This is a genomic window from Arthrobacter sp. NPDC057388 (genome assembly GCF_042668165.1).
Lineage (GTDB): Bacteria > Actinomycetota > Actinomycetes > Actinomycetales > Micrococcaceae > Arthrobacter.
In genome coordinates this window covers 56,285-112,381 of sequence record NZ_JBHVBL010000008.1, presented here as the reverse complement: position 1 = coordinate 112,381, position 56,097 = coordinate 56,285, and the positions used below count along the sequence as shown (strand labels likewise).

The 56,097-nt window shown below is 67.3% G+C and carries 54 protein-coding genes (1 of these 54 running past the window's edge); 31 read left to right on the top strand and 23 right to left on the bottom strand.

Annotated elements, in window-relative coordinates; translation table 11 throughout:
• The 4 genes from ACFUTU_RS06195 to ACFUTU_RS06180 form a co-directional block, all read left to right on the top strand.
• Positions 1-676 carry the 3' portion of a hypothetical protein gene (locus tag ACFUTU_RS06195; RefSeq protein ID WP_377962039.1) on the top strand. Its footprint begins 107 nt before the window's first position, so only the last 676 of its 783 coding nucleotides appear in the window; the start codon falls outside the window, past its left edge; its stop codon occupies positions 674-676.
• 106 nt (positions 677-782) lie between these two features.
• Positions 783-1,787, top strand: coding sequence for an aldo/keto reductase family protein (locus ACFUTU_RS06190; protein WP_377962036.1), 1,005 nt, complete (start codon positions 783-785; stop codon positions 1,785-1,787).
• Positions 1,788-1,795: 8 nt separating this feature from the next.
• Positions 1,796-2,647, top strand: coding sequence for an SDR family oxidoreductase (locus ACFUTU_RS06185; protein WP_377962033.1), 852 nt, complete (start codon positions 1,796-1,798; stop codon positions 2,645-2,647).
• A gap of 139 nt (positions 2,648-2,786) precedes the next feature.
• The gene (locus tag ACFUTU_RS06180) at positions 2,787-3,914 is read left to right on the top strand and encodes a sulfite oxidase (RefSeq protein ID WP_377962030.1); all 1,128 of its coding nucleotides are present in this window, start codon (positions 2,787-2,789) and stop codon (positions 3,912-3,914) included.
• Positions 3,915-3,933: 19 nt separating this feature from the next.
• On the opposite strand, the gene ACFUTU_RS06175 is transcribed toward ACFUTU_RS06180, so the two are convergent.
• From ACFUTU_RS06175 to ACFUTU_RS06160, 4 genes are all read right to left on the bottom strand, one after another.
• Positions 3,934-4,428: a ribose-5-phosphate isomerase gene (locus ACFUTU_RS06175; RefSeq protein WP_377962027.1), complete on the bottom strand. Its 495-nt coding sequence runs from the start codon at positions 4,426-4,428 to the stop codon at positions 3,934-3,936.
• Positions 4,425-6,176, bottom strand: a complete 1,752-nt coding sequence (locus tag ACFUTU_RS06170; protein ID WP_377962025.1) for a dihydroxyacetone kinase family protein — start codon at positions 6,174-6,176, stop codon at positions 4,425-4,427. Before ACFUTU_RS06170 ends, ACFUTU_RS06175 begins: the two co-directional genes overlap by 4 nt.
• 72 nt (positions 6,177-6,248) lie before the next feature.
• The gene (locus ACFUTU_RS06165) at positions 6,249-7,022 is read right to left on the bottom strand and encodes an SDR family NAD(P)-dependent oxidoreductase (protein WP_377962022.1); all 774 of its coding nucleotides are present in this window, start codon (positions 7,020-7,022) and stop codon (positions 6,249-6,251) included.
• A 29-nt stretch (positions 7,023-7,051) separates the two neighbouring features.
• Entirely contained in the window at positions 7,052-7,876 is an 825-nt protein-coding gene (locus tag ACFUTU_RS06160; RefSeq protein ID WP_377962019.1) for a sugar phosphate isomerase/epimerase family protein, read from the bottom strand.
• Positions 7,877-8,065: 189 nt separating this feature from the next.
• On the opposite strand from ACFUTU_RS06160, the gene ACFUTU_RS06155 reads away from it, so the two are divergent.
• The 6 genes from ACFUTU_RS06155 (at position 8,066) to ACFUTU_RS06130 (ending at position 13,616) form a co-directional block, all read left to right on the top strand.
• Entirely contained in the window at positions 8,066-9,403 is a 1,338-nt protein-coding gene (locus ACFUTU_RS06155; RefSeq protein WP_377962016.1) for an MFS transporter, read from the top strand.
• Between the two features lie 65 nt (positions 9,404-9,468).
• Entirely contained in the window at positions 9,469-10,335 is an 867-nt protein-coding gene (locus ACFUTU_RS06150) for a transketolase (protein ID WP_377962093.1), read from the top strand.
• A complete protein-coding gene (locus ACFUTU_RS06145; protein WP_377962013.1) occupies positions 10,332-11,351 on the top strand; it encodes a transketolase family protein in 1,020 nt (339 codons plus the stop codon). The genes ACFUTU_RS06150 and ACFUTU_RS06145 overlap by 4 nt, the downstream gene beginning before the upstream one ends.
• 125 nt (positions 11,352-11,476) lie before the next feature.
• Positions 11,477-12,130, top strand: coding sequence for a GntR family transcriptional regulator (locus ACFUTU_RS06140; protein WP_377962010.1), 654 nt, complete (start codon positions 11,477-11,479; stop codon positions 12,128-12,130).
• A 173-nt stretch (positions 12,131-12,303) separates the two neighbouring features.
• Positions 12,304-13,197 carry a glycosyltransferase family 2 protein gene (locus tag ACFUTU_RS06135; RefSeq protein WP_377962007.1) on the top strand — a complete coding sequence of 298 codons (894 nt, stop codon included), beginning with the start codon at positions 12,304-12,306 and terminating at the stop codon, positions 13,195-13,197.
• A gap of 35 nt (positions 13,198-13,232) precedes the next feature.
• Entirely contained in the window at positions 13,233-13,616 is a 384-nt protein-coding gene (locus ACFUTU_RS06130) for an RNA-binding S4 domain-containing protein (RefSeq protein ID WP_377962005.1), read from the top strand.
• Positions 13,617-13,622: 6 nt separating this feature from the next.
• On the opposite strand, the gene ACFUTU_RS06125 is transcribed toward ACFUTU_RS06130, so the two are convergent.
• From ACFUTU_RS06125 to ACFUTU_RS06115, 3 genes are read right to left on the bottom strand one after another with little or no spacing between them, the layout of a single operon-like run.
• Complete coding sequence (locus ACFUTU_RS06125; protein WP_377962002.1) at positions 13,623-14,273, bottom strand: dihydrofolate reductase family protein; 651 nt, start codon at positions 14,271-14,273, stop codon at positions 13,623-13,625.
• Positions 14,270-15,970 carry a DUF4389 domain-containing protein gene (locus ACFUTU_RS06120; protein ID WP_377961999.1) on the bottom strand — a complete coding sequence of 567 codons (1,701 nt, stop codon included), beginning with the start codon at positions 15,968-15,970 and terminating at the stop codon, positions 14,270-14,272. The genes ACFUTU_RS06125 and ACFUTU_RS06120 overlap by 4 nt, the downstream gene beginning before the upstream one ends.
• Positions 15,967-16,410 (bottom strand): hypothetical protein, encoded by a 444-nt coding sequence (locus ACFUTU_RS06115; RefSeq protein WP_377961996.1) that lies wholly within the window; start codon positions 16,408-16,410, stop codon positions 15,967-15,969. Before ACFUTU_RS06115 ends, ACFUTU_RS06120 begins: the two co-directional genes overlap by 4 nt.
• A 199-nt stretch (positions 16,411-16,609) precedes the next feature.
• On the opposite strand from ACFUTU_RS06115, the gene ACFUTU_RS06110 reads away from it, so the two are divergent.
• From ACFUTU_RS06110 to ACFUTU_RS06100, 3 genes are all read left to right on the top strand, one after another.
• Positions 16,610-16,960 carry a hypothetical protein gene (locus ACFUTU_RS06110; protein WP_377961993.1) on the top strand — a complete coding sequence of 117 codons (351 nt, stop codon included), beginning with the start codon at positions 16,610-16,612 and terminating at the stop codon, positions 16,958-16,960.
• A gap of 108 nt (positions 16,961-17,068) precedes the next feature.
• Entirely contained in the window at positions 17,069-17,686 is a 618-nt protein-coding gene (locus tag ACFUTU_RS06105; RefSeq protein ID WP_377961991.1) for a uracil-DNA glycosylase, read from the top strand.
• A gap of 9 nt (positions 17,687-17,695) precedes the next feature.
• The gene (locus ACFUTU_RS06100; protein WP_377961988.1) at positions 17,696-18,697 is read left to right on the top strand and encodes a hypothetical protein; all 1,002 of its coding nucleotides are present in this window, start codon (positions 17,696-17,698) and stop codon (positions 18,695-18,697) included.
• On the opposite strand, the gene ACFUTU_RS06095 is transcribed toward ACFUTU_RS06100, so the two are convergent.
• Positions 18,666-19,967 carry a type II toxin-antitoxin system HipA family toxin gene (locus tag ACFUTU_RS06095; protein ID WP_377961985.1) on the bottom strand — a complete coding sequence of 434 codons (1,302 nt, stop codon included), beginning with the start codon at positions 19,965-19,967 and terminating at the stop codon, positions 18,666-18,668. The two genes, ACFUTU_RS06100 and ACFUTU_RS06095, sit on opposite strands and share 32 nt — an antisense overlap.
• The gene (locus ACFUTU_RS06090) at positions 19,964-20,308 is read right to left on the bottom strand and encodes a type II toxin-antitoxin system Y4mF family antitoxin (RefSeq protein ID WP_377961982.1); all 345 of its coding nucleotides are present in this window, start codon (positions 20,306-20,308) and stop codon (positions 19,964-19,966) included. The genes ACFUTU_RS06095 and ACFUTU_RS06090 overlap by 4 nt, the downstream gene beginning before the upstream one ends.
• 192 nt (positions 20,309-20,500) lie before the next feature.
• On the opposite strand from ACFUTU_RS06090, the gene ACFUTU_RS06085 reads away from it, so the two are divergent.
• From ACFUTU_RS06085 to ACFUTU_RS06040, 10 genes are all read left to right on the top strand, one after another.
• The gene (locus ACFUTU_RS06085) at positions 20,501-21,226 is read left to right on the top strand and encodes a FadR/GntR family transcriptional regulator (protein WP_377961979.1); all 726 of its coding nucleotides are present in this window, start codon (positions 20,501-20,503) and stop codon (positions 21,224-21,226) included.
• A gap of 33 nt (positions 21,227-21,259) precedes the next feature.
• The gene (locus ACFUTU_RS06080) at positions 21,260-22,342 is read left to right on the top strand and encodes an asparaginase (RefSeq protein WP_377961976.1); all 1,083 of its coding nucleotides are present in this window, start codon (positions 21,260-21,262) and stop codon (positions 22,340-22,342) included.
• An 8-nt stretch (positions 22,343-22,350) separates the two neighbouring features.
• Complete coding sequence (locus ACFUTU_RS06075) at positions 22,351-23,784, top strand: aspartate ammonia-lyase (protein ID WP_377961973.1); 1,434 nt, start codon at positions 22,351-22,353, stop codon at positions 23,782-23,784.
• Between the two features lie 101 nt (positions 23,785-23,885).
• Entirely contained in the window at positions 23,886-25,403 is a 1,518-nt protein-coding gene (locus ACFUTU_RS06070; RefSeq protein ID WP_377961970.1) for an amino acid permease, read from the top strand.
• 216 nt (positions 25,404-25,619) lie between these two features.
• A complete protein-coding gene (locus ACFUTU_RS06065; RefSeq protein ID WP_377961968.1) occupies positions 25,620-25,868 on the top strand; it encodes an SCO4226 family nickel-binding protein in 249 nt (82 codons plus the stop codon).
• Positions 25,869-26,025: 157 nt separating this feature from the next.
• Positions 26,026-27,396, top strand: coding sequence for a rhodanese-like domain-containing protein (locus ACFUTU_RS06060; protein ID WP_377961965.1), 1,371 nt, complete (start codon positions 26,026-26,028; stop codon positions 27,394-27,396).
• Between the two features lie 80 nt (positions 27,397-27,476).
• The gene (locus ACFUTU_RS06055; protein ID WP_377961962.1) at positions 27,477-27,983 is read left to right on the top strand and encodes a universal stress protein; all 507 of its coding nucleotides are present in this window, start codon (positions 27,477-27,479) and stop codon (positions 27,981-27,983) included.
• 124 nt (positions 27,984-28,107) lie between these two features.
• Positions 28,108-29,433: an ATP-binding protein gene (locus ACFUTU_RS06050; RefSeq protein ID WP_377961959.1), complete on the top strand. Its 1,326-nt coding sequence runs from the start codon at positions 28,108-28,110 to the stop codon at positions 29,431-29,433.
• Positions 29,434-29,541: 108 nt separating this feature from the next.
• Positions 29,542-30,186 (top strand): hypothetical protein, encoded by a 645-nt coding sequence (locus ACFUTU_RS06045; protein WP_377961956.1) that lies wholly within the window; start codon positions 29,542-29,544, stop codon positions 30,184-30,186.
• The gene (locus tag ACFUTU_RS06040) at positions 30,176-31,426 is read left to right on the top strand and encodes a low temperature requirement protein A (protein ID WP_377961953.1); all 1,251 of its coding nucleotides are present in this window, start codon (positions 30,176-30,178) and stop codon (positions 31,424-31,426) included. Before ACFUTU_RS06045 ends, ACFUTU_RS06040 begins: the two co-directional genes overlap by 11 nt.
• A gap of 36 nt (positions 31,427-31,462) precedes the next feature.
• On the opposite strand, the gene gluQRS is transcribed toward ACFUTU_RS06040, so the two are convergent.
• The gene (gene gluQRS, locus ACFUTU_RS06035; RefSeq protein ID WP_377961950.1) at positions 31,463-32,344 is read right to left on the bottom strand and encodes a tRNA glutamyl-Q(34) synthetase GluQRS; all 882 of its coding nucleotides are present in this window, start codon (positions 32,342-32,344) and stop codon (positions 31,463-31,465) included.
• Positions 32,345-32,731: 387 nt separating this feature from the next.
• On the opposite strand from gluQRS, the gene ACFUTU_RS06030 reads away from it, so the two are divergent.
• The gene (locus ACFUTU_RS06030; RefSeq protein ID WP_377961947.1) at positions 32,732-33,190 is read left to right on the top strand and encodes an Lrp/AsnC family transcriptional regulator; all 459 of its coding nucleotides are present in this window, start codon (positions 32,732-32,734) and stop codon (positions 33,188-33,190) included.
• Between the two features lie 185 nt (positions 33,191-33,375).
• Positions 33,376-36,099, top strand: a complete 2,724-nt coding sequence (locus ACFUTU_RS06025; protein ID WP_377961944.1) for an FG-GAP repeat domain-containing protein — start codon at positions 33,376-33,378, stop codon at positions 36,097-36,099.
• Between the two features lie 95 nt (positions 36,100-36,194).
• Here ACFUTU_RS06025 and ACFUTU_RS06020 read toward each other — a convergent pair whose 3' ends face one another.
• The gene (locus ACFUTU_RS06020; protein ID WP_377961941.1) at positions 36,195-36,650 is read right to left on the bottom strand and encodes an Lrp/AsnC family transcriptional regulator; all 456 of its coding nucleotides are present in this window, start codon (positions 36,648-36,650) and stop codon (positions 36,195-36,197) included.
• A 105-nt stretch (positions 36,651-36,755) separates the two neighbouring features.
• On the opposite strand from ACFUTU_RS06020, the gene ACFUTU_RS06015 reads away from it, so the two are divergent.
• Positions 36,756-37,403 carry a LysE family translocator gene (locus ACFUTU_RS06015; RefSeq protein WP_377961938.1) on the top strand — a complete coding sequence of 216 codons (648 nt, stop codon included), beginning with the start codon at positions 36,756-36,758 and terminating at the stop codon, positions 37,401-37,403.
• Positions 37,404-37,423: 20 nt separating this feature from the next.
• Here ACFUTU_RS06015 and ACFUTU_RS06010 read toward each other — a convergent pair whose 3' ends face one another.
• From ACFUTU_RS06010 to ACFUTU_RS05985, 6 genes are all read right to left on the bottom strand, one after another.
• A complete protein-coding gene (locus tag ACFUTU_RS06010) occupies positions 37,424-37,783 on the bottom strand; it encodes a YybH family protein (protein WP_377961936.1) in 360 nt (119 codons plus the stop codon).
• A 72-nt stretch (positions 37,784-37,855) separates the two neighbouring features.
• Entirely contained in the window at positions 37,856-38,818 is a 963-nt protein-coding gene (locus tag ACFUTU_RS06005; protein ID WP_377961933.1) for a hypothetical protein, read from the bottom strand.
• 26 nt (positions 38,819-38,844) lie between these two features.
• A complete protein-coding gene (locus ACFUTU_RS06000) occupies positions 38,845-39,348 on the bottom strand; it encodes a DUF456 domain-containing protein (protein WP_377961930.1) in 504 nt (167 codons plus the stop codon).
• A 163-nt stretch (positions 39,349-39,511) separates the two neighbouring features.
• Positions 39,512-40,717, bottom strand: coding sequence for an NADP-dependent malic enzyme (locus ACFUTU_RS05995; RefSeq protein ID WP_377961927.1), 1,206 nt, complete (start codon positions 40,715-40,717; stop codon positions 39,512-39,514).
• Positions 40,718-41,005: 288 nt separating this feature from the next.
• On the bottom strand, positions 41,006-41,587 hold the full coding sequence (locus ACFUTU_RS05990; protein WP_377961925.1) for a TetR/AcrR family transcriptional regulator: 582 nt from the start codon (positions 41,585-41,587) through the stop codon (positions 41,006-41,008).
• 139 nt (positions 41,588-41,726) lie between these two features.
• Positions 41,727-43,028 (bottom strand): MFS transporter, encoded by a 1,302-nt coding sequence (locus ACFUTU_RS05985; protein WP_377961923.1) that lies wholly within the window; start codon positions 43,026-43,028, stop codon positions 41,727-41,729.
• Positions 43,029-43,186: 158 nt separating this feature from the next.
• On the opposite strand from ACFUTU_RS05985, the gene ACFUTU_RS05980 reads away from it, so the two are divergent.
• From ACFUTU_RS05980 to ACFUTU_RS05965, 4 genes are all read left to right on the top strand, one after another.
• Complete coding sequence (locus ACFUTU_RS05980; protein WP_377961922.1) at positions 43,187-44,317, top strand: thermonuclease family protein; 1,131 nt, start codon at positions 43,187-43,189, stop codon at positions 44,315-44,317.
• 43 nt (positions 44,318-44,360) lie between these two features.
• Complete coding sequence (gene rraA, locus ACFUTU_RS05975) at positions 44,361-44,849, top strand: ribonuclease E activity regulator RraA (RefSeq protein ID WP_377961919.1); 489 nt, start codon at positions 44,361-44,363, stop codon at positions 44,847-44,849.
• Between the two features lie 106 nt (positions 44,850-44,955).
• On the top strand, positions 44,956-46,608 hold the full coding sequence (locus tag ACFUTU_RS05970) for an MDR family MFS transporter (RefSeq protein ID WP_377961916.1): 1,653 nt from the start codon (positions 44,956-44,958) through the stop codon (positions 46,606-46,608).
• Positions 46,609-46,867: 259 nt separating this feature from the next.
• Positions 46,868-48,304, top strand: coding sequence for a sugar porter family MFS transporter (locus ACFUTU_RS05965; RefSeq protein ID WP_377961910.1), 1,437 nt, complete (start codon positions 46,868-46,870; stop codon positions 48,302-48,304).
• A gap of 109 nt (positions 48,305-48,413) precedes the next feature.
• Here the strand turns inward: ACFUTU_RS05965 and ACFUTU_RS05960 are convergent, their stop codons facing one another.
• From ACFUTU_RS05960 to ACFUTU_RS05950, 3 genes are all read right to left on the bottom strand, one after another.
• Positions 48,414-49,640: an MFS transporter gene (locus ACFUTU_RS05960; protein WP_377961907.1), complete on the bottom strand. Its 1,227-nt coding sequence runs from the start codon at positions 49,638-49,640 to the stop codon at positions 48,414-48,416.
• A 74-nt stretch (positions 49,641-49,714) separates the two neighbouring features.
• Positions 49,715-50,158, bottom strand: coding sequence for a MarR family winged helix-turn-helix transcriptional regulator (locus tag ACFUTU_RS05955; protein ID WP_377961904.1), 444 nt, complete (start codon positions 50,156-50,158; stop codon positions 49,715-49,717).
• A 74-nt stretch (positions 50,159-50,232) separates the two neighbouring features.
• The gene (locus ACFUTU_RS05950) at positions 50,233-50,613 is read right to left on the bottom strand and encodes a winged helix-turn-helix transcriptional regulator (protein ID WP_377961901.1); all 381 of its coding nucleotides are present in this window, start codon (positions 50,611-50,613) and stop codon (positions 50,233-50,235) included.
• 96 nt (positions 50,614-50,709) lie between these two features.
• On the opposite strand from ACFUTU_RS05950, the gene ACFUTU_RS05945 reads away from it, so the two are divergent.
• The gene (locus ACFUTU_RS05945; RefSeq protein WP_377961898.1) at positions 50,710-51,582 is read left to right on the top strand and encodes an SDR family oxidoreductase; all 873 of its coding nucleotides are present in this window, start codon (positions 50,710-50,712) and stop codon (positions 51,580-51,582) included.
• A 413-nt stretch (positions 51,583-51,995) separates the two neighbouring features.
• Here ACFUTU_RS05945 and ACFUTU_RS05940 read toward each other — a convergent pair whose 3' ends face one another.
• From ACFUTU_RS05940 to ACFUTU_RS05930, 3 genes are read right to left on the bottom strand one after another with little or no spacing between them, the layout of a single operon-like run.
• Entirely contained in the window at positions 51,996-53,159 is a 1,164-nt protein-coding gene (locus ACFUTU_RS05940) for a mannitol-1-phosphate 5-dehydrogenase (RefSeq protein ID WP_377961895.1), read from the bottom strand.
• Positions 53,159-55,207 carry a PTS mannitol transporter subunit IICBA gene (locus ACFUTU_RS05935; RefSeq protein WP_377961892.1) on the bottom strand — a complete coding sequence of 683 codons (2,049 nt, stop codon included), beginning with the start codon at positions 55,205-55,207 and terminating at the stop codon, positions 53,159-53,161. The genes ACFUTU_RS05940 and ACFUTU_RS05935 overlap by 1 nt, the downstream gene beginning before the upstream one ends.
• A 53-nt stretch (positions 55,208-55,260) precedes the next feature.
• Complete coding sequence (locus ACFUTU_RS05930; RefSeq protein WP_377961889.1) at positions 55,261-55,989, bottom strand: TetR/AcrR family transcriptional regulator; 729 nt, start codon at positions 55,987-55,989, stop codon at positions 55,261-55,263.
• Between the last annotated feature and the right edge of the window lie 108 nt (positions 55,990-56,097).

Sequence of the window (56,097 nt, the reverse complement as noted above, 5' to 3'; positions counted from 1 at the left end):
GATCGCCGGGCTGGGACGCCTTGTTGCACTGATCGTCATGGCGCTGTTCGGCCGCCTTCCCAAAAATGAGACCGTCGAGATTGTCCGGCTCGCCGCCGACGGCAGCCCGCTGCCCACCACGGCTGGGGCGGCGTCCGCCAAGGCGAAAAAGCCCGCCCAGGCCGCTTCCCGTCCCGTCCGCGAGCCGCGCGTGCCGGTGGACTGGAAAAAACTGCGGACCCGGGCAGGCCTCCAGGAGGCGCTCCGCAACGCCGTCGCCCACCACCCGCTGGTGACAGCGGCCCGGCCCGTGCCGCCCGTCCTGGCGAAGGACTGGTCCGACGCCGTAGCAGCCGCCGACGCCCGCGCGGTGGCGCGTGCCCGCGCCGCAGCGCCGGAGGTCAAGGTCACCGTGCGGGACCTGCCAGCCCCTGATGTTGCTGCGGCGAGCGTAACCGAAGTGGCACCCCTCGTGGAATCGGCCCTGCGCCATGACGCCGTCCAGTCCGGGGCCGACAAGGCTGCTTCCGGTACGGGCGCCGCCAGCAAGGGTGAACCCGTACGGTCTGCCCTGGCGCTGTCCGCCCAGCCGCCGCGGCCGGCGCGGAAGCCGGCCGTTGCCGGGCACGTCAGCGTCCTGGACACCGGGTCCATGACGTCACTCGCGCAGCACCCGGACGCCCGTACGCGCGCCTGACACACCGCACGCGAACCTGCTGCCCCGGAACCTGATTGGGGATGAGCGGGGAATAAGCCACCGGCATCCCTTACCCTGAGCAACCAACTCCGCTAGCGTGAAAACCATGGAATTCAGATACCTCGGAAACAGCGGCTTCAAGATTTCGGAAATCACGTTCGGCAACTGGCTCACGCATGGCTCCCAGGTGGAGAATGACGTCGCCACGCAGTGCGTGCGGGCGGCACTGGACGCCGGCATCAGCACCTTCGACACTGCGGACGTGTACGCCAACACCGCGGCGGAAACCGTCCTGGGTGAGGCGCTCAAGGGCGAACGCCGCCAGTCGATCGAAATCTTCACGAAGGTGTTCGGCCCCACCGGCCCCAAGGGCAAGAACGACGTCGGCCTGTCCCGCAAGCACATCATGGAATCCATTGACGGGTCCCTCAGCCGGCTGCAGACGGACTACGTGGACCTGTACCAGGCCCACCGCTATGACTTTGAAACGCCGCTCGAGGAAACCATGCAGGCGTTCGCGGATATCGTCCGGCAGGGAAAGGCCCTGTACATCGGGGTCAGCGAGTGGACCGCCGAGCAGCTCCGCAACGGCCATGCCCTGGCCAAGGAACTGGGCTTCCAGCTGATTTCCAACCAGCCGCAGTACTCCATGCTGTGGCGGGTCATCGAGCAGGAGGTGGTACCGGCATCCGAGGAACTCGGCATTTCCCAGATCGTCTGGTCCCCCATGGCCCAGGGCGTGCTGAGCGGCAAATACCTTCCCGGCCAGCCCCTGCCGGAGGGCAGCCGGGCCACCGATGACAAGGGCGGCGCCAAGATGATCCAGCGCTGGATGCGGGACGACGTCCTGGCCGCCGTGCAGGAGCTGCGGCCGGTGGCCGAGGAAGCCGGCCTGACCATGCCGCAGCTGGCCGTGGCCTGGGTGCTGCAGAACCCGAACATCGCATCAGCGATCGTCGGTGCCTCCCGGCCCGAACAGGTGGCCGACAGCGCCGCAGCCGCCGGTATCCGCCTTGAACCGGACGTCATGAAGAAGATCGACGCCGCCGTCGGCTCCCTCGCCGAACGGGACCCGTCCCAGACCAAGTCCCCCGCAACCCGCGAGGCCTAGAACCGTCCATGGCAGCTCTTCCAGACCTTGCCGTCACCGGATCCACCGGAGTGCTGGGCGGGATGGTGGCCCGGCAGCTGGCCGACGCCGGGTTCTCCCAGCGCCTGCTGGTACGCGATCCCCGCCGGGCGCCGGTCCTGTTGGACGCCCCCGCCGTGGCCGTCAGCTACGGGGACCCCGCGCTTTCGCGCCGGGCGCTGGAGGGGGTCAAGGTGCTGTTCATGGTGTCGGCTGCGGAGGCAGCGGACCGGCTGCAGCAGCATTACGCCTTCGTGGATGCCGCCGCGGAGGCAGGCGTCCAGCACGTCGTGTACACATCCTTCTTCGGGGCGGCACCGGACTGCACCTTCACCCTGGGCCGCGACCACTACGCCACGGAGGAGCGGATCAGGGCCTCCGGCATGGGATTCACCTTCCTGCGGGACAACTTTTACCTGGATTTCCTGCCCATGCTGGCCGGTGAAGACGGCATCATCCGGGGACCAGCCGGCGATGGAGTGATGGCTGCGGTTGCCCGGGAGGACATTGCCCGGTCCGCGGTGGCCGTGCTGCGTGACCCGGCCGTCCACGCCGGGGCAACCTACGACCTGACCGGGCCGGAGGACATCTCGCTGGCCCGCGCCGCCGAGGTGCTCACGCGGTCCACGGGAAGGACCGTCAGCTACCACCACGAAACGGTGGAGGAGGCCTTCGCTTCCCGGGCGTCCTACGGCGCACCCCACTGGCAGGTCGAGGCCTGGGTCAGCACCTACACAGCGATTGCCGCCGGCGAACTGGCCGGAGTGACGCCAGACGTGCACGGCCTCACGGGGCAGGACCCTATGACGGTCGAGGAACTGGTGAAGCTGCCGCAGCTATAGGGAAGGACAGGGCTGTTGACGGGGCGGGGCTGTAGGGAAGGACAGGGCTGTTGACGGCCATCCGGGTGCGGCGTAAACCTGTGGTGAGGAGCACGCCCCAGCCCATTGAAACCGCAGCACCGAGCAGAATCGCAAGGCCATGTCCAAGCTGATCTACCGGCGGCGGCCGTCCGCCCGCCCCGCACTCCAATCCGGTGTAACACCACTCCACTCCGGTGAACCCACGCACGGCCCGCTCACCAGGGAAGAGCTGCAGCTCGCCGTCCGGAACCACTCGATGCCGCTCGAGGCCCTGCGCGAGGACCTGACTCCGCCCGGGCTGCATTACGTGCTCACGCACTTCGACATTCCGCACGTCAGCGGTGCGTGGCACCTGCGGATCGGCGGGGCCGTGGAGCGGGCAATGGAACTGAGCCTCGCCGCGCTGAAGCGGGACCCGGCCATCAGCGTCCAGGTGACCATGGAGTGCGCCGGCAACGGACGCTCACTGCTCAGGCCCCGGCCACTCAGCCAGCCGTGGACGCTGGAGGGCGTGGGGACGGCCGTGTGGACCGGTGTGCCGCTCGCGTACCTGCTGGGCCAGGCGGGCGTTGAGCCAGAGGCGGTCGAAGTGGTGTTCACCGGACTCGACGCCGGAATCCAGGGCGGCGTCCGGCAGCAGTACGCACGGAGCCTGCCGATCTCGGAAGCCTTGAGGGCCGACGTCGTGCTCGCCTACAAGATGAACGGCAATGAGCTGCCGCCCCAGCACGGCTATCCGCTGCGGCTGGTGGTCCCCGGCTGGTACGGCATGGCCAGCGTCAAGTGGCTGCAGTCAGTCCAGGTGGTCACCACGCCGTTCACCGGGTTCCAGCAGTCGGTCGCCTACCGCTACCAGCACAACGCGGACGACGCCGGCACACCGGTTTCGCGGATCAGGGTGCGGTCCCTGATGGTTCCGCCGGGCGTTCCCGACTTCTATACCCGCCGCCGGTACCTGCCGCGCGGCCCCGTCATGCTGCAGGGCCGGGCATGGTCCGGTGAAGGCGCCGTGACGAAGGTTGAGGTCGGCATCGACGGCAAGTGGGCCCCGGCGCAGCTGGACAAGCCAGCGGGCGCCTTCGCCTGGCGCGGCTGGAGCCTGCCCTGGGTGGCAGACCCCGGCCACCACGAGCTCGCCTGCCGGGCAACAGACGCCACCGGCGCCGTGCAGCCGCTGGAGCAGCACTGGAATTACCAGGGCATGGGCAACAACACGGTGCAGCGGGTGCGGGTCATCGTCGAGTAAGCCGGCATTTCAGGCCTGCTCAGCACCCTTCGTAGTCGCTGAGCACGTTCAGCTTTCCGGCCGATGCCGATTCGGGGTCGAAGGTGTACCCCACCCATTCCCGCACGAGCCTGCGCGCCAGTTCCAGGCCGACCACCCGCTGTCCCATGGTAAGTACCTGGCAGTTGTTGGAAAGCACTGACCGCTCCACCGAGAAGGAGTCGTGGGCGGTGGCCGCCCGCACACCCTCCACCTTGTTGGCGGCGATGGCCACGCCGATTCCCGTTCCGCAGAACAGGATGGCCCGGTCTGCCTGCCCGTCCCGGATCATCCCGCCGGCGGTGATGCCGACGTGCGGGTACGGCTTGCTGAAGTCGTCCGGCGCGTCGCTGCGGTTGACCCCGATGTCGATCACCTCGGCAATCCGCGGATCGGCACGGAGATCCTCGAGAACGCGGTCTTTGTAGTCGACGCCGGCTTCATCGGCACCCACGATGATCCGCAATGCGGGTCCCGCTGCTGCCCGGGCGCTCATACTGCGGCCTCCGCTGCAACGGAAGAAGCTGCTTCGCGGGCCAGGTGTTCGCCCAGGACGGTGAAGATCATGGCCAGGGACGTGGCACCCGGATCGGGGGTGCCCAGGCTCTTCTCCGCCAGCGGCCGGGCACGGCCCTTGAGCGGGCGCAGCGTGGCGGTGGCTGCGGCGGCGGATGCCGCCGCAGCGGCGGCCTCCTGCCAGGCTGCCTCGGCCCCGGCACCTTCCCCGGTCCGGCGCGCCAGGGTCTCGGCGAACGGCAGGAGCGCGTCCACCATGGTCTTGTCCCCCACCTCGGCCTTGCCCAGGCCGGTGATGCGGCCTGAGAAAGCGGTCACGGCGGCCGAAAGTTCGGCGGCCCCGGGAACCTGGCTGTTGCCGAGGGCCTCGCCGAAGGCCCGCAGACCGGCACCCCAGAGGACCCCTGAGGTACCTCCAGCCCGCGCCGCCCAGGCATCACCGGCGGTGGCCAGAACGTCACCCGCACCGGCGCCCTGGCCGAAAGCGTCAGCGGCGGCGGCCACAGCTGCGTCGACGCCCCTGACCATGCCCCGGCCGTGGTCACCGTCACCGGCAATCGCGTCCATGTCGCCCAGCCGCGGCTCTTCCGCATGCAGGAGATCCCGTGCCGCTTCCAACGCGGCAACGCACGTGGCTGCGTACCCGCGGGAGGAAGCCGTGGCCTCGAACGCAACAGCGGTGCTGCCGTCGTCATCCGCTTCAGCGGCAGACAGGCTGCCGGACTGGGCTGCAGCGGTTCCGCGGCGGTATGCAGGCGTTTCCGCCGGCGCTGCCCACAGCGGTTCCAGCTCATCGTCCAGCCACGTGACCGTCAGGGACACCCCGGCCATGTCCAGGCTGGTGACGAGCTCCCCCACCTCGGGCAGCACCAGCGTGTAGCCGGCCTCCCGGAGCAGCGGGGCGACAGTCCCCCACAGCACGAACAGCTCCTCGTGCTTGGTGGAGCCCAGGCCGTTGAGGATCACGGCGATGCGCTTCCCCGCCCCGTCCGGGGTTTCGGCCAGCACGCGTGTGACCAGTTCGCGGCCCAGGTCGGCAGCAGGCGGCAGGTCCGTATCGAAGAGGCCCGGTTCGCCGTGGATGCCCAGACCCAGCCCCATCTGCCCCTCGGCGAGGGAGAACAGCGGGGCGTCGGCGCCCGGGAAGGTGCAGCCGGCGAAGGCGCCGCCGATGGTGCGGGTGAGGCTGTTGGCTTTTCGGCCCAGGCGGACCACCGCGGCCAGGTCTGCCCCGGCTTCGGCCGCTGCTCCCATGACCTTGAAAACCGTGAAGTCGCCGGCGATTCCGCGGCGCTTGGCCTCCTCCGACGGCAGCGCGCTGGCGACGTCGTCCGTCACCAGAACGTTCTCGACGGCGATGCCTTCGGCGGCCAGCCGCTCGCTGGCCATGCCGAAGTTCATCACGTCGCCTGCGTAGTTGCCGTAGGTGAACACCACGCCGGCGCCGCTGTCCGCGGCCTTGGCCACGGCATAGGCCTGCTGCGCGGAGGGTGAGGTGAAGATGTTTCCCACCACCGCGCCGTCGGCAAAGCCGGGACCGATGAGCCCGGCGAAGGCCGGGTAGTGGCCCGACCCGCCGCCTGCAAGGACCGCCACCTTGGGCGCCGCGGGGCGGTGGCGGCGCACGGCGCCGCCGGGAACCTGGCGGACCAGTCCGGAGTGAAGATCGCAGAAACCGGCGAGGGCTTCCTCGGCGAAGTCCGCTGGATTGTTGAAGATTCTGGTCATGGCTGGCTCTCTGTGCGGCGGGGCGGCGGGGTTGGCATGCTGCTGGGCGGTCGGGAGAAGGACTGGCCGTGCCTAGTGCATGTGGCTTCCGCCGTTGATGTCGATGGTGGTGCCGGTCAGGTAGGCGGATTCCTCGGACGACAGGAAGGTGATGACAGCGGCCACTTCCTCGGTGGTGGCGTTGCGGCCCAGCGGGATGCCCGCGTTGATGGCGGCTTCCTGCTCCTCGGTGCTGCCGACGCGGATGTTGGTGTCCACGGCGCCCGGGGTGATGGCGTTGATGGTGACGCCCGAGTCACCCAGTTCGCGGGCCAGGGCCTTGGTGAAGCCGAGGATCGCGGCCTTGGCGGCGGAGTAGGGAACCTTGCCGAAGACGCCGCCGCCGCGCTGGGCGGAAACGGAGGACATGTTGACGATCCGGCCCCAGCCATTGTCGATCATGTCCGGCAGGAAAGCCTTGGTGACGAGGTAGGTGCCGGTGGCGTTGACGTCCATGACCTTGTGCCACAGCTCCAGGGTGGTTTCCAGGAACGGGATGGGCGAGGTGATGCCCGCGATGTTGGCCAGGGCGCCGACCTGCGGGAGGCTGCCGGCCGCGACCTCGGCGGCCACCGCGTTGTAGGCGGCGTTGACGGAGTCCTCGTTGGCGACGTCGATCTCGTAGCCGAAGGCGGGGACGTTGAATTCGTTGCCGATTTCGTTGGCGACCTTGGCGGACTTCTCGCCGTCGAGGTCCAGGATCACCACGGCCCAGCCCTGGCTGGCGTAGCGGCGGGCGGTGGTGAGGCCGATGCCCCGCTCGGAGGTGGCTCCGGTGAGGACGGCGGTGCGCTGGATGGCGGACATGATGCTCCTTGGTGGTTTCTGTGGGTGGATCAGATGAGGTCGGTGATGAAGCTGGCCGCTTTGGCGGCGGCCGCCGGGCGTTCGTCGTGGGTGACGTCCCGGGTTTCGAGTTCCAGGCTGAAGTGGCCTTCATAGCCCTGGGCGGCGAGGGCCCGCAGTCCGGCGGCGAAATCGGCCCGGCCTTTGCCGATGCTGAGGTTGATGTTCCCGGGCACGGCATCGCGCAGGTGCACGTGGGCTATCCGGCCCTCGTGGCGCGCCAGGTACTCCAGCGGGTCCTCGCCGGCGGCGACGATGTGGCTGAAGTCCATGACAATTCCGACGCCGGAGCCCGCCAGCCGCTGTGCCAGCAGTTCGGCGCGTTCCAGGTTCCAGGACAACCGCAGGAAATGCAGCGATTCGGTCCAGAGTTCGACGCCGAATGCAGCGGCCCGCTCCGCTGCCCGGATGAGCTGCGCGGCGACGGTGTCCAGGTCCTCCTCGAGGCTGCGGACCGGCTCGTGGCCCAGTGCACCGCAGGGCAGGACCAGCGCCTTGGCTCCGGTTTTCGCGGTGAGGATAAGCAGGGCGTCGAGGTGGCTGTCCCGTGCGGCCTGCTGGCCGGCGTCGAGCACTGCATTCAGGTCCCCGATGTCCCCGTTGACGGAACGCACCCGCAGCCCGGATGCCGCCACGTCGCCGGCTACTGCTAAAACAGCATCTGCGGTGAGCTCGTAGGGAACGTGGTCGCAGACGCCCGGGAGGGCGCCGAGGTCGATCTCCCCGAAACCCAGCCCCTCGATGGTTCGCAGGGCGGTCGGCAGATCCTGATGGCGGAAGCTGATGGATGAGCACCCGAGTCGGGAATGGAACATCGTTGTTGATCCTCTGGTCGTGCCCGGCAGGCTGTAGTGATGGACACCACAGTAAACGGGCCGACTGTTAACAGTCAACTCCTGACGGTGACTGTTGACAGTCGGCATGAGGTGGGTCACACTGGACACATCTTGTTAACAGTCGACAGCGCTGGACCTGCTTCAGCCGCTTTTCGAAAGGGAACCACCATGAGCAACGAAGCTCTGACCATGCGGGGGCCGGTCCACGGCACCAAGGACGCCAAGCGGGTCGCCATCGGCTCTGGCGTTGGCGCAGTGATCGAGACTTACGACTTCATCGGCTTCGGCACCGCGGCCGCACTCTACTTCGGGACCGCGTTCTTCCCCACCGGCGACCCCGTGACCGGAACGCTGGCGGCCTTCGCCACCCTCGGCGTCGGCTTCGCCGCACGTCCGCTGGGCGGGATCATCGGCGGCCACCTCGGCGACAAGGTGGGCCGCAAGCCCGTCCTGGTCACCTCGCTGATCCTGATGGGCATCGCCACCTTCTTCATCGGCCTGCTGCCCACCTACAGCCAGGTGGGCCTGCTCGCCCCCGCGCTGCTGGTGTTCGTCCGCATCGTCCAGGGCCTGGCTTTCGGCGCCGAATGGGGCGGAGCCATCCTGATGAGCTACGAGCACGCACCGTGGAAGGCCAAGGGCAAGTACACCGGCATCGTCCAGGCCGGCTTCCCGGTGGGCCTGCTGCTGGCCAACCTGGTGTTCCTGGTCAGCGTCAACCTCGGCGGCGAACTGGCCTGGCGCATCCCGTTCCTGGCCAGCATCGTGCTGGTGGTTGTGGGCCTGATTATCCGGTCCAAGGTGCCCGAGTCGCCTGTTTTCGATGAGGTCAAGGACCACGGCGACATCGTCAAGTCCCCGATCGTGGAGGTCATCAAGACCGACTGGCGCAATATCGTCAAGGGCATCGGCCTGCGCGTTGCCGAGACCGCCGGTTACGCCGTGTCCATCACGTACATGATTTCCTACATCAACAGCCAGCACCTGGCCGACAAGTCCCAGACCCTCGTGGCCCTGTGCATCGCGTCCGCCATTGGCATCATCGCCACCCAGTCCTGGGGCCGCCTGACCGACAAGATCGGCCGCCGCCCCGTATACATCTGGTCCTGCGCCTTCGCCGCCCTGTTTGCCATCCCGATGTTCCTGCTGGTCAACACCGGCCTGTTCGTCTTCATCATTGCCACGATCGTGATCTCCTACGCGGTCTGCCAGAACTCCCTCGCCGGCGCCCAGGGCGCCTGGTTCCCCGAACTGTTCCAGGCCAAGACCCGCGCCTCCGGTGCTTCGCTGGCCTACCAGATCTCCGCCATGGTTTCGGGCTTCACCCCGTTCATCACCACCCTGCTGTTCGTCAGCTTCGGCTGGATGGGGCCGGCCCTGCTGTTCGGCCTTTTCGCCCTCATTGGCCTCTGGGCAGCCGTCGCCACCCGGGAAACCTGGGGCAAGCGCGAGCGCGAGCTGGCTGATGAGATCACCAAAAGCACCCCCCAGTCGGTGAGCGCCTAATGACCGCCGTCAATGACATCAGCCCGCAGGAACTTCGCACCCACGAACTCGCTGAGAAGGACAGAATGACCCAGGAAACCGCCACCGAACGCCTCGAGCGTGTCAGTGCCGCCGCCTACCGGATCCGGCACCACGCCCTGAACATGGGCGAGGTGCAGGGCCAGGGCTACGTAGGCCAGGCCCTCGGCGCGGCGGACATGCTCGCCGTCGTGTACGCAGACCAGCTCCGCTTCCGGGCCGAGGACCCGCACTGGGAGTCCCGTGACCGGTTCCTGCTCTCCACCGGGCACTACGCGATCGGCCACTATGCGGCCCTGGCCGAGGCCGGCATCGTCCCGGTCGAGGAGCTCGAAACCTACGGCTCGGACGACTCCCGCCTCCCCATGTCCGGCATGTCCACCTACACGCCCGGCATGGAAATCTCCGGCGGCTCCCTGGGCCACGGGCTGACCATCGCCGTCGGCATGGCCCTGGGCCTGCGCTACCAGGGCTCCGACTCCCGGATCTACAACTTCCTCTCCGACGGGGAACTGGACGAAGGCTCCACCTGGGAAGCGGCGATGGGCGCCCACCACCACCAGCTCGGCAACCTGACCGCCATGGTGGACATCAACGCCCTGCAGGCCGACGGCAAGACCGACACCGTGCTCCGCACCGAGCCGGTCACCGAGAAGTGGGAAGCCGCCGGCTGGTACACCCAACGGGTGGACGGTAACGACGTCGCCGCGCTGCTGGCCGTCTTCGACAACGCCGCAGCCCAGGCCGCCACCACCGGACGGCCGTCCGTGATCCTCTGCGACACCAAGGTGGGCCGCGGCGTGCCGCTGCTGGAGGAACGCGAAAAGGCGCACTTCATGCGCATCGAAGAACACGAATGGCAGACCTGCCGCGAACAGCTGACCGCAGGACACGAAGGAAAGGCCGCCCGATGAGCACCACCACTGAGGCTCCCGACACGGCAACAGCCGCCAAGCCGAAGCTCAAGACCTCGGCGATGATCGCGTCCTTCGCCGATCCGGGCCAGAAAACCACGTCCGCCCCGTTCGGGCATGCCCTGGTCAAGGCCGCGCAGGAAAACGACAGGATCGTCGGCCTCACCGCGGACCTGGGCAAGTACACCGACATGCACATCTTCGCCAAGGCCTTTCCGGAGCGGTTCTTCCAGATGGGCATGGCCGAGCAGCTCCTCTTCGGTGCGGCCGCCGGCCTCGCCGAAACCGGGCTGGTGCCGTTCGCGTCCACCTACTCGGTGTTCGCCGCCCGCCGCGCCTACGACTTCCTCTGCCTGGACGCGGCCGAGCCCAACCTGAACGTCAACATCGTCGGCGGCCTGCCCGGCCTAACCACCGGCTACGGCCCCAGCCACCAGGCCACCGAGGACATGGCGATCTTCCGCGGCATGCCCAACCTGACCATCGTGGACCCCTGCGACTCGATCGACATCGAACAGGCCGTCCCGCAGCTGGCCGCCAGCGAAGGCCCCACCTACCTGCGCCTGCTCCGCGGCAACGTGCCCACCGTCCTGGACGAGTATGACTACACGTTCGAACTCGGCAAGGCCAAAGTCCTGCGCGGCGGCAACGACGTCGTGTTCGTCTCCAGCGGACTCATGACCATGCGTGCCCTGCAGGCAGCCAAGGCGCTGGAGGCACACAACGTGGACGTCGCCGTCGTCCACACCCCCACGATCAAGCCGTTCGACGCCGAAACCGTCCTGGCCGAGATCAACACCGACCGGCTCGCCGTCACCCTCGAAAACCACAGCGTGGTGGGCGGACTGTTCGAAACCGTGGCCTCCGCCGTCGTCACCGCCGGCCTCGGCAAGCGCATAGTCCCCGTGGCCCTGCCCGACGAGTTCCTCGATGCCGGGGCCCTGCCGACGCTGCACGAACGCTACGGCCTGTCCGTCCAGCGCATCGTGGCGAAGGTGCTCGCCGAACTCGGCTGACCGCCCGGGCTGAAGCGAAGCCACGGCAGGAGCGCAGGGCGGATACCCGGCCGCCGCTCCTGCCGTGGCATCATTGTTAACACGGCAACTGTAGACAGTTGACCTCTGACCTTGGGGAGAATCCGATGGCCACAACAGCCCTTCTGGGACTGGAAAAGAAAAGCCTCCGCGAGCAGGCGCTTGCCGCGTTGCGCACCGCCATCACCAGCGGCGCACTCGAACCGGGCCGGCACCTGGTGGAAACGGAGCTGTCCGAGATGCTGCAGATCAGCCGCGGAACACTCCGGGAGGCCCTGAGGCAACTCCAGCAGGAAGGCCTCGTAGCTGCCGGCGCCCGCGGCCGGCTTTCGGTCCGTCATCTGGATGCCAAGGAAATCCGCGACATCTACTCCGTCCGGGCAGCCCTGGAATCCCTGGCCGCCCGCACGTTGTGCGAACTGCCGGACCGCCAGAAGGTCATCGGCTCGCTCCGGACAGCCATCCAGGCCATGGAGGCCTCCACCCACGGAAGCATGGAGGAGCGGGTCGAGTCCGACCTCGACTTCCACCGCACCATGTGCCGCCTGACCGGCAACGAGACGCTGCTCCACTCGTGGGAATCCCTGGAAGGGTCCATCCGGATGTCCATCATGTTCGCCGGGCCCGAAAAGGGCGTGCGGAACATGAGCGTGGACCGGCACAACGACATCGTCGCCGCCATCGAGACCGGCGACGCCTCCCTGGCCCGCAAGACCATCCACGAACACATGGCCTCCGCCGCCGCGGTCCTGGTCGCCTAGCTTTTGGCCGCCCAGGCCCCCATTACTCACCGACACGCCCGCGGCGCGTTTAGCCCCCGGAAGCCCTGGGTATCTGGACCAGTGCACCGTACCGGCTCATCCGACTGAACGGGCTCAACACAGCAACTGGGCGCCGTTCCCAACGGACTTATCGTCTCGGAAAGGCGGTGATCATGGATCGCCACACATCTGCCAGCTGGGCCTCCGGCCAACCCGCTGGTGACGCCGCACTGGACGTCCTCATCCCCACCTGCAACCGGCCTGCCGAACTAGCCGTCACCCTCGCCGGTCTCGCGGCACAGCAGGCCCCCGCCTTCCGGCTGGTGGTCAGCGACCAGTCTGACGGGCCGCCGGCCTGGGAACACCCGCCGGCCGCCAGCCTCCTCCGCGTCCTAGGAGCGCAAGGCACCGCCGTGGAGCTGCACCGCCACCTCCCCCGCCGCGGCCTCGCCGAACACCGCCAGTTCACACTGGAACAGGCCAGGGCGGACAAGGTTCTGTTCCTCGACGACGATGTCTGGCTGGAGCCGGGCGCACTGGCCAGGATGTGCGAGGCCCTCGACACCCTGGGCTGCGGCTTTGTGGGCATGGCCCCGCAGGGTCTGTCCTATCTGAACGACCGGCGTCCGGAGCAGACAGTTGCCTTCTCACCGTGGCAGGGATCCGTGACTCCGGAGCGCATCCGCCCCAACGAGGAGGGCTTTGAGCGGTGGCCCCTCCACAGCGCTGCGAACCTGACTCACCTGAGCGCGGAGCTGGGGCTCAAATCGGGACAGTGGATCCCGTACAAGGTGGCGTGGCTGGGCGGGTGCACCATGTTCCGGCGGCAGGCCCTGGAGGACACCGGCGGCTTCCGGTTCTGGACCGACCTGCCACCCGAGCACTGCGGCGAAGACGTGGTAGCCCAGTGGCGGGTGATGGAAAAATTCGGCGGCGCCGGAATTCTGCCGTCGGGCGCGGTCCATCTGGAGTCCCCCACCACGGTCACGGACCGCCGCGTGGAGGCCTTCACCGTGGTGCTCAATAACGGCCCGACCCCGGTCAGCCGGGCTGTCCCGGGCGACTAGCGTCCCGCCGGGCCCGGCTATACTCGGCTGCAACCATGAGCAGCCTTCCCTCAGCCCCCAGCACCGTCCGGCTGGACGCCTGGCTGTGGGCCATCCGCGCCTACAAGACCAGGTCCGCCGCCACCGCCGCCTGCCGCGCCGGGCACGTCCGCATCAACGGGAACCCGGCGAAGGCCTCGCAGTCGCTCGTGCCGGGCGACACCGTCCGCGTCCGCCAGCCGGGCTATGAGCGCATCCTCGAGGTACGCAGGCTCATCGCCAAGCGTGTGGGCGCGGAGGCAGCCTCCCACTGCTTCACGGACCACACACCGCCGCGGCCGGTGGCTCCGGCACTCGGGCTGCCGCAGCGGGACCGGGGGACGGGCCGGCCCACCAAGAAGGACCGCCGGGAGATGGAGCGCCTGCGGGGAATGGGCTGACTTGCCCTATTCCTTGACCTGCTCGCGGCCCTCCACCACCTCGAACTCCCCCACCTCCAGGTCAGCGGCGCCGAAGGCCGCGGGCAGCAGGGACAGGTGGACGGCCCCGGAGGACGTCGCCTTGCTCCCGGCCAGGGTAAAGGCCGACGGCGTGATGCCGGGTTCAAAGAGACGTTTGCCCTGGCCGAGGACCACCGGGAAGATGACCAGCCGGTACTCGTCCACCAGGCCTGCGTCGTGCAGGGCGCGGACCAGCCGGTAACTGCCATGCACCTGAAGCTCACGGCCCGGGCCTGACTTGAGGTCATCAACGGCCTCGAGAAAGTTCGCGGGGAGGATGGTGGTGTTGTTCCAGGTCGCCTCGGTCAGCGATGAGGACACCACGTACTTGGGCAGGCTGTTGAGCGCCTTCGCCACCGCGTCACCCGGGTCAGTGACCTGCTCCCAGTAGGGCTGGAACATCTGGTAGGTGGTGCGGCCCAACAGGATGGCGTCCGCTGCGGCGAACCACCCGTTCACGATCCTGCCCAGGTCCTCGTCGAAGAGCGGCACGAGCCAGCCGCCGAATTCGAAGCCGCCGCTGGTGTCCTCATCCCTGCCGCCCGGGCCCTGCATAACGCCGTCGAGGCTCACAAAGGTGTGGACGGTGAGCTTCATGACGGTCCTCGCGGCGGAGGGGCTTGTGGGCTGACGACAGGGGGTCCGCCCGGGTCGACGGGTCCCATGTCCAGCCGGAAGGGCGGATATTCGTCCCGCATCAGTGCCACATAGGCCGCCACACGGTAAACCCAGCGGTTGAGGCCGATCAGCAGGTCGAACAGGCTGCGGAGGTACCTGCCGGTGAACAGCAGGATGACGCCGGCGATGAAGGCCAGGAGCGCCAGCAGCGAGTCGGCGCTGCCTGCCGTGTAGTAACCCCCGCTGCCGCCCAGATCATCATCCGACGACGCCACCCAGGTGCGTGAGCTTCCCGCAAGCACGCCCACGATCAGCAGGTGCGGAATGGCGAGCAGCCAGGACTTCACCACCACGAGTCCGCGCGAGAGGCGCTCCGGATAGTCCACCTCAAAGTCGGCGGGATAGTCGGTGCGGGCGAGGGTGAAGGGCGGGTAGCGGTCGGTGCCGATGGCCGTGAATGCGTAGAAGGAGACCCGCCAGCTCCAGCGCAGCACGCCCACGTTGAAGTTGAAGAGTGAGTGCGGGTAGCGGGCGGTGAACAGGATCGCGAACCACGCCACGATCGTGGTGACAACCAGGGCGAACCACAGGAAGAACAACACGATCAGGTGCGGGATGGCCAGGAACCACTTGACCAGCCACATCCACCGGGACAGGGCCGGGTCCACGTGGCCGGTCAGGCGGGCCGGGTACCTCGGGTTCTCAAGGCGGTCGACGACGGCGGACGGCGGCGGTGCGCCCGCCCCGCCACCGGCGGCGGCAGGGCCGGGCGCCGGATAACCGGGGGCCGGGTAACCCGGCGCCGGGTACGGGGCCGGTTGCATCCCTGGCGGCGGCCCCGCGGCGCCCGCGGCCCCGGGCGGAGCGCCTGCGCCTTCGCCCGGCACGGCGGAGCTGGCAACCGGACCGGTGACGCCGGCAGCGGCGGGAGGTGCCGCCGTCGGAGTTCCGGGGTAGTGGCCGGCAGGCTGCTGTCCGGGCGGAACATGCGGCGGCGGCCCGTGCCGCCCCAGACCCATGGCGCCGGCAACGATCAGGGGGACACCGATCACCAGCAACACGATGCCGGCAATCAGCAGCCACAGGAACAGCGGCCAGAGCAGGTCGGAGCGGACTCCGGCCTGCAGGTCCACGGACACCGGGCCGCTGGCGTCGGCGTTCATGACCACCACGGTCCAGCTGCCGGGCAGGATGTTCCATTTGAGTTCCTGGGTGCCGGTACCTTCGGCGGAAGCAACCCAGAAGTCCTGCGCGCCGGGCCGGGCGGGCGTCCGCGTCCCGGGCACCTCGTTATAGTCCACCCTGAAGGGCCGCAGGTTCAGTTCCCGGATTTCAGAGCGCTTGACGCCCTCGAGGTAGCGCGCCGCGTCCTGCTGCGGTGCGACGCCAATGAAGATCCCCTTGCCCGGAGTGGCTGCCGATCCACGGAGCAGGATGCTGCCGGCCGTGTCCGAGGGAATGACGTCCGGCAGCCTGCCGCTGACCATGACGTCCAGCCCTGCCGAGGTGATGGCCGGGGATGCGGCGTCGAAGCGGTGCGGTTGCGTGGTGAAGTAGCCTTCGTCGCGCTGCTGGAAGTTGAGCCAGCCCACGCCTGCGGCGCCGGCGAGCAGGCCAAGGCCCAGGAGTGCGGCGAGTGTGCCCAGGACGAGCATCACCATGCGGCCGGGTTTCATGCTGGTTCCTTGTCTCGGGCCTTTCGGCTGGTTCGCTGGGGGTGCTTAGTGTCGGCCTTTATGCCGGCGTGCGTATGGCCGTCCTGGACGTGGTCGCCGTGCTTGTGATCGGGATGCTTGTGGTCAAGCCCGCGGGCGCCCGGCCTGGGATCCAGGATGCTCAGCCGGCAGGGCTTGCCGGACGTGCCCTCACCGCTGAGTTCGGTGATATGAACCGGATCGTGGAGCGCCTCGATGGTCTCCATCGCCGCGCGGGCCATGGTCAGGTCGAGGACGATTTCCTTACCCGGCAGCAGGGTCCTCGCACGCCTGGCAATGACGTAGAGCGCACGGATGTTTGCCGGCGTCAGGGTACCCCGGACCTCGATGCAGGCACGCTCCATGTTGGAGTCGATGTGGACCACGATCTTGAGGCGGTGATGGGTGGATGTGTGGTCCATGGCCCTCACGTTCCCTTGGCGGCCGGCCGCTGCCCAAGGCTGCGCGGTCCGACCACCCGTAGGGACCGGATCTTAACGTTCATCGCCAACGCCTCCCCGACTTCGTTGTCGGAACCGTGTCATGTCCAGAATGCACCTTCTGGCCAGCACTGGGAAGAGGCTCTGATGCGTCCGCAGGCATAAGCTACAAGGAGAGCGGATGTTCCCTACAGCCGGAGTGGTCATCATGGACACTGAATTCGCGGATGTCATCGGTCACGATGTCACCACCATCACCTGCGTATGCGGCAACACGGTCGGCAATGAGGGACTGATCCAGGCCAACTCCGACGGCATGCCCGTGCACCTGGGCCGGGACACTCCTGTCCCCGCCGGCCTGGCGCCGTGGCCCGAGGATGAGGATCTCTATACCCTCTGCCCGTCCTGCGGCCGTGTTTACCACGACTCCGTTATCGAAGAGACAGGAACCGCGCCCGTCGCTCTGCGGGTTGATGTCGCCGCTGGCCCGGTGGCTGAGGCGATCCAAGTGCACTGGAGCCGCGACGTCTGACAGCCCGCTTTACCCCTCCAGGGAATTGCCCGCGCACCCGATCCGGCACAAGCGTAGAGTGGCCTAAGACGCCTGATTCTTGGAAGCTGAGCAGCTAAGGGAGTAATCGTGACGATTGACTGGGACGAAAAGAAAGCCCTGCTACAGGAACCGAACATCGCGGCAGTGACGCAACTGTGCGATGAACTCATGGAGAAGAAGCCGGGATCGATCGTTCCTTACATCGACCCCGTCCATGACGAGGATGAATGCCGGATTGTCAGCCTCCAGGTGAGCCCGGGCAAGGGAACGGAGTCCGGCTTCGTGTCCCATTTCAACGACGACGAGGCTGCCCGGCGCGCCACCCAGATCTACGAGCTCGCCGAACTGGATCCGCGCTACGTCATGCCGTGGAATGCCTACCCCTGGGTGCGCGATCCGGACATGCCCTCCGCTCTCAGCGTCCAGGAAAAGACCGACGGCCTCCGGCCCTTCCGGCAGTTCATGAAGATCAACAAGCGCGTCTCGGCCATCATCGCCCATGGGACCGACGCCGCCACCTTCCTGACGCTCTTCGAAAAAACGTACCATTCCTCCCTCAAGAACAACGGCATCAAAATCTATAAGGCCAGCGCGCTCGGCGGGCGGGCCTTTGCTGTATCCGAGGCCAAGCAGGAGGAACTCCTGACCAAGAGCGTGGAGGTCTACAAGGACGCCATGCAGCGCGCCGGAATCCAGCACCTGTAGCGCCGGGTTTTGACTGGGCACCGCGTGCTCGACTGGCTCCTCGATTCCGACCCCTCGGTCCGGTGGCAGGTCCTGCGCGACCTGACAGACGCCCCGGCCGAAGAAGTGCGCGCCGAACGGGCCCGCGTTGCGGCGGAGGGTTGGGGCGCCCGGCTTCTCGCCCTGCAGGGCGACGACGGACAGTGGGACGGCGGGACCTTCTTCCCTGTCCCGTATGACGGCTCCGAAACAGGCCAGCCCTGGACTGCAACAACGTACACCCTTGTTCTGCTCCGCGATCTCGGGCTCGATCCGGACAGCGAAGAGGCACGCCGGGCGGTCGCGAAAGTCCGCAGGAACAGCCGCTGGGAGGAGGGCGGCCAGCGGTTCTTCGAGGGAGAGGTGGAGCCCTGCATCAACGGCAAGGCCCTTGCACTCGGTGCCTACTTTGGTGAAAACGTCGACGGCATCGTCCGGCGGCTCCTCGGTGAGCAGCTGGCGGACGGCGGCTGGAACTGCGAGGCGGAGCGGGGGTCCGTGCGCTCGTCTTTCGCGACCACCATCAACGTGCTGGAGGGGCTGCTGGAGCATGAGCGGGCCACCGGCGGAACCCCGGAGTCGGTTGCTGCCCGCAGGCGCGGCGAGGAGTATCTGCTGGAACGCACCCTGCTCCGGCGCAAGAGCACCGGGGAGCTGGTGGATCCCGACTGGCTCCGCTTTTCCTACCCGACCCGATGGTTCTATGATGCGCTGCGCGGCCTCGACTACTTCCGGGAGGCCTGTCTCCGGAATGCCGGCTGTCCGGATGCCCGCCTTGCGGAGGCCGTCGACCTCGTGCGTTCCAAACGGCAGCCCGACGGCACCTGGCTGCTCGAGAACACCCACCCCGGCCGCGTCCATTTCGCCATGGAGGAGGGCGACGGCCGGCCCAGCCGCTGGAATACGCTTCGCGCGCTGCGGGTGCTCAGGTGGTACGACGGCGGCCCGGGGCTTTCCGGCCCTACCCCTCCAGCAGCCGCCGCCGGTGTTTGAGCTCCTTGACCCATGCCCGGGTGACCATGTCCGGAAACGGCGAGGCGCCGCCGTCGGCCGTTACTTGCGAGCCCGGTGAAACGGAACCGGCGGGCATGTGAGCGGTCGAGGCAAAGGCCGTTCCGGCCTCCAGGTCCGCAAGCAGCGGGCCGGCCGCCTTCAGGGCCAGGCCCACTGCCTGCACGGCAGTGCGCTCGGGCAGCCCCAGGTCCGCCGCCCAGGCCAGGAAGTGCTTTCGGGAGATGCCGCTGCGTTTGCCGCCGAGGGTGAGGGCGAGCGTCCTGTCCCCGTAAACCACTGTGGAGGGGATGTCGTAGACGGGTGCGATGGACCATTCGCCGTGCGGCTGCTGCACCATGGACACGTTCTTCGCGTGCAGGTCGCCGTTGCCGCTCAGGAGTGCAAAGGCTGCCTGGATGGCGAGGTTCCGCAGCGCCGGCAGCGGCGCCGCGCAGTATTCGGCGAGCGCGTGGCACACCGTGCCGAATCCCACGTTGTACTTGTCCGCAGGGTACAGCTTCAGCACCTGGGCGCCGTCCTCGACGGCGAGGCGCTGCACGGCGTCGGCCCCACCGGCACTGTCCTGGTCACTACCCGGCACGCTTTCCAGCGGAATGCGGTCAAACCGTTCCACCAGCAGGCCCGGTCGGCCGGCGACATCGCGCAGCAGCTGCACCCGGCTCAGCGGAATCCTCAGCTTCGCCGCGTAGCGGAACATGATGAACTCGTTTTCCACCACGTGCGGGAACTCGGGCGCGTTGAGCTTGAGAATGAACCGCCGCCCCGCGCTGGCCACGGGCATCGAAATCATCCCGGCAGACAGCTTGTCCTGCACGCCCGCCAGCGCCACCGGATCGATCAGGCCCGAGTCCCCCAGCAGCTCATCGAAATCGACAGGCCGGCGCGGGTCCACCTCGACGGCATGCTCCTCCGGATCCAGCGGCTCCCCGTGGCCCACGATCTGCACGTCACCCACCGGGTTGCCGCCGGCGGCGATGAGCAGCGAGAGGTCGTCGTCGGCGCTGGTCTTGATGGACCGTCGCAGGGCGTTCAGCCGGCGCCCCTCCGGCAGCAGCCCGGTGAAGTACGGCGGCGCGGCACCCGCCGCTGACAGCACGGGTTCCGCCGACAGGGGCAGCGAACTCGCCACTGCAGGACGCCCGCCCTGCAGGTAGGCGGGCAGATAGCTGAACCTGGTGCCGCCGTCGTGCCGTTCCAGCCGGGCGGCCAGGACACCGCGCTTGTAGATGTCCGCGACTCGGTGCCTCACGGCCGGGCCTCCCGTTCGCCGGGTTCGTCACCCTCCGGCGGGGCTGCTTCCTGTGGGGAGGGCGACGGCGGAAAGGCCGACGGCGGCCTGGTCACCAGCGGCTGTGTTGCAAGTGCGCGGGCAGCCGCGCTGGTCCGCGTGGCGAGCTGCAGCTCAAGCCCGAGGGTGTCCAGCAGGGCCAGCAGGGTGTCCAGGCGGAGGCTCGGCTTGCCCTGCTCCACGAACCGGACAAACCGTTCCGAGACTCCCGCCATGTCGGCAAGGTCCTGCTGGCTGAGGCGCAGGTCGGCGCGACGGCCGCGGACGGCAACGGCGAGCTGGGCGGTGAAGGGACTGGTCACCGTACCTCCTCGAAACTAGGAACGATCGTGCCGGTTTGCCTGCCTGCCTTCCAGCCTACGCCGCGCCGGGTCTCTTCGAAAGCCGCTCTCGGAACGAACGTACCGATACGCACCCGGCCAGTCCGCGCGATCACAAGAGGAGCGATTCCTTGCAGTTGACACCCGCCTGTGACCCGTGCCATATTCTTAATCGTGAACCTGTCAGACAGCCGGACAGCCGGACAGCGCGCCCAAGAGCGTGGAGCAACGCCCTCTCCGCTGGTACGCCTCAGTGCAGCCGAAGCAGTCTTCAACGCGATCCGCGCTGACATCCAAGGCGGGGCTCTGTCCGTGGGGGCCAAGCTCAGTTCGGAAGCCGCCCTGGCCTCGCAATATGGGGTGAGCCGCTCCGTGATCCGCGAGGCGCTGCGCTCCTGCACGGCCCTCGGGCTGACGGTGACCAAGACGGGCCGCGGCACCTTCGTCGTCGCCGACCACGTTGCCAACGACCTTGTCCTGGGCCAGTTCTCCGCCCGGGACCTCACCGAAGCCCGACCGCACATCGAGGTTCCCGCGGCAGGCCTCGCCGCCGAGCGCCGCACCGCGGAGGACCTGGACATCCTCCGCAGCATGATGGCCGCGATGGCCGCGGAGACAGATCCGGAAGCATGGGTCGCCCTCGATTCCGCGTTCCACGCAGCCATCGCCCGCGCCAGCGGCAACAAGGTGTTCGAGAGCGTGGTGGCGGACATCCGCGACGCCCTCGCGCACCAGTCCGAAACCCTCAACATGGTGGCCGACCGCCAGCACGCCTCCGACGTCGAGCACCGCGCCATCCTCGAAGCCATCGAAGCCGGGTCCGCGGCAGACGCCAGCGCCGCCATGGCCGGGCACCTGCGCGCCGTCGGTGAAGCGCTCGATTCGATCCTCAACCAGTAAACGCCAGCAGCAAACCCACCACCCAAGGACTCCATGCCCTCCCCCGCCATGCCCGCAAGCCCCGAGCCGGCCGCGCCTGCAGCCGCCGCCTCCGCTGCCCGTCTTCCGCAGCACGAGCCCCTCGCCTTCCAGACCCGGAACGGCATGGTCGAAAGTGTCCACTACGGCTCTCTGGTCGCCACCGCCCCCGGCGGCCGCACCCTGCTCTCCGCCGGCGAACCCGGGGCCGCGTTCTACCCCCGGTCCTCCCTGAAGCCGCTGCAGTCCGTGGCCATGGTCCGGGCCGGACTGGACCTGCCCGCCGACCTGCTCGCCCTCACCGCCGCCAGCCACTCCGGCGCAGCCCGGCACCTCGACGGGGCCAGCCGCATCCTGGAACTTCACGGGCTCACCCCCGCCGCCCTCGAAAACAGCACCGATCTTCCCTACGGCGTCCGCGAGCGCGAGGAGTGGCTGCGCGGCGGCGGCAAGCCCACCCAGCTGGCCCAGAACTGCTCCGGAAAGCACGCCGCCATGGCTGCCACCTGCGTCATCAACGGCTGGCCGGTCGAGGGCTACCTCGACCCCTCCCATCCGCTGCAGAAGCTGGTGGCGGAAACCGTCACCGAGCTGACCGGCGAGGAACCGGCCGGCGTCAGCACCGACGGCTGCGGCACCCCGCTGTTCGCCCTCTCCCTGGCCGGCATGGCCCGCGCCTTTGGCCGTCTCGCGGCCGCGGAACTGTCGGACGGCATGTCCGACGGCGGCGCTGCCGCCCCGCAAAAGCCGGAAGCCGCCGTCGCGCATTCCATGCGCCGCCACCCGGACATGGTGGCCGGCGTCGGCCGCGACGTCACCGAGCTCATGCGCCTCCTGCCGGGCGCCCTGGCCAAGGACGGCTTCGAAGGCATCCAGCTCGTGGGGCTGCCGGACGGCCGCGCCGTCGCCGTCAAAATTTCCGACGGCGGTGACCGTGCCCGGATGCCCGTCACCGTCCGTGCGCTGGAGGCGCTCGGCGTCGACACCTCGGCCCTTGCGGGCATCGCCACCGCTGCGGTTCTGGGCGGAGGCCGCCCGGTGGGCCTGCTGCAGGCCGCAGATTTTTCTTCCCTGTCCCCGACCGACGCCGTTCTTTAAGGACTCACATGACCGAAACCCAAACCCTGCCGGACGCCCAACCCCTGTCCGGCCTGCGCTCCGAGCACGACCTGCTCGGTGACCGCGACATTCCCGCCGCGGCCTACTGGGGAGTCCATACGCTCCGCGCCGTGGAAAACTTTCCCATTACGGGCCAGCCGCTTTCCACCAACATGCACCTGGTCCGCGGCCTCGCCGCCGTGAAGCTCGCGGCAGCCCGCACCAACCTGGAACTCGGGCTGCTGGACGCCGAACGCGCCGCGGCCATCGGGCAGGCCTGCACCGATGTGATGAACGGCGAGCTTAGCGAGCAGTTCGTCGTCGACGTGATCCAGGGCGGCGCCGGAACGTCGTCGAACATGAACGCCAACGAGGTCATTGCCAACCGGGCGCTGGAAATCCTGGGCCACGCCAAGGGCGACTACGCACGGCTGCACCCCAACGACCACGTCAACCTCAGCCAGTCCACCAACGACGTTTACCCGACCGCGGTGAAGCTCGGCACCATCTTCGCCGCCCGCGAGCTGCTCGCGGCCCTGGCCGAACTCGAGGAAGCGTTTGCCGCCAAGGCCCTCGAATTCCGGACGGTCGTGAAAATGGGCCGCACGCAGCTCCAGGACGCGGTCCCCATGACCCTGGGCCAGGAATTTGGCACCTATGCGGTGACCATCGGCGAGGACCGGCAGCGCCTGGCCGAAGCCGACCTGCTCATCCACGAGATCAACCTCGGTGCCACCGCGATCGGCACCGGGCTGAACGCCCCTGCCGGCTACGCGGAGGCCGCCTGTCGGCACCTGGCCGAGATTACCGGGCTGCCGCTGGTCACCGCCGTCGACCTCATCGAGGCCACCCAGGACGTGGGGGCGTTCGTCCACCTCTCCGGCGTGCTCAAGCGCGTGGCCGTCAAGCTGTCCAAGATCTGCAACGACCTCCGCCTGCTGTCCTCCGGTCCGCGCGCCGGCCTTGGCGAGATCAACCTGCCCGCCGTCCAGTCCGGATCCTCCATCATGCCCGGCAAGATCAACCCAGTGATCCCGGAAGTGGTCAGCCAGGTGGCCTACGAGGTCATCGGCAACGACGTCACCATCACCATGGCCGCCGAGGCCGGTCAGCTCCAGCTCAACGCCTTCGAACCGATCATCGTGCACAGCCTGCACAAAAGCATCTCGCACCTCGAGGCAGCCTGCCGCACGCTGACGGCACGCTGCGTCCGCGGCATCACCGCCAACACCGAACGGCTGCGCCTGACCGTGGAGCAGTCCATCGGCCTGGTCACGGCCCTCAACCCGCACCTGGGCTACGCCACTGCAACCGCGATCGCGCGGGAGGCCCTGGCCACCGGCCGCGGCGTTGCCGAGCTGGTCCTGGAACACGGCCTGCTCACCGAAACCCAGCTGCAGGAGCTCCTCAGCCCCGAACGCCTGGCGAACCTCAGCAAGTAACGGCAACCGCTGGCTGGGTTTGCCGAAACCCGGTCTCGGCAAACCCAGCCAGCGACCACCCCGCAAGATTCCTCCCCCAACAGGAAATCAAAGGACTCCCAATGAGTAACCAACCCATCACGGACCACACCGTCCCGGCCCAGGCGCATGCCACCGAAAACCTTCTCCACGCCGAGGACAAGGGCTACCACAAGAGCCTGAAACCGCGGCAGATCCAGATGATCGCCATCGGCGGCGCGATCGGAACCGGCCTGTTCCTTGGCGCCGGCGGCCGGCTCAACGCCGCCGGACCGTCCCTGGTCATCGCGTACGCCGTCTGCGGTTTCTTCGCGTTCCTGATCCTGCGTGCCCTCGGTGAACTGGTGCTGCACCGGCCGTCGTCGGGCTCGTTCGTCTCCTACGCCCGTGAATTCTTCGGTGAGAAGGCAGCCTTTGTCTCGGGCTGGTTCTACTGGATCAACTGGGCAACCACCACCATCGTGGACATCACCGCCGCCGCGCTCTACATGAACTTCTTCGGCAACTACGTCCCCTGGATGGCCGACGTGCCGCAGTGGATCTGGGCACTGACTGCCCTCGTCGTCGTGCTCGCCCTGAACCTTGTCTCGGTGAAGGTCTTCGGCGAGCTTGAATTCTGGTTCGCGCTGATCAAGGTGGCCGCGCTGGTCGCCTTCCTGATCGTCGGCACCTACTTCGTGATCTTCGGAACCCCCGTGTCCGGCCAGGAAGTCGGTTTCAGCCTCATCACCGACAACGGCGGCATCTTCCCCAACGGCCTGCTGCCCATGATCATCCTCATGCAGGGCGTCCTGTTCGCCTACGCCTCCATCGAACTCGTCGGCACCGCCGCCGGCGAAACCGAAAACCCGGAAAAGATCATGCCCAAGGCCATCAACTCCGTGGTCTTCCGGATCGCTGTGTTCTACGTCGGCTCCGTCATCCTGCTGGCCCTGCTCCTGCCCTTCACGTCCTATGAAAAGGGTGTCAGCCCCTTCGTGACGTTCTTCGGCTCCATCGGCATCCAGGGCGTGGACGTCATCATGAACCTGGTGGTCCTCACCGCGGCCCTTTCCTCGCTCAACGCCGGCCTCTACTCCACCGGCCGGATCCTGCGGTCCATGTCCGTAGCGGGATCCGCCCCGAAGTTCGCCCAGCGCATGAACAAGGCCGGCGTCCCCTACGGTGGCATCGCCATCACCGCCGGCGTCTCCCTGCTGGGCGTCCCGCTGAACTACCTGGTGCCGTCGCAGGCCTTCGAGATCGTCCTGAACATCGCCTCCGTGGGCATCATCGTCACCTGGGCCACCATCGTCCTGTGCCAGCTCCAGCTCAAGCGCTGGGCTGACAAGGGCTGGCTCAAGCGCCCTTCCTTCCGGATGTTCGGCGCACCCTACACCGGCTACCTGTCCCTGCTGTTCCTGGTGGGCGTGCTGGTCATGGTCTTCATCGACTCGCCCCTGACCCTGGTGGTCACGCTCGTCGCCATCGCCCTCATGGTGGCCGGCTGGTTCGCCTGCCGCAAGCGGATCCACGAGATTGCCGAGGCGCGCGAAGGCTTTACCGGAATGTCCCCCGTCGTCGCCAACCGGCCCGGACCCGGCGGCGCGGACCGGATCTAAGCCGGGACACTTACCCGCAGCACGGCATCTGACCCGTACAGCGCGAGCGAACACTTGAGGCCCCTGGGAAGCGCTTCCCAGGGGCCACAAGTGTCCGTTCGCGCTTAACCCGGCATCCCTTCCCGGCTGCTATTGACGCCGGCTTGGGGCAGGTCTAGTCTCAGCCGCATCCCCGGGCACACCACCGATCCACAACCAACGCAAGGGAGCGTCATCATGCCGGAATTCATGGATGTCCACCACAACATGAAGGGGATCACGAAGGAGGACCTGCTGGCAGCCCACAACGCGGACCTCGCCATCCAGGACGACGAAAAGGTCAACTTCAAGTCAGCCTGGGCGGATCCGGAGTCGGGGCTTGTCTACTGCCTCTCGGAAGCGCCCTCGGCCGAGGCTGTACAGCGCATTCACGAGCGGGCAGGGCACCGCGCCGATGAGGTGCACCCCGTTCCGTTGCGAGTCTGAGCCCTCATCCGGGCATCTGCTTCACCTGCCCGCGCATTTCTGCACAAGCGCTCACCTCCGGCCGGCTCCTTTCGCCGCCCACCGGCCTACCATGGAGGCATCCGGGGTGAGGCCCGCGATGTGCGGTGCCCCTCCGGTGCGTTGAAGGGCCGGATCAATGGACGTCGTTGTCATCGAAACCCCGCAGCTCGGGGACCGCAGCTACCTGGTCCACGACGGCCACGTGGCTCTGGTGGTCGATGCCCAGCGGGACACGGATCGCATCGAGGAGGCTGCGCGGAAGGCCGGGGTGCAGATCACGCACGTGGCCGAAACCCACGTCCACAACGACTACCTCACCGGCGGACTGATCCTCGCCCGCGCCCACGGCGCCAAGTACCTGGTGAATGCCGCGGACCCGGTGGCCTATGAACGCGAGCCGGTGGCGGACGGACAGGAACTGCAGATCGGCGGGCTCACCCTCCGGGCCGTGGCAACTCCGGGACATACCCACACGCACCTGTCCTATATCGTCACCGACGGCCGGGCCCGGGCCGTGTTCTCCGGCGGCAGCCTGCTCTTTGGCTCCGTGGGCCGCACCGATCTCCTCGGCCCCGGGGACACAGCCGGCCTGACGCGGGCCCAGTACACCTCGGTCCACCGCCTCGCGGCCGAAGCCGGCCCCGACGCCGCCCTCTATCCCACCCACGGTTTCGGTTCGTTCTGCTCGATCGGGCCGGCCACCCGCACGGAAGCGTCAACCATCGCAGAGCAGCAGGAAACCAACCACGCACTGGCGGATCCCGACCCGGAGCACTTCGCGGCGGAGCTCATGGCCAACCTCTCCGCCTTCCCTTCCTATTACGCGCACATGGCCCCCATCAACATGACCGGCCCCGAGCCGGCGGACCTCAGCCTGCCGGAGTCACTTAACGCCGAGGAACTGACGAAGCGGCTGGCCAGGGGCGAGTGGGTAGTCGACCTGCGCCACCGCATGCTGTTCGCGAGCAACCACCTGCAGGGCACCGTCAGCTTCGAGTACGGCTCCGGCGGCAGCTTCAGTTCATACCTCGGCTGGGTCCTGCCATGGGGCGAGAAGCTGACGCTCGTTGGCGGCCGCGAAGACCTGCAAAACGCCATCCGGGACCTTTCCCGCATCGGCATCGACCGCCCGGATGCCGCCGTGGGAACGGAGCCGGGCGAACTCGCCCCGGGAGCTCCCCTTGCCTCCTACCCCCGGGCCGGCTGGCCCGCCGTCGTCCATGAAAAGCCCGACGGCGACACCATCCTTGACGTCCGACGCACCGACGAGTTCGCGAAATCGCACATAACGGGTGCCATCAACGTCCCGCTTCACGAGCTCCTGGACCGCCTGGGTGAACTGCCCGCTGGGTGCCTTTGGGTGCACTGCGCCACCGGTTACCGCGCCGGAGTCGCGGCCAGCCTGCTGCAGCGTGCGGGCCGGGACGTAGTGCAGATCGATGCCCGGTTCCGGGACGCCGCGGCTGCCGGGGTGGGATTGCAGATGCAGCCGCTGCAGCGGCGGTGACTGCCGACCCGTGACCGCGGTGTCCAGCCGGGCATGCAAAGTCCAGTGTCGCAAAGTCGATGGTGCAAAGGAGAACAACGATGGATGCTGAAGGCAAAGTGGTGGTTGGTGTGGACGGCTCGGACTCTTCCGTGGAGGCCCTCCGGCTGGCGGCCCGGCTGGCACCCGGCCTCGGTGCCCGGGTCCATGCCGTGGCCTGCTGGCACTTTCCGGAAATGTACGCCGGGTACATCCCGCCGGACTTCGAGGCATTCGAGACCTCGGCGGCCAAAATCCTCACCGAATCCATCGAGAAGGCATTCGGCCCGGACGTTCCGGAGACGCTGACCAGTGAGCTGGTGCGCGGCCCGGCCCCGGCCACGCTGGTGGAGGCGGCGGCCGGAGCGGCCATGCTGGTGGTGGGGCGCCGGGGCCACGGCGGATTCATGGGGCTGCACCTCGGCTCGGTGAGCACCGCCTGCGTGGCACATGCCGAATGCCCCGTCCTGGTGGTGCACACCAAGGAGGAGCACCACCGCAACCACCATTTCCGCAGGGGCGCCGCCGCCAGGGACGGAAACAACGCCGCAGACGCGCCCGCGCGCTGACCGCCAGGCGTAACGCAACGCACCTGCAACCCCGTGCCGGCGCGCGATCGCCTATGCTCGGCTGAGCAGCCCGATTACCAGGCAGCTCAGAACTGGCTCAACGACGAACCACGGGAGACACCACATGACCAACTGGCGGATCCGGGACTTCCACTCCGCGGACCTGGACGGCATCCTGCACCTCTGGGAGTCGCTGAAGGCCACCAACGTCGAGCCTGTCTACGCGCTTTCCGAGGTGCTGGCCTCCTGTGAAAAGGACCATGCCGTGGTCGCCGTGCAGGGGGAGCAGGTGGTGGGCGCCGCCGTCGGCCGCGCGGCACATGACCAGGGCTGGGTGGTCTTCCTGGCCACACTGCCCGAGTTCCGCGGCCGTGGGATCGGCACCTCGCTGCTGGCCGCCGTCGAAAACCGTATGGCCCCGCACGGCCTGAACAAGCTCTCCGCCCTGATGCCCGAGTCCGAGACCCGGGTGGAGGCCTTCCTGAGCCGTGGCTTCGTGCTCAAGAAGAACCTGCGGTATTTCGAGCGCACCATCCCGGTCCAGCGCCAGGAGCTCGAGCCCCTCAGCCTGCTGGGCGGCCGCATCCTGGCCCGCGACCTGTGGGAGAACGTGGCCGGCATGCGCCGCGAGAAGGAACTGCTGGAACGCCGGCTGGTGCTGCCGCTGGCCGAGGCCGACCTCGCTGACGAATTCGGCGTGGTGCCGCCGCGGGCCGTGGTTCTGTTCGGCCCGCCCGGCACCGGCAAGACCACCTTCGCCAAGGCCATCGCCTCCCGGCTGGAGTGGCCGTTCGTTGAGGTCTTTCCGTCCCGGCTGGCCTCCGACCCCAAGGGCCTGGCCGGCGCGCTGCGGGAGACGTTCCTGGAGATCTCGGAGCTCGAGCACGCCGTCGTCTTCATCGACGAGGTCGAGGAGATCGCCTCCCAGCGTGCCGGGGACCCGCCGTCGCCGCTGCAGGGTGTCACCAACGAACTGCTCAAGATCATCCCGGCCTTCCGCGAACAGCCCGGCCGCCTGCTGGTGTGCGCCACCAACTTCATCCGCGCCCTCGACTCGGCCTTCCTGCGGCACGGCCGGTTCGACTACGTGATCCCCATCGGACTCCCCGACCGGCAGGCACGCGAAGCCATGTGGCAGCGCTTCATTCCCGCCGCCGTGGTGGATGACGTGGACGTGGAGCAGCTCGTGGACCGCACCAAGGGCTTCTCCCCGGCGGACATCGAGTTCGCGGCGCGCAGTGCCTCGCAGCGGGCGCTGGAAAAGTCTGTATACGGCAATGGCGACGACGGCGGGCTGGCTTCCGCTGGCGGCGTTGCCGTCCGCGAGGCGGCCAGGAAGGGTCCCACCACCCAGGACTACCTCGACGCCATCGCGGACACCCGCACCACCGTCAGCGACGACGTGCACGAGGAGTTCCTGGAAGACATCGACGCCCTCGGCCGGGTCTAGGCTCCGACCCTGCCATTTAGACGGTTCCGCGCCGGTTAGACGCGAAGGAACGTCGAATCGGCAGGGTACCGTCGAAACGGGCACGGAGGGCATAAAGGAGGGGCGCCAGTGATCCTTTTTCTCACGATCGTCAGCGGGCTGGCCTGGACGGCCGTGTATGCCGAAGCGGTCCGGCTGGGCTTCCGGGAACGCACCTACGCCATCCCGGCGGCAGCCCTGGCGCTCAACTTCGCCTGGGAAGCCATCTACGCGTCGCGCTCCGTGGCAACGGGCCTGTCGGCGCAAGGTGTCTTCAACGTCGTCTGGGGCCTGGCGGATGTTCTCATCGTCTACACCTTCCTCCGGTTCGGACGGGCCGAGCTGCCGCCGTGGATCACGCGGCCGCTCTTCGCGGGCTGGGCGGTCCTACTGGCAGTCACGTCGTTTGCGGTGCAGCTGCTCTTCGTGGCCGAGTTCGGCTGGGACGAGGCCACCAAGTACGCCGCGTTCCTGCAGAACCTGCTGATGTCGGGCCTGTTCATAGCGATGTTCGTTTCACGCGGCAGCGGCCGGGGCCAGTCACTCGTCATCGCCGTGGCCAAGTGGGTCGGCACCCTTGCCCCCACCATTGTTTACGGCGGGTACGGAAACTCGGCGCTGATCCTGGGACTCGGAGCCCTGTGCAGCGTATTCGACCTGACATATATTGCCCTGCTGTGGCGGGCGGGAGGGAGGCTGCGGAAACCCGCGCTACCTTTGACCCATGCCCTCTAATCCCCTCCGCCACGCGGTGGCGCGCATGGGCGGCCGCGATCCGCACCAGCCGCACCGGACAGCCACCCCTCTGGAGCTCTTTTTCGACCTGACGTTCGTGATCGCCTTCGGCGTGGCCGGCAACCAGTTTGCGCACGAGATCGCGGAAGCGCACTTCGGCGCCGGGCTGCTCGGTTTTTCCTTTGCGATGTTTGCCGTGATCTGGGCCTGGATCAACTTCACCTGGTTCGCCAGCGCCTACGACACCGACGACTGGGTGTTCCGGGTTGTCACCATGGTCCAGCTGGTGGGTGTCCTGGTCCTGACAATGGGGATCGAACCCATGTTCCACTCCCTTGTGGAGGGGAAGCACGTGGACAACACCGTCATTGTGGGCGGCTACATCATCATGCGGCTGGCGCTGATTTCCCAATGGCTGCGGGCCGCCCGCCAGGACCCCGCCCGGAGGAAAACGTGCCAGCGTTATGCCGGGTACCTGGCAGTGGTCCAGCTCGGGTGGATCGCCGTGCTGTTCATCCAGGCCGACATACTCACCACGTTCCTGATGATCGCACCGCTGTACGTCCTGGAACTGGCCACCCCCTACTGGGCCGAGCGGCACGCGACCACCCCCTGGCATGCCCACCACATCGCGGAACGCTACGGCCTGCTGGCCATCATCGCGCTCGGCGAATGCCTGATCGGCGCGGTGGAGACGCTCCGGGCCATTGTGTCCAACCACGGCTGGTCCGTAGATGCGGCCCTGGTGGGTTTCGCGGGCACCGCGCTGGCCTTCGGCATGTGGTGGATCTACTTCATCCTGCCGGCCGGCCGGGCGCTGCACCTGCAGCGGCACCGCTCGTACTTCTTCGGCTACGGGCACATCCCCGTCTTCGCCGCCATTGCCGCCACCGGGGCGGGCCTGCACGTCGCGGCGTACTACATCGATCACGCCGCGCACATCAGTGCCGCCGCGGCAGTGGCCACCATCGCCGTTCCGGTGGTGCTGTTCAAGGTCTCGCTGACGGCACTCTTCAGCGTCATGACGTGCGTGGACCGCGTCCTCATCGCCGTGACCACCGGGGTGGTGGTCGTGCTCGCGGGCAGCGTGGCGCTGGCGGCGGCCGGTGTCTCGGTGCCGGTCTGCCTGCTGATCATCGTTGCCGCACTCGCGGCTTCCATCGTCATCGACGAACGCCGGAGCACTGACCTGCTGCACGCGGCGCTGGAGCGGCTGGAGCAGCGCCACAAGACCGCCTGATTCTCCGCCGCCGGGTTTCGGCAGGCGGCGGCGGAGCTACAACCCCGTCCACACCCACGGTTCACGGGGCAGGCCAGCGGGTCGGAACTGTCCCAGGGCCGCCTCCAGGGATGGTCCCGGCAGGCCCAGCGACTCCAGGATGGCGCGCTGCACGGTCTGCGCCGGAATTCCGACGGCGGCCAGGTCACCAAGCGTGACCGCCCCGTCCCGCTTCGCCAGCCGGACGCCGTCGGCATTCACCACCAGCGGCACGTGCGCGTATTCCGGCACGGGAATATTCAACAGAGCCGCCAAGTATGCCTGCCGGGGCGTGGACGGCAGGAGGTCGTCCCCGCGGACCACCTGGTCTATGCCCTGCTCGGCATCGTCCACGACGACGGCCAGGTTGTACGCGGTTACGCCGTCGTTCCGGCGCAGGACGAAGTCGTCCACCATTCCCGTGAATGCCCCGTGCAGCACATCCTGCACGGTCCATTCAGCTGCCGCGGAACGCAGCCGGATGGCAGCCGGGCGGGTGGACCGCTTGAACTCCAGCTCCGCGGTCGACAGGTCCCGGCATGTTCCGGGGTACGCACCCTGCGGCGCGTGCGGGGCGGACGGGGCCTCCTGGATTTCACGGCGGGTGCAGAAGCACTCGTAGGTCAGTCCCGCCGCCGCCAGCTGTCCGATGGCAGCCGTGTACAACGGTTCGCGGTCCGTCTGCCGCACCACGGCACCGTCCCAGGTCACTCCGACGGCGGCCAGGTCACGCAGCTGCACTGCCTCGGCCCCGGCCCGGGCGCGGTCGAGGTCCTCGACGCGCAGCAGAAACCGCCGTCCGGTGGAGCGGGCAAAAAGCCAGGCAAGGATTGCCGTCCGGAGGTTCCCCACATGCAGCTCGCCGGACGGGCTGGGGGCGAAGCGGCCAGCGCGTGTCATGCCCTCCACCCTATGCCGAACACCACAAGAGCCCCTCAGCTACCGCGCACTCCGGGCGTTGGCCGGGAATCGGTGGCTCAGGGGCTCTTGCCGTGCCTGTCCCGGACGAAACCCCGTCAGGGGGTCGCCGTCGTGGAAAGCGAGGCACTTCTTGCGGAAAGACGAATGCGTGAACAAGTGTCAATCAGCGGCTGCGTCCTTGCGGGAAGCGTGGTCCAGGGACGCCGGGTGGTGTGCCGGGTACCTGTAGCCTGCCGGCTGTGGGGGTAACCACCGCCTGCGTTGCCACTATCTGAGCAGAAGACCTACAGTAGGCGCAACGGGCATGGGACAGACTGGTCAATCTGACCACTCGCCCCTTCCGAAACCGGACAGGAAGTGATCAGATTGCAGCAGCTCGACTCCACCGACAGGCGAATCCTTGCTGCCCTGGACGAGGATCCCCGGCTGCCCATCATGGTCTTGTCGCAGCGGCTGGGCCTGGCCCGCGGAACGGTGCAGTCACGCCTGGAGCGGATGACGGCGTCAGGCGCCCTGCGGCCCAACAGCAGCCGCGTGCTGCCGGCGGCCTTGGGCCGGGGCGTTGCGGCGGCAGTCAGTGCCGAACTGGACCAAAGCCATCTCAACGAGGCCATCGCTGCGCTGCGCGAAATCCCCGAGGTGCTGGAGTGCCATGCCCCGGCGGGTGATACGGACCTGCTGATCCGCGTGGTGGCGACGAGCCCCGATGACCTGTACCGGGTTTCCGAGGAGATCCGGCTGTGCCCGGGAATCGTCCGGACGTCCACGAGCATGTTCCTGCGCGAGGTGATTCCGTACCGGACAACCGGCCTCCTAGAGGACTGAATTCGAGCGTCGGAGTCGCCCCACCGATACTGCGCAAATCATTGGGGAAAACTGCGGATATTCCGGCGGCTGTCCTGCGGTGGCAGCAGTAGCCTGATTCCGCATCCGCCGCAGCGTTGGGCAGTCGGCGGATGCGTTGTTCACCCAGGGTCTCCGCCGGGGGGTCGGTCTCAATTAGGAACTCAATGCGCTCTTTTTCCCGTTCAATCGCGTCGGTCACCGGCTTGCTGGTTCTCGCCGCGGGCCTCGTCTCGCTGCCTGGCTCCGCTTTGGCGGCTACAGATCCTGCCGGAAACAGCACGTCCCTGCCCGTCGAGTCAGCTTCGGAACAGGAACACCACGGGTACGAGTCCGCACCGGGCGTACCGATGGACGGGCCGCCGGCCGGGCTGGCCCTGCAGGCCGAAGCCGGCGGTACGGCAACCGCCGCTCTCTCCGTCAAGCTCGTCACGGTAAAGCTCTCGGACACCGGGACCAGCACCGTTGATATCGAGGCGGCAAAACGTGCCATCGTGGCTACCAGCAGCTACTGGAAGGCCATGTCCGGCGGCCGCATATCCATGACAGTGGACCCCGCATTGACCGTCATCAACCGCACTTCCCTGGCGAAGTCGACGGACTCCTACTACGACATGATCAACAGGATCACCACCGAGCTGAAGTGGACGTACAGCCCCAACAAGGCCCTGGTGATCTTCGTTCCCAGCGCCACGCTCGGCGGCGGCGCCCTGGGCGCCGGTTTCAGCAGCACCGGCAACAGCGGACGGGTGCTGATGCCGCAGATCAGCGGCTTCACCAACAGTGTTCTCGCCCACGAGTTCGGCCACGTCCTGGGCTCCATGCACGCCGATGCCCTGCAGTGCGGCAGCGGCGTCTCGGATGTGGGCGTCACAGGCACGGGCCAGTTCACCGATTCATCCTGCTACCTCCGGGAGTACGGCGACAGCACCGACATCATGGGGCTGTCCAGCTACAACATGCCGGTGATCAGCTCGCCGTTCTGGGACGCCAAGGGCCTGGGCGCTGCCACGGACATCCGCGACCTCGGCGTCGCCACAGGCGTCAAGACGTACACGCTGAAGCCGTGGGGCAACACGAGCCTGGCCTACCGTGCGGTGAAATTTACCGACCCGGTCAGCAAGGAGGTCTACTACCTGGAACTCCGGCAGCCGGCAGGCTATGACGCCTACCTGGCCAGCGGCCCCGCGGGCAACCGCGGCGTGAAGGTGGTCCAGCGGGGCGGCGCCACGCCCACGTCTTCTCTGGTGCTGATGCCTTCCACCATCCCCTTCAGCGGGTACTACGCCACCAACCACACCTGGCAGGCGGGCAGCACCTTCAGGACGCATGCGGGAACCCGGGTCACCGTCAACTCCGTCACGGCCACCTCCGCCACCGTGACCATCGACGCCGACCCCGCCCTGCACAGCAAGATCCAGTTCTCTGCGGGTGACCTCAACGGCGACGGACGGCCTGACGTGGTCTCCCGGGAAGCCGACGGCTCGCTCCTGCTCTTCCCCGGCCTGGGCGGCAACAAGCTTGGAACGGCCGTGAAGATCGGCTCGGGCTGGGACATCTTCAACACCGTCCTGGGCAACGGCGACTTCAACGGCGACGGGAAGACGGACCTCATGGCCCGGACGTCTGACGGCGCACTGTGGCTGTACCCGGGCAACGGCACCGGAGGTTTCCTGCCGCGCACGCAGATCGGGTCCGGCTGGCAGGGCTTCAAACGCATCATCGCACCCGGTGATTTCAGCGGCGACAAGCGGGCCGACCTGCTGGCCATGCGTACCGACGGAACGCTGTGGCTGTACCCGGGCAACGGCACCGGCGGGTTCCTGGCGGCCAGGCAGATCGGCTCCGGCTGGCAGGGCTTCACCGCCGTCAGCGCGGCGGGAGGGCTCGCCACCGGCCCCGGCCTGCTCGCCCGCTCCAGCACCGGAACCGTCTACCTGTACCCGGGCAACGGCGCCGGAGGCTTCCTGGCACGCCGGACGCTGGCGAGCGGATGGCCCAGCACCGAGCTGATCGCCGGCCAGGACTTCACCTCCGACGGGCTCACGGATATTCTCTCGGCCAGCAGCACCGGGGCGATCACTGCTTACGCGGGCAACGGCACCGGCGGTTTCGCGACCAAGCTGAAGATCAGCACCGGCTGGGGCGGCTTCAGCCAGGTATGGGAGGCCGGGGACTTCGACGGCGACGGCAAGCCTGATCTCCTGGCACGCACGACCCAGGGAGCCCTGCGGCTCTATTCCGGCAACGGTTCGGGCGGCTTCCGCACGACCCGCCAGATCGGCACCAGCTGGCAGGTCTTCGACCAGGTGGTCTCCGCCGGCAACTTCAACGGCGCCGGCGGCCCTGACCTCCTGGCCCGGAAACCGGACGGCTCGCTGTGGCTCTACCCCACCAACGGAACGGGGCTCTTCCAGACCCCGAAAAAGGTCGGCAGCGGCTGGCAGGCCTTCTCGCGGATCATCGCTCCCGGCGACTTCTCCGGCGACGGTAAGACGGACGTCATTGCCCAGACCCCGGACGGCAAGCTGTGGCTCTACCCCGGCAGCGGGACAGGCGGCTTCCTCGCCCGGAAGCAGATCGGTTCCGGCTGGGCAGGTTTCAGCCAGGTGGTCGCCGGCAATGACTTCAACGGCGACGGAAAAGCCGACCTGATGGCCCGCGCGTCGGACGGCTCCCTCTGGCTCTACCCCGGCAGCGGCGCCTCCGGATTCCTCCCCCGCACACTGCTGGGAACCGGCTGGAATGCCTTCACCACGTTTGCCAGCGTGGGCCGCTTCGCCGGAACGGGCAACCCGAACGTCGTTTCCGTGTCGGCCGACGGGGCCATGTGGCTCCACACCGGCACCGGGAAGGGCGCCTTCCAGAACGTCGTGCTGAACCCCCGCTGAGCAGGGGAGCCAGTCCAGCGCGAGCGGACACTTGTGGCCCCTGATCCACCCGGATCAGGGGCCACAAGTGTCCCTTCGCGCTGTTGGAAACCGGGTCACACCGGCGGGCCGGCGTTGGATTTCAGGTTCTTCATCACCAGCGTTGAAGTCAGGCGTTCCACCCCCGGCAGGACTGTCAGCTCGCTGTCGTAAAAGCGCTGGTAGGAGGGCAGGTCCGCCGCGATCACCTTCAGCAGGTAGTCGGGGGAACCGAAGAGCCGCTGCGCCTCCACGATGTTCGGGTTCTCCGCCACGCGGTTCTCAAAGATCTCCATCGTGGGCCGGTCCACTTGGCGGAGGGTCACGAACACGATGGCCTCAAAGCCAAGCCCGACGGCGGCCGGGTCGATGTCCGCCTTGTAGCCGCGGATCACGCCGGACTGCTCCAGGTCGCGCAGCCTCCGGTGGCAGGGTGCCACGGTCAGGCCCACCTTCGCGGCGAGCGCCGTGGCAGTGATTCTGCCGTCCTCCTTGAGGTGGCGCAAAATATTTCTGTCAACGTGATCTATCACGCAAAGATATTACTCCCCCACCCGCGATCCGCGCGAAATTTGAAAGCACCTCCGGCGGCTTTTTGCCTACGCTTTTCGTACAGCCAAAACCGCAGGAGCCCGCCCATGAACCCCCAGCTTTTCCTCGCCTTTATCGTGGTGGCAGCCGCCCTGGCCTGCACCCCGGGAGTGGACTGGGCGTACTCCATCACGGCCGGCCTCGGGCGCCGCAGTTTTGTGCCCGCGGTCGCGGGCCTGTGCAGCGGCTACGTGCTGCACACCGTGCTTATGGTTGCCGGGCTTGCCGCCGTCCTGGCCAGCATGCCGGGCCTGCTGGGCTGGATCACAGTGGCCGGCGCCGTCTACCTGCTGTGGCTCGGAACCGTCACCATCCGCTCATGGCGCAGTGCAAGCTTCAGCCCGGGGGCCGCCGTCGGAAATCCGGGGCGGAACCAGTTCCGTTCCTTCCTCCAGGGCGTAGGCACCAGCGGCATCAACCCCAAGGGACTGCTGTTCTTCCTGGCCCTCGTGCCGCAGTTCGTCAGCGCCGACGCGCCGCTGCCGGTGCCGGTCCAATCCGGCCTGCTGGGCCTGACCTTCGTGCTGCTCGCGGCCCTTGTCTACACCTGCGTGGCGCTGCTCTCGCGGAAGCTCCTGCAGTCCCGGCCCACGGCAGCCCGGCGGGTCACGCTGGCCAGCGGCATCATCATGGTTGTCCTCGGCATCGCGCTGCTGTCAGAACAGCTGCTTCCGCAGCTGACCCGGCTCGGCTAGGTCAGACGGCTCGGCCAGGGTCAGATCTTCTGCTCCATGAACCACTCGGTAAAGCCTGACGCCCGCCCGTCCGCATCGAGCCGGATCACCCACAGGTTCTCGTAGTTGGGGCGGTCATCAAGGTACGTGGTGCGGCCCTGCACAAACGCCAGATCGCCGTCGGAGCCCAGCAGTGACCACTCGAACCTCCACTCCCCCGGCTGGTCCGCGGAACCGATCCAGCGTTCCACGATCTGTTCGCGGCCGCGCCACGGGTCGGGGTCGTAGGGCCGTGTGGCGTACACGGCCTCCTCGGTGAACAGCGCCCCGATGTCCCCGGGATCGTTGGAGGTCCACGCCGCAATGTACTTGTCCATCCACTGCCGGATTGCGTCAGTCATGGCTCCGTTGTATCGCGGCCCCCAACTGTCCACAAGAGCCGGGCTGTCCACAAGAGCCGGCAGCATGGGGCCTCAGTCGCCCCCGAACTGCTTCCACTTCTGTTCCCACGCCCGGCGCGCCTCGATGTCCTTGCGGATGACCTCGAACGTTTCGAGCTCCGCCTGCCTGCCGCGCTGCCACTCCCGCGGGTTGAGGGACTTGCGTCCGTTGTCCAGCAGTATCAGCGCACGGTCCGTCAGGGCGTCGTTGCGCAGGGACATGCTGGTCTTCGGCCGGCGCAGGACCTCCTTCAGTGCCTGCTGGGCCTGGGCGTGGGCGCCGAGCCGGCGCAGGGAACGCGCACGCACCAGGAGCAGTGCTGCGGAGAGGTCGTCGGCATTCATCAGCCCCTCGGTCCAGACAACCACCTCCTGGTCCCGGCCCAGGGCGGCAGCGAGTGCGCACCTCGCCAGCGCAGTGGGCAATGACGGCGGCAGCCGAACCAGCGTTTCCAGGGCCGCCTCGGTCTGTCCCGTTTCCCGCAGGGAATGGGACAGCGCAAGGAAAACCGACTCCTCGCTGAACAGCACCGGAACCACGATGCGTTCGGCCACCTCCACCCGGGTGACCACCCGCGTGAGGTAACTGGCGGCAAACTGGTTGGCTTCGTCGTCGTTCCTGATGGACAGCCCGCGCTGCAGGAGCTCGGCGGCCCGCAGGTAGCCGCCCTGCCGGTAGGCGAGGAGACCGGCCATCACACAGCACAGTCCGGCCCAACCGGGATAAGCGCGGCCGGCGGCAATGAGCCGGTTGGGGTCGGTGTTGGAAAAGATGGCGTCGTATACGGTGCGGGCCGCTTTTCCGGGCAGCAGCTTGAGCCGCGGGACGCTGCCGTCCACGCTGATCCGCGAGTCACCGCCGCCGAGCATGCCGTGGATGAGTCCGCCCATGCCCTCGGCCACTTCGCGGACCGGCGTGCGGACCTTGCCACAGCCGAACGGCGTGAGGTCGCGCGTGTCGCGGTAGATCGGTCCTGGAAACTGCCCCGCGCTCATTCCTCCATGCTAATCGGGGGAGCGAATCAGGCCGAAGCGGCGCCCACCCAGACGCCCACCACCCAGGTGCTGGCTGCGAGGCAGGCCAGGCCGAACTCCGCGAGCATGCCCAGCCCCGTCGCCTTGAGCGCGGCCCAGCTGGACGTCAGCGCAGCCCCGACATTCCGGGTACGCAGGATCTCGCTTACCAGCAGCCCGGCCGCGAAGCCAACGAACAGGCCCACCACGGGAATGACGAACATGCCGGCAATGCCCAGCACCACCCCGACGGCGACGCTCCGGCTGGGAATCCGGTGCTCCTTCAGTTTGCGGCCGGCGAGGACGGCGCTGGCCGCCATGCCCGCCAGAACGAACACCATGCCGACGGCGAAAACCACCCAGCCGGTCACGCCCTCGCCGCCCCAGATGGCCCAGGCCAGCAGGCTCAGGCCGATCAGGAAACTGCCCGGCAGGACCGGGATGACGGTGCCGGCCACGCCAACCAGGATGGCCAGGCCGCACAGGATGGTCACAAGGGTTTGCGCGTTCATCACCCCAGTCTAGGGAAGGGCCAGTCTAGGGAAGGGCCAGCCTAGGGAACGGTTGAGTTGGGGAACGACGACGGCGGCGCCTCCCACGCAAAGGAGGCACCGCCGTCGGACCGTGAGTCAGCCCGTTCCCGGCCGGCGCTTCAGCCGGCCTGTAACTGCAGCCTTAGTTGGCTTCGGCTGCGGCTACTGCGGCAACCGCGGCCGTGACGGCCGGTGCCACTCGCGGATCCAGCGGGCTGGGCACGATGTAGGACGCAGACAGTTTGTCATCCGCCAGCTCGGCAATGGCGCGGGCCGCTGCAACCTTCATGGCGGGGGTGATGCGGCGTGCGCCGGCGTCCAGGGCGCCGCGGAAGATGCCGGGGAACGCCAGGACGTTGTTGATCTGGTTCGGGAAGTCGCTGCGGCCGGTCGCCACCACAGCGGCGTACTTGGACGCGACCTCAGGCAGAACTTCGGGATCCGGGTTGGAGAGTGCGAACACGATGGAGCTGTGGTTCATCAGCTTCAGGTGCTCCTCGTCCAGCTTGGATGACGAGACGCCGACGAAGACGTCCGCTCCCAGCAGCGCCTCGCCGGGACCCCCGGAGATGCCGCGCGGGTTGCTGCGCTGCGCCATCTGGGCCTTCTTGCTGGCGGGATCGGCGGCGATGTCGGCACGCTCGGAGTTGATGACGCCGCGGGAATCGAGCAGCACCACGTCCTCGATGCCGGCGGTGAGCAGGATTTCGGCGATGGCGATGCCGGCAGCACCGGCCCCCGAGATCACCACGCGGAGTTCCTCCAGCCCGCGGCCGGTCACCTTCGCGGCGCCTGTCAGCGCGGCGAGAACCACGACGGCGGTGCCGTGCTGGTCATCGTGCATGACGGGGCAGTCCAGGGCCTCGATGAGCTTCTCTTCGAGTTCGAAGCAGCGCGGGGCGGCGATGTCCTCAAGGTTCACGGCGCCGAAGCTGGGACGCAGCCGGACGAGGGTTTCCACGATCTCATCGACGTCGGTGGTGTTGAGGACCAGCGGGATGGAATCCAGCTCGCCGAATGCCTTGAAGAGGGCGGACTTGCCCTCCATGACGGGCAGCGATGCGCTGGCGCCGATGTTTCCCAGGCCAAGGACGGCAGTGCCGTCACTGACCACGGCGACGAGGCGCTGGGCCCAGGTGTGGCTCTTGGCGAGTTCCGGGTCAGCGTGGATGGCCCGGCTGACCTGGGCAACGCCCGGCGTGTAGGCGATGGAAAGGTCGCGCTTGTTGCTGAGGGGGACGGTGCTGGCGATGGAGAGCTTGCCGCCCTCGTGGGCAGCGAAAATTTCCTGGTCAGTCAGCTCTGCGGCTGCGCTGGTGTCGTTCGGAGCGATGGTTTCAGTGGACACGTCGTTGTCTCCTGTGGCTAGCCGTGGGCGCACGGCACAGATGGCTCGAGCAGTCGGGCTCAAGTTGGTCAGGTACGCGCTTTGCTGGCGGCCCAAGGGTGGCGGGTTCCGCCGGAAAGCCTGGGGAAGTGCGGGGTACTGGCCACTCCGGTAGTGCCATGTTAGACAGGACAAAGGCCCGCTCAGTGCCAAAAGCGCCGCTTCAGCCCGGATAAAGCAGATTTTGTGCCTGTTTGTGGCTCATTTCACCATTTTTGGACCCTTTTATGACCTACTGGTCTAGACCGGTTACGCGCTATTCCGTGCCAAACGGGGCGCCGGCATCAGCAGCGTGCAGGCTTTCTTGAGGTCTTCCTCGGCCTCGAAGAGGGAAAGCCGCCGGCACCGGACGGACTGGACTAGACCGGCAACAGTCAGCAGCAGAACGCGGGCAATGGCCTGTTCGCCGCACACGGCAGTCACGGCCCGTTCCGCGAGGGAATCGATCTCGCGGAGCAGGCCGGTGGTGTCGCGGTCCTTGAGGTACACGCCTTGGCTCAGGCACTGTTCGACCGCTGGCTGCATGACGCGCATGTGGAAAATTTCCATCGCCACCCCGGAGAGCGCATGAATGCGGACGGCCCCCGGCCCGGTCCCCGTCTTCAGCTCGCCGAGCTGGTGCCGGTACAGGGCCAGCATCAGGTGGGTGACGGAGGGGAAGTAGCGGTACAGGGTGCCGAGCGGAACGTTGGCTTGGGCAGCTACCTCCGAGAGGGTTACGGCGTTGAGGCCCTTGCGGGCAAAGCTGGCGGCAACCTCGAGGATCCGGTTATAGCGGCGCAGCTGCCGGGGAAGGGAAGGCGGGGCGGCCATGGGCGGAAGATCAGGCATAGAGTCAAGCATCATCAGTCCGGAGGTTGAGATTCCTGGTGCAGTCAGGAAGAGCCCCATTCCCGGTCCTGCCGCGATTCGCACTCCACTATACGGCACCCACCCTTTGGGTTTCCTGGGAGCCCGGCCGGCGCTGACCCTAGTCAACACCCTTGATCTTCACCACGAAAACGGCGCCCAGCAAGCCGATGATGGCGGCTGCGACGTAGAGAGACACGTAACCTCCCCACATGGTGACGAACGGCCACGCGATCACCGGGGCGATGACCTGCGGCAGGGAGCTGGCGACGTTGACGACGCCAAGGTCCTTGCCCCGGTCGGCGGCGTTGGGAAGCACCTGGGTGATGAGCGCGAAGTCCACGGCGAGGTACGCGCCGAACCCGACGCCCAGCACGCACGCGCCGACGATGCCGCCCGTCCATGTCGGCGCGAAGGCGAGGATCAGTGACGCCAGCGCAATGATCGCGGAGGAGGCGATCACCAGGGGCTTGCGTTTGCCCGTCCTGTCGCTGAGCCTGCCGCCCACCAGGCTGCTGATGATCACGAACACGGCGTACAGCCCGGTCAGCACGAGAAAGCCGAAGGCGGGTTCCAGGCCCGTGGTTTCCTTCAGGTGCACGGCGTCCGCCAGGAAAAACAGCAGGTACAGAGTGACCATGTGGTTGCCGATGTTGACCAGCAGCCGCGTGGTCCAGGCCCAGGCGAAGTCCGGGTGCCGCAGCGGCCTGATAAATCCCAGCAGGAATTCGGCCCAGTTCATCGGCCGGGCAGCCCCTACCCGGAGGGGGCTGTCGTCGCTCTTGACCAGGTACATCACCACGCCGGCCACGAGGGCGGCCGCACAGATGATGTAGCCCAGCGCGTAGTTTCCGCTGACAGCGGCGCCAATCACCGCACCAACGAGTATTCCGGCCGTCTGCCCCATGGCCGCGAGTCCGCCCACGGTCGCGCGCTGCGGGACGGGGACGCGGTCCGGAACAGCGGCGAAGATCGCGGCATAAGCGGCGTTGCAGCCTGCCTGGACGAGGCACCACATCAGCGTCATCACCGCGACGTTCGGCGCGCCCGCCAGGCCCACCAGCGCGGCGGCACCCAGGACGGCGCCTGCCAGCACCCACGGCACACGGCGGCCCAAGCGGGACGCCGTGCGGTCGCTGAAGGCGCCAAAGAGCGGATTGGCCACCATCGACACAGCGGCGCCGGCACCGTTCACGAGGGCGAAGATGGCTTCCTTCTGCCCCGGATCGAAATGTTCGGACTGCTGGGCGAGGAGAACCTGGATGGGGCCGAAAAAGGCCGCGTTGATGCCCAGATTGACCAGCACCACGCCCGTGATCCAGAGCGGCCGGACGCGCTCGGTCGGTTCAGCGAGCGCGGCGGAGCGCGTGGTGCGCACCAGCCCGGGGTCGGGTACCGCACCGGGTGTGTCGGACAGGCTCACAGCGGTCTCCCCCTCGAACATCATGACGATGGAATCAGACTATCTCTGGCACGATTAAAAGCTCGTTCATTGCGGTAATAGAATGCCCTCAGCCAGCCTCTTGCCACGGGGGTATTTCCGGCAGAACAGTCATCACTCATTCCATGGGGGAATGCACCTTGTCATCACAAAACGCAGGACGTACCGTCCTGCTCAGATCCGCCTCGCTTGCGGCCGTAGCCGCGCTGGCGCTCACGGCATGCACCGGCAATAACTCGCAGCCGACCTCCAACGCCAGCCAGAACCCTTCCGCCAACGAGGCTACGGTCATTCGTGTCATCGATGGAGACACGTTCGTGGCGACGACCGCTGCAGGGGAGAAGACCATTCGCCTGCTCAACGTAGATACACCGGAAACGAAGGACCCGAACGCGCCGGTGGAGTGCTTGGGGCCCGAAGCTACTGCCGCTCTGGAAGAACTCCTTCCGGTCGGATCATCGGTGCGGCTGGAGCTCGACGAAGAGCCGACCGACAAGTATGGACGGACACTGGCCGGCGTTTACGATGCAAAAGGAACTTTGATCAATGCCGAAGTCGCGCGCCAAGGCTTGGGCGTTCCCGTCCTCATTGAGCCGAACCGCAAGTTCTATCCAGCTGTTGTGGATGCCTTTGAACAGGCCCGTAGCCGCGCCATCGGACTAAACTCCACAGATCTCGCCTGCCTGCCCGCTCAGCAGGTTGAGAGAGCAGTGGCAGCGGTGGAAACGATCACTGCCCTCCCCGTCTCGGAATCGACGTCAGCACTCGATAAATCCAATGCAGGCCTGGTGACTGCTCTTGCGACAATTGCTGCGCTCAAGACAGCTTCAGCGGCTAAAGACAAGGTCCATTGGGCCGCGTACGAGGCATCCAGGCTGAATGCGCTCGTTTCACGACTGGACTCCGCAGCTTCAGCGGCGAATGCACGTCAGGCAGCAATCAGGAGCAAGAAGAAAAGCATCGCTGAAGCCGCAGCAGCAGCGAAGGCCGCCAGGGTGAAAGCTGAAGCCGCAGCTAAGGCGGCAGCGGCGAAGGCCGCGGCTGAAGCTGCAGCCAAGGCCAAGGCAGATGCCCAGGCGGCCGCCGCCGCCGAGGCCGAGCGCATCAGGAACCTGCCTCCTGTCTACGTTCCGCCGGCTCCACCTGTCTACACTCCGCCGGCATACGCACCGCCGGCTGCTCCGGCACCACCCGTCAGCGACCCGTACGCGGGCTATACCGGCCCGCGATGCTATGCGCCGGGCGGCAAGACGTGGAGGCCGTGCGGATGATAATTAGGTTTACCAGCCCACCGATAGTCGCTAAGGAGAACCAATGACCGCTTCGCCTGCCAATGCCGCCGTCAATACCGCCGACCTCTACGACGAACGCGGTGAGGAACTTAACTCCATCTCCCTGCAGTTCCAGTCCCTGGGCGGCCACACCCATTTCAGCGGCCCTGTCCGGACCGTGCGCTGCTTCGAGGACAACGCCCTCGTCAAGGGCATCCTCGGAACCCCGGGCAACGGGGCGGTGCTGGTGGTGGACGGCGCCGGCTCCCTGCGGACTGCGCTGATGGGGGACCTGATCGCGGCGAGCGCCGTGGAAAACGGCTGGGCCGGCGTCGTCATCAACGGCGCCATCCGCGACCGTGAGGCGATTGCGGAACTGCCCCTCGGCGTCAAGGCCCTGGGCAGCAACCCGCGCAAGAGTGCCAAGGCCGGCGCGGGCGAAACCGACGTGGACGTGCTGATCGACGGCGTGACCATCCGCACCGGCGCCACCATCTGGTGCGACCCGGACGGCATCCTGGTCGAGCGCTGAGGCACGTAAAAATTTCCGTTGCTCCGGGGAACAAAGCAGCAAGTAACATAGTTACTGAAAGCAACTATCAAATGCGATCCCCCTTTCTCTTGACCCTGGAGCAGCCATGTCCAAAACCACCGCAGGACCCGCACCCGGAGAGGCCCTGACGCAGCGGCAGACCATCACCGTCATGGTGGGGCTGATGCTCGGCATGTTCCTGTCCTCGCTGGACCAGACCATCGTGTCCACGTCGATCTACACCATTGCCAATGATTTGGACGGGCTGTCCCTGCAGGCGTGGGCCACCACCGCGTACCTCATCACCTCTACGGTCACCACGCCGCTGTACGGCAAGCTCAGCGACATCTTCGGCCGCCGCCCGCTCTACCTCGCGGCGATCGTCATCTTCCTGGCCGGCTCGCTGTACGCCGGCTCGGTGCACTCAATGACCGGGCTGGCCATCGCCCGCGGCATCCAGGGCATGGGTGCCGGCGGCCTGCTGGCCCTGGCGCTGACCATCATCGGCGACATCGTCCCGCTCAAGGACAGGGCCAAGTTCCAGGGTTACTTCATGTCCGTGTTCGGCATCTCCTCGGTCCTCGGCCCGGTGGTGGGCGGCGCTTTCGCCGGTTCCCAGAACATCCTGGGCTTCGATGGCTGGCGCTGGGTCTTCTTCATCAACCTGCCCATCGGCCTGGCCGCGCTGGTGGTGGTGTTCCTCTACCTGCACCTGCCCGCCAAGCACGTCAAGCAGCGGATCGACTACTGGGGGGCCGCGGCCATCACCCTGGCCATCGTGCCGCTGCTGCTGGTCGCCGAACAGGGCCGCAGCTGGGGCTGGACGTCTGCCAACTCCTTCATCTGCTACGGCCTGGGCATCATCGGCATTGTTGCGTTCCTGCTGGCCGAGCGCCGCGCCGGCGACTACGCGCTGATCCCGCTGCGCCTCTTCCGGAACGTCACCTTCGGACTGTCCTCGCTGCTGAACTTCATCATCGGCATCGGCATGTTCGGCGCCATCGCGATGCTGCCCATGTACCTGCAGCTGGTCAAGGGCCTGACACCCACCGAAGCCGGCCTGATGATGATCACCTTCACCATCGGCATCCTCACCGGTTCCATCACCGCCGGACGCACCATCTCGGCGTCGGGCACCTACCGCATCTTCCCCATCCTCGGCACCGCCATCCTGACCGCCGCTGCCATCGTCATGGGAGTGTCCCTCGGTGCTGACACCGATCTCTGGGTCCCCGGCCTGATCGCTGTGTTCTTCGGCCTGGGCCTGGGCTTCTGCATGCAGCCGCTCACCCTCGCCATGCAGGTCTCGGTCCCGGCGAAGGACATGGGTGTGGGCACCTCCACCGCCGCGTTCTTCCGGTCCATGGGCGGCGCCGTAGGAACGGCCGTCTTCATCTCCATGCTGTTCAGCCTGGCCGCCGACAAGATCGCCGACGGCATGAAGGACGCCATGCAAAGCGCCGACTACCTCAAGGTCCTCCAGGACCCCGCCGTCGCCGCTGACCCTGCCAACGCCAAGCTCTACGACTTCTTCAAGAACGGCGCGAGCAACGACTCCCTCAACGACACCAGCTGGCTGCACTCCGCGAACCCGGTGCTCACCCGGCCCATCACGGAGGGTTTTGCCCAGTCGATCGACGCCGTCATGCTCACCGCCGCCATCCTCACCGGCGTCGCCTTCCTCATCAGCTTCGCGCTGCCGAAGAAGAAGCTGACCGACCCCAAGTCCGTCATGAAGGAGCCCGCGGCCGCCCACTAGGGACGGTTTCCGCGGCTAAGTTACGGCGGGCACCCTTCGGGGTGCCCCCGTTTCGTTTTCCCGCGGAAATCCGCCGCAAGCGGCACCAAACGGACGACGACGGCGGGACGGCCCGCCGTCGTCGTCCTCCGTCCCGAAGTGGATCGGCGTGCGGTGACGTGGCACACTGTTAGGCGCGTGTGCGCCGGCCGACAGGGCCGGTTTCCGCAGCCGACGACGTTTGCACCGCATCCACCCACCCCCAAACCAAGGGAGAACCATGTCCAGCGACAAGCAAACAAACGCCAAGATTCCCAAGCGGGTGATCTGGCTGGCGCTTGCCGGCGCTGTGGGCGGATTCCTGTTCGGCTTCGACTCCTCCGTGGTCAACGGAGCGGTCGATGCCATGAAGGACGAATTCGCGCTGAGCGAGGCCGTCACCGGTTTCGCCGTGGCCGTGGCGCTGCTGGGCTGTGCGGCCGGTGCCTACCTGGCCGGCAAGGTGGCGGACCGCTACGGCCGCATCCCCGCCATGAAGCTGGGCGCATTCCTGTTCCTCATCAGCGCCATCGGCACCGGCTTCTGCTTCAGCGTTTGGGACCTCATTTTCTGGCGCCTGGTGGGTGGGCTTGGCATCGGCCTCGCCTCGGTGATTGCGCCCGCGTACATATCCGAGATCTCGCCGCGGCACGTCCGCGGCCGGCTTGCATCCCTGCAGCAGCTGGCCATCACCACGGGCATCTTCGCCGCGCTGCTGTCCGACGCCCTGTTTGCCACGTCTGCGGGCGGAGCGCACCAGGCGTTCTGGCTGGGCATCGAGGCCTGGCGCTGGATGTTCCTGGCCGCCGCCGTTCCTGCCGTGCTCTACGGCGTCATTTCCTACACGCTGCCCGAATCCCCGCGCTTCCTGGTGGTGCAGGGCAAGGAGGACCTGGCCCGGAAGGTCTTCGACTCCATCGCCCCCGGTGAGGACACCGACCGCCACCTGCGCGAAATCCGCGAGGCGATCGAGGAAGACCAGCTCGCCGGCAGGAAGGGCTCCCTCCGCGGCAAGGTGTTCGGCCTGCAGGCAGTGGTGTGGATCGGCATCACCCTGTCCGTGCTGCAGCAGTTCGTAGGCATCAACGTGATCTTCTACTACTCCACCACGCTGTGGAAGGCCGTGGGCTTCCAGGAAAAGGACTCGCTGGCCATCTCGGTGGCCACCTCCGTCACCAACATCCTTGTCACCCTCGTGGCCATCGCGCTCGTGGACCGGATCGGCCGGCGTCCCATCCTGCTGGCCGGCTCTGTTGGCATGGCCGTGTCCCTCGGCGCCATGGCCCTGGCTTTCGCCTCCGCCACGGGCACCGGCTCCGACATCACGCTGCCTGGTGCTTGGGGACCCGTTGCCCTGGTTGCGGCCAACGTCTTCGTGATCAGCTTCGGCGCCTCCTGGGGTCCGCTGGTGTGGGTGCTGCTGGGCGAGATCTTCCCGGCCCGGATCCGTGCCCGCGCCCTGGGCCTGGCCGCCGCCGCCCAGTGGATCGCCAACTTCGCCATCACGCTGAGCTTCCCCGTGATGGCCGCAGGCTCGCTGCCGCTGACGTACGCCATGTACGCACTCTTCGCGGCAGCATCGTTCTTCTTCGTCATGTACAAGGTGCCGGAGACGAACGGCATGTCGCTGGAACAGGCTGAGACCCTGTTTGTTCCGAAGGGGTCCGTCAAGGTCTGACCGGCTCTTGGCTCCTCCGGCATGAAACGGAAGACGCCCACGCTCCCTGCGGACTGTGTCCCGGGAACGTGGGCGTCTTTTGTGTGCGTCTTTAGGCCATGTGGGGTTCCTAGGCCACGTGCGGTTCGTGGGCCGCGAGGTAGCGGCGGCCACCGGCCACCACGGCCATGGCGAGGATCATGGCCACCGCGCCGGCAAAGAAGGGCACCTGCGGGCCGAAGTGCTCGCCCAGCTGGGCGGCGGCAAACGGGGCCAGCGCACCGCCCATCCAGCGGACAAAGTTGTATCCGGCCGAGGCAACCGGGCGCGGCGAATCCGAGACCCCCATGGCCAGCTCAGTGTAAATGGTGTTGTTGATGCCCAGCAGCGCGCCCGAGACCACAACGAGCACCACCACGGCAGGCACCGAGTGGCCGGCGGCCAGGCCAAGGCCGGCGAGGTCCAGCATGAGCAGGGCCAGGGTGCCGAGGAGTACCTTCGTGGCACCGAAGCGGTTCTGCAGCGCGGGGGCCACGAAGACCGAAAAGACGGCGACGGCGACGCCCCAGCCAAAGAACACCCCGCCGATGCCGTAGGCATCCATGCCCAGGATAAAGGGGGTGAAGGCGAGCACGGTGAAGAAGCCGTAGTTATAGAACAGGCCGCTGGCCGCCGTCGTCCTTAGTCCTTTGTTGCCCAGGGCCCGCAGCGGGTCAGCGAGGCTCACCTTGCGGGCCGGCAGCGGGGTTTTGGGAAGCAGCGCGGTGAGCGCGATGAAGGCCGCCGCCATCAGCGCCGCCGTGCCGAAGAACGGAGCCCGCCACTGCCAGCCCCCGAGGAGTGCGCCGAGGAGCGGCCCCAGCGAGATGCCCAGGCCAAGTGCGGCCTCGTAGAGAATGATCGCCGTGCCCGCACCGCCGCTGGCCACTCCGACGATAACGGCGAGCGCCGTGGCCACGAAGAGGGCGTTGCCGAATCCCCACCCGGCACGGAAGGCCACCAGCTCCCCGACGCTGCCGGACAGGCCGGACAGCGAGGAAAACACCACGATGACTGCCAGCCCGGCCAGCAGGGTGCGCTTGCCGCCGATGCGCGACGAGATGAACCCGGTGACGAGCATGGCCACCGCGGTGATCAGGAAATAGCTGGTGAAGAGCAGCGAAACCTGGCTGGGGCTGGCGTCCAGGTTCTTGGCGATGGCCGGCAGGATGGGATCCACCAGGCCGATGCCCATGAACGCGAACACGGCCGCGAGCGCCGTGGCCCAGACCGCCTTGGGCTGTTTAAGGAACGAGGCTTTCTCTGCCTCAAGGGTGGATTGTGGTGCCGGCAGGGTATCTGCGAGCTGGCCGTCCATGGAGGGAACTCCTAAGTGTGTCGGTTGTGAGGCGCTGGTCAGACTTATCCCGCAGGTCAGTCCTGAGGTGCCTGTCAGTTTTGAATTGCGCTGTTGATCTTTTCGATCACCGGGAGGGCGTCCGCCAGGGCGCGTCTTTCGGCGTCGGTGAGGGTTTCGAGAATGCCGGCCATCACGGCGTTGCGGCGGCGGTTGGCAAGTTCGACGGCGCCGCGGCCTTCCGCGGTCAGCACGACGCGGACGGCGCGCGAGTCGTCCGGGTCCGGTTCGCGGCGGGCCAGTCCGGCCTTTTCCAGCTTGATGATCTGTTCGGTGGCACTCGGCACCCGGACGCCCAGGTTCCTGGCTATCTCCCCCACGCGGACGCCGCCGTCGAGCAGCATTTTGAGCGTACTCAGCTGGGCGGCGCTCAGTTCACCGTCGGCATCGAGGCGGCGCACCAAATACACTCCGTGCCGCAGCGCCTCGCGGAAGTCCTGCGCCAGCTTCTCCAACTCCGGGTCGTTCGGGGATTTCATACTTAGGTATCCTAATAGTTAGGAAGCCTAAATTCAAGGCCGCGAGCCAGCACAAGTGCCCGGGCGGCGGCAGTTCAGGACTGCTGGCGGTTGGCTATCGCCTCGGCATGCTCGGCCACCCAGGCAACCAGTGGCAGCAGGAGGGCCGCCAGCTCGTGGCCGCGGGCGGTAAGGCTGTAGTCCACGCGCGGAGGAATGACCGGCTGGGCGTCGCGCCGGACGAACCCGTCAGCTTCGAGGGTCTTCAGTGTTTGGGCCAGCATCTTTTCGCTGATTCCTTCGGCCCGGCGCCGCAGTTCGCTCCAGCGCTGCGGCCCCTCGGACAGCGCCACGAGCAGCAATACACCCCACTTGCTGGTGACGTGGTCCAGGACAGTCCGGCTGGGGCATCCGGCGGGGAAGATGCCGTCAGCGAAGGGGAAAGCGGGCACTGCCGCAGGGGTACTTACCTCCATGCCAGTACCTTACCTCGAAGTGCGTACTCTCTTTCGGGAAGTAAAGGGGAACGGGCGGAGTTGGGACCAGTGACAGTCACTCCAGAAAGGACCATCATGACCATCGTCATCACCGGAGCCACAGGCCAGCTCGGCCGCCTCGTCGTCGAAGCCCTGCTGGACAGCGGGATTCCCGCAGAACAGATTGTGGCCGCGGGCAGGAACACCGGCAGGATCGCTGATCTCAGCGAGCGGGGAGTCCAGGTCCGCGGCGTTGACTACAGCCAGCCGGACTCGCTGCGGCAGGCCTTCGCAGGGGCGGACAAGGTCCTGCTGGTGTCGGGCAGCGAAGTGGGACAGCGCGTGGACCAGCACCGGAATGTGATCGAAGCGGCCAAGGAGGTTGGCGTCGGGCTGATCGCCTACACGAGCATTGCCAACGCGGACACCACCGCCATGCAGCTGGCCGCCGAGCACATCGCTACAGAAGAGATTCTCCGCGGTTCCGGGGTCCCTTTCACCCTGCTCCGCAACGGCTGGTACCTGGAGAACTACACAGGCCAGCTCCCCGTCCAGGTCCAGCACGGCGCCGTCCTCGGCAGCGCGGGTGATGGCCGCGTCAGTGCGGCGGCCCGGAGCGACTATGCCGCCGCAGCGGCAGCGGTACTCCTCCGCGACGATCAGGCAGGCAAGGTATACGAACTTGGCGGGGACGACGCCTTCACCCTCAGCGAGCTGGCCGGGGAAGTCAGCGCGGCGTCCGGCCAGTCCGTGACGTACAAGAACCTGCCCGCGGAGGAGTATGCCCAGGTTCTCGTGGGGGCAGGACTGCCCGAGCCCTACGCCGCCATCCTGGCGGACAGCGACCTCGGCATCGCCCGCGGCGATCTCCTGGTCACCAGCGGGGACCTCAGTGCCCTGCTCGGCCGCCCGACCACGCCGCTGCGCGAAGCCGTCCGGGCCGCCGCCGAAAGCCTCCCGGCGACCTGACCCATCCGACGATTCGTCACCTGTTGCAGGTTTTGACCCAACGCTTCCTCACGTCCTGCAGGTTTTGAGCCAACGCTTCCTCACTTCCTGCAGGTGTTGCGCCAACGCTTCCTCACTCGGCAACAGCAAACGCCGGCAAGACCTGAGGACGCGTCCGGGAAAAGGCGGCAGGACCTGAGGGCGCGTCAGGAAACAGGCGACAGGATGTGAGGACGCGTCGAGAAAAAGGCGACGGGATGTGAGGACGCGTCCGGAAACAGGCGACGGGATGTGAGGAGGCGTCCGGGTGGGCGCACGTATAAAACGCACGACGCCGGAACTCGCGGTGAGTTCCGGCGTCGTGCGTCCAGTATTGTCCGGCTGCGTTTTCTCCCGTTACGGTGTGCAGCGGGAGACAGCCTGCGGCCCGGTGTCTAGGCGGGGGCGGTGACACCCTCCGCCTTGCGCTCCTCGACGAGGCCGCAGACCGCGGCGAAGAGCGGGTGGTCCTGCGCCAGGCCGGTGATGCGCTCCGTGGCTGCGGCCGGTTCGGACGAGGCCAGGATCTGGCCCAGTTCGACTGCCTCGGCGTCGGCGGGGTCGTTGAACCGCAGGGCGGCTGCAATCGCCCCCAGCAGCGCCTCGGGGACAATGCCGCGCTCGGCCAGTTCCGCCGCGGGGCCGATGAACCGCTCATGCCGGCTGAGCTTCCGCAGCGGCGCACGGCCCACGCGGTTCACCGTGTCCGGCAGGTGCGGGTTGGTGAAGCGGGCCAGGATCTTCTGGACGTAAGCCTCCTGCTCGTCGTGGCTGAAGCCGTGCTTGGACACCAGCAGCTGCTTCGTCTCGTTGAGCACGGAGCGCACGTCAGCAGCAACGTCCTCGTCCGCCATGGCGTCGGAGATCTTCTCCAGCCCGGCTTCGAAGCCGAAGTAAGCGGCAGCCGCGTGCCCCGTGTTAACGGTGAACAGCTTGCGCTCGATGTAGGGTCCGAGTTCGTCCACAAAGGTGGCGCCCGGAATTACCGGAGCAGCACCGGCGAACGGCGTGCGGTCGATGACCCACTCGTAGAACGTCTCCACCGTCACGTCCAGGCCCTGCCCGGGCTCCTGGTTGGGCACGATGCGGTCCACGGCCGTGTTGGCGAACACGGCCGAGTCCCCCAGCGATCCGGCCGCCTCATCCCAGGACGAGACGATCGACTCGCGCAGGATGTCCGTGGCGTTGATGGCGTTCTCGCAGGCCATCACCTGCAGCGGCGGCAGCCCCCCGGCGCGGGCGGCAATCCCCTTGGCGATGGCGGGCGCCACGAACTTCAGGATGTGCGGGCCCACAGCGGTGGTGACGATGTCCGCCGTCGAGATTTCCTCGATGAGCTGCGCCTCCTGGGTGCCGGAGTTCACCGCCCGGAAGTTGTCCACCGTGCGCACGGCGGGGTTTTCCCCCACCTCGTGCACGCTGTAGCTGTCCGCTTCGGCGAGCTGGGAAATCAGGGCATCCGCGACATCCGCGAACACCACCTCATACCCGGCCTCGTGCAGCAGCAGCCCGACAAACCCCCGGCCGATGTTGCCGGCTCCAAAATGTACAGCCTTCACTATGCGTTGACCTTTCCGAACAGCTCCAGGACTTCGTCCACGGAGGTCGCCGCCTCGAGCTGCGCCACCTGTGCCTTGTTCGTGAAGACCTTCGCGATCGAGGACAGGATGTGCAGGTGCTCATTGTTGACACCTGCCACGCCCACCACGAACTTGACCTGCTTGCCGTTCCAGTCGATGCCATCGGGGTAGCGGACCACCGAGACGGCCGACTTCCGGATGTGGTCCTTGGCGGCGTTGGTGCCGTGCGGGATGGCCAGGAAGCTGCCCATGTAGGTGCTGACGGACTCCTCACGCTCGTGCATGGCGCGGATGTAGTCCTCATCCACGGCCCCGCGCTCCAGCAGCAGCCTGCCCGCCTCGTCAATTGCGGCGTCCCGGGTTGAGGCCGAGCCGGTCAGGACCACGCTCTCCGGCACCAGGATGTCCGACGGCGCTGCGGCAGTTGCGGGGGCAGCGGCGGCAGTTTCGGGGGTGGTGCCCGCCCCGGTGGTGCCGGCTGCGGCCGGGGGCACGCCCGGGGCTGCGGCCGTGGCCGCGCCTGCGGCGGGAGCCGCTGTTCCCTCGGCATTGCTGCGCTCCACCAGCTCCACGATCTCGTCGTAGCGCGGGCTGTTCATGAAGTTGTCCACGGAGACGTGGACGGCACTGGACGTGGCCGGCTTGGCACGCTCGGTCAGGTCCTGGTGCGTGACCACGACGTCATAGGTGTCGCTGAGGTTGGCGATGGACGCGTTGGTGACGTTGACGTCCGGGAACCCGGCGGCCTTGATCTTGTTGCGCAGCACGGAGGCGCCCATGGCACTGGAGCCCATGCCGGCGTCGCACGCGAACACGATGTTCTTGATGGGGCCGGTCAGGACTCCGACGCTGCCGGCGCCGGCCCCGGTGAGGGTGGAGGCGACGGAGCTCTTCTTGCCCTTCATTTCCTCCATGCGGCTGGTGGCGGCGCTGAGGTCGTCCTCATCGCTGTGCTTGGTGGTCCGCAGGATCACAGAGGCAACGAGGAAGGAAACGGCGGTGGCCAGCAGCACCGAGAGAGCCACTCCGAGGTAGCTGTCACGGGCAGTCTGTGCGAAGACCGCGAAGATGGACCCCGGCGCGGCCGGGGCAACCAGCCCGGCGCCCGTGACGGCAAGGGTGGCGATGCCGGTCATGCCGCCGGCGATTGCCGCCAGAATCAGCAGCGGGCGCATCAGGACGTACGGGAAGTAGATCTCATGGATGCCGCCGAGGAACTGGATGATGGCGGCACCGGGAGCGGAAGCCTTCGCTGCACCGCGGCCGAAGAACATGTAGGCCAGGAGGATACCGAAGCCCGGGCCCGGGTTGGCCTCCAGCAGGAACAGGATGGACTTGCCCTGCTCCAGCGACTGCTGGATCCCCAGCGGAGTGAGTACGCCGTGGTTGATGGCGTTGTTCAGGAAGAGGACCTTGGCGGGTTCGATGAAGATGGAGGTCAGAGGCAGCAGTCCGTTGTTCACCAGGAACTGGACGAAGTTGCCGGCAGCCGTGCTGAAGGCACTGACCAGCGGCGAGATGCCATAGAACCCCAGCAGGGCCAGCAGGCCACCCCAGATACCGGCGGAGAAGTTGTTCACCAGCATCTCGAAGCCCGGACGGATCTTGCCGTGCCAGATCGCGTCCAGATGCTTCATGGTCCAGCCGCCCAGCGGGCCCATGATCATGGCTCCGATGAACATCGGGATACCGGCGCCCACGATCACGCCCATGGTGCCGATGGCGCCAACCACGCCGCCCCGGACGTCGTACACCATCTTGCCGCCGGTATAGCCGATGAGGAGCGGCAGCAGGTAGGTGATCATGGGGCCCACCAGGCCCACGTTGGGCGTGCCGGCAGCGTTGGTACCGAACCCGCCCAGGGCCGGGACCGGAATCCAGCCCTTCTCAATAAAGAGGGCCGTGATCAGGCCCCAGGCGATGAAGGCGCCGATGTTGGGCATGATCATGCCGGAGAGGAACGTCCCGAACCTCTGGACGTGCACCCGCGCGCTGGTTTTGGGTTTTGCAACTGTCTCTGTTGCCATGTGAATTCCTAACGTGGTCCCTGCGGCACCGCAGGATGGTCCGATAGTTTCGACTAGCTGGTGGAACTGGTGGAGATCCGGTGGAGCCATTCGAGAAAAAGCTTGAGTTCCGAGCTGGTGAGCTGGTCGGAGTGGGATGCCTGCAGCGCCGCGTTCAGCGCAATGGCAGCCACCACCACCGATGACTTTCCGGAGTCCTCCGGTCCCGTATCCCGCCCCTGGTCCCTGGACACCGCAAAGATCATGGCGTCCCGGGTCATCGTGGACAGCTCCAGGTTCCGCTCCGCGGCCGGTTCTGCGATCAGCATGAGCGTCACGCCCACGTTGGCCGCCAGGATGCTCCTGGCTGCTTCCCGTGGCTGGACGTTCAGCTGTCCGGCCGCAGCGGCCTTATTCAGCATTTCCTCCAGGAGACCCTCCGCGTCGGCAACGATGGCCGGGCGGCTCTCGGGGCGGATGTTACCGAACATGACCAGATAAAGTTCGGGCTGCTTGAGCCCGAACTGCACGTGGTTGTCCCACATCCGCCGGATGTCCACCAGCGGCTGCCCGGACGGGGCGAAGTCCCTCTCGCCCGCCACGTACTCTTCGAAGCCCGCGGCGACAACTGCGTCAAACAGGCCCTCCTTGTCACCGAAGTGGTGATAGAGGGTGGGCGCCGTAACGCCCGCCAGCTGCGTGATCTGGCGGGTGGAAACAGCGGCCCCCGCGGAGTTGGCCAGCAGTTCGGCTGCCGCACGCAACAGCCTCATTTTGGGCGGAAGCTGGCCATCGAAACTCATAACCGCTACCCTAGCACCTATAGCAACGCTATATGAACTGAATCACATACAATTTTTTCAGGCACCGCAAAGCAGCATCGGACGCAGCCGTTCCGGGCTTCCGGGCTC

What these genes read in the sequence shown, in the direction of transcription:
- ACFUTU_RS06190 (WP_377962036.1), top strand. Translation starts at nt 783, where the DNA reads ATGGAATTCAGATACCTCGGAAACAGCGGCTTCAAGATTTCGGAAATC.
- ACFUTU_RS06185 (WP_377962033.1), top strand. Translation starts at nt 1,796, where the DNA reads ATGGCAGCTCTTCCAGACCTTGCCGTCACCGGATCCACCGGAGTGCTG.
- ACFUTU_RS06180 (WP_377962030.1), top strand. Translation starts at nt 2,787, where the DNA reads ATGTCCAAGCTGATCTACCGGCGGCGGCCGTCCGCCCGCCCCGCACTC.
- ACFUTU_RS06175 (WP_377962027.1), bottom strand. Translation starts at nt 4,428, where the DNA reads ATGAGCGCCCGGGCAGCAGCGGGACCCGCATTGCGGATCATCGTGGGT.
- ACFUTU_RS06170 (WP_377962025.1), bottom strand. Translation starts at nt 6,176, where the DNA reads ATGACCAGAATCTTCAACAATCCAGCGGACTTCGCCGAGGAAGCCCTC.
- ACFUTU_RS06165 (WP_377962022.1), bottom strand. Translation starts at nt 7,022, where the DNA reads ATGTCCGCCATCCAGCGCACCGCCGTCCTCACCGGAGCCACCTCCGAG.
- ACFUTU_RS06160 (WP_377962019.1), bottom strand. Translation starts at nt 7,876, where the DNA reads ATGTTCCATTCCCGACTCGGGTGCTCATCCATCAGCTTCCGCCATCAG.
- ACFUTU_RS06155 (WP_377962016.1), top strand. Translation starts at nt 8,066, where the DNA reads ATGAGCAACGAAGCTCTGACCATGCGGGGGCCGGTCCACGGCACCAAG.
- ACFUTU_RS06150 (WP_377962093.1), top strand. Translation starts at nt 9,469, where the DNA reads ATGACCCAGGAAACCGCCACCGAACGCCTCGAGCGTGTCAGTGCCGCC.
- ACFUTU_RS06145 (WP_377962013.1), top strand. Translation starts at nt 10,332, where the DNA reads ATGAGCACCACCACTGAGGCTCCCGACACGGCAACAGCCGCCAAGCCG.
- ACFUTU_RS06140 (WP_377962010.1), top strand. Translation starts at nt 11,477, where the DNA reads ATGGCCACAACAGCCCTTCTGGGACTGGAAAAGAAAAGCCTCCGCGAG.
- ACFUTU_RS06135 (WP_377962007.1), top strand. Translation starts at nt 12,304, where the DNA reads ATGGATCGCCACACATCTGCCAGCTGGGCCTCCGGCCAACCCGCTGGT.
- ACFUTU_RS06130 (WP_377962005.1), top strand. Translation starts at nt 13,233, where the DNA reads ATGAGCAGCCTTCCCTCAGCCCCCAGCACCGTCCGGCTGGACGCCTGG.
- ACFUTU_RS06125 (WP_377962002.1), bottom strand. Translation starts at nt 14,273, where the DNA reads ATGAAGCTCACCGTCCACACCTTTGTGAGCCTCGACGGCGTTATGCAG.
- ACFUTU_RS06120 (WP_377961999.1), bottom strand. Translation starts at nt 15,970, where the DNA reads ATGAAACCCGGCCGCATGGTGATGCTCGTCCTGGGCACACTCGCCGCA.
- ACFUTU_RS06115 (WP_377961996.1), bottom strand. Translation starts at nt 16,410, where the DNA reads ATGGACCACACATCCACCCATCACCGCCTCAAGATCGTGGTCCACATC.
- ACFUTU_RS06110 (WP_377961993.1), top strand. Translation starts at nt 16,610, where the DNA reads ATGTTCCCTACAGCCGGAGTGGTCATCATGGACACTGAATTCGCGGAT.
- ACFUTU_RS06080 (WP_377961976.1), top strand. Translation starts at nt 21,260, where the DNA reads ATGCCCTCCCCCGCCATGCCCGCAAGCCCCGAGCCGGCCGCGCCTGCA.
- ACFUTU_RS06075 (WP_377961973.1), top strand. Translation starts at nt 22,351, where the DNA reads ATGACCGAAACCCAAACCCTGCCGGACGCCCAACCCCTGTCCGGCCTG.
- ACFUTU_RS06070 (WP_377961970.1), top strand. Translation starts at nt 23,886, where the DNA reads ATGAGTAACCAACCCATCACGGACCACACCGTCCCGGCCCAGGCGCAT.
- ACFUTU_RS06065 (WP_377961968.1), top strand. Translation starts at nt 25,620, where the DNA reads ATGCCGGAATTCATGGATGTCCACCACAACATGAAGGGGATCACGAAG.
- ACFUTU_RS06060 (WP_377961965.1), top strand. Translation starts at nt 26,026, where the DNA reads ATGGACGTCGTTGTCATCGAAACCCCGCAGCTCGGGGACCGCAGCTAC.
- ACFUTU_RS06055 (WP_377961962.1), top strand. Translation starts at nt 27,477, where the DNA reads ATGGATGCTGAAGGCAAAGTGGTGGTTGGTGTGGACGGCTCGGACTCT.
- ACFUTU_RS06050 (WP_377961959.1), top strand. Translation starts at nt 28,108, where the DNA reads ATGACCAACTGGCGGATCCGGGACTTCCACTCCGCGGACCTGGACGGC.
- ACFUTU_RS06040 (WP_377961953.1), top strand. Translation starts at nt 30,176, where the DNA reads ATGCCCTCTAATCCCCTCCGCCACGCGGTGGCGCGCATGGGCGGCCGC.
- gluQRS (WP_377961950.1), bottom strand. Translation starts at nt 32,344, where the DNA reads ATGACACGCGCTGGCCGCTTCGCCCCCAGCCCGTCCGGCGAGCTGCAT.
- ACFUTU_RS06025 (WP_377961944.1), top strand. Translation starts at nt 33,376, where the DNA reads ATGCGCTCTTTTTCCCGTTCAATCGCGTCGGTCACCGGCTTGCTGGTT.
- ACFUTU_RS06015 (WP_377961938.1), top strand. Translation starts at nt 36,756, where the DNA reads ATGAACCCCCAGCTTTTCCTCGCCTTTATCGTGGTGGCAGCCGCCCTG.
- ACFUTU_RS06010 (WP_377961936.1), bottom strand. Translation starts at nt 37,783, where the DNA reads ATGACTGACGCAATCCGGCAGTGGATGGACAAGTACATTGCGGCGTGG.
- ACFUTU_RS06005 (WP_377961933.1), bottom strand. Translation starts at nt 38,818, where the DNA reads ATGAGCGCGGGGCAGTTTCCAGGACCGATCTACCGCGACACGCGCGAC.
- ACFUTU_RS06000 (WP_377961930.1), bottom strand. Translation starts at nt 39,348, where the DNA reads ATGAACGCGCAAACCCTTGTGACCATCCTGTGCGGCCTGGCCATCCTG.
- ACFUTU_RS05990 (WP_377961925.1), bottom strand. Translation starts at nt 41,587, where the DNA reads ATGCCTGATCTTCCGCCCATGGCCGCCCCGCCTTCCCTTCCCCGGCAG.
- rraA (WP_377961919.1), top strand. Translation starts at nt 44,361, where the DNA reads ATGACCGCTTCGCCTGCCAATGCCGCCGTCAATACCGCCGACCTCTAC.
- ACFUTU_RS05970 (WP_377961916.1), top strand. Translation starts at nt 44,956, where the DNA reads ATGTCCAAAACCACCGCAGGACCCGCACCCGGAGAGGCCCTGACGCAG.
- ACFUTU_RS05965 (WP_377961910.1), top strand. Translation starts at nt 46,868, where the DNA reads ATGTCCAGCGACAAGCAAACAAACGCCAAGATTCCCAAGCGGGTGATC.
- ACFUTU_RS05960 (WP_377961907.1), bottom strand. Translation starts at nt 49,640, where the DNA reads ATGGACGGCCAGCTCGCAGATACCCTGCCGGCACCACAATCCACCCTT.
- ACFUTU_RS05955 (WP_377961904.1), bottom strand. Translation starts at nt 50,158, where the DNA reads ATGAAATCCCCGAACGACCCGGAGTTGGAGAAGCTGGCGCAGGACTTC.
- ACFUTU_RS05950 (WP_377961901.1), bottom strand. Translation starts at nt 50,613, where the DNA reads ATGGAGGTAAGTACCCCTGCGGCAGTGCCCGCTTTCCCCTTCGCTGAC.
- ACFUTU_RS05945 (WP_377961898.1), top strand. Translation starts at nt 50,710, where the DNA reads ATGACCATCGTCATCACCGGAGCCACAGGCCAGCTCGGCCGCCTCGTC.
- ACFUTU_RS05935 (WP_377961892.1), bottom strand. Translation starts at nt 55,207, where the DNA reads ATGGCAACAGAGACAGTTGCAAAACCCAAAACCAGCGCGCGGGTGCAC.
- ACFUTU_RS05930 (WP_377961889.1), bottom strand. Translation starts at nt 55,989, where the DNA reads ATGAGTTTCGATGGCCAGCTTCCGCCCAAAATGAGGCTGTTGCGTGCG.